This is a genomic window from Citrobacter sp., from assembly GCF_050252275.1.
Classification (GTDB): Bacteria; Pseudomonadota; Gammaproteobacteria; order Enterobacterales; family Enterobacteriaceae; genus Citrobacter_A; species Citrobacter_A amalonaticus.
Map to the genome: position 1 here is coordinate 1 of NZ_JBFWLF010000003.1, position 44,606 is coordinate 44,606.

The window sequence follows — 44,606 nt, forward strand, 5'->3', positions numbered from 1 at the left end:
GTCCACGATAGAGCTGCCCGTCGATCACCAGTCCACCGCCCATGCCGGTGCCAACACTGGCGCCAAAGATTCGCGAGAACTGACGGGCCTGCTGGGTATGCGCCTCTGTCAGCGCGAAGCAGCAGCAGTCATTGTCCAGGGCCACCGAGCGGTTGAGTCGGTGCGCCAGATCGTCCATCACCTGCCGTCCGGTCAGACAGGGGACGTTCGACGACAGCAGCTTTCCGGTATGTCTGTCCATCAATCCAGGTATGCCAATGCCGATTTTGCCCTGCATTCCCGTAGCCCAGTCTGCGGTATCGATGAGCGAGGTAAAGGTCGAGAGAAAGAGTTCGTAATCCTGAACCGGCGTGGCTACGCGCTTGCGCCAGCAAACCTGCATTTCCTTATCAAAGGCGACAATTTCAGTTTTTGTGCCGCCAATATCAACACCGTAAAACATGCCACATCTCCTCGAATTTCACAGTGTAACCACACAGTTTTCCTTGCGAGCGCGCTCTGCGGCAAAGACCATTAAGTGACTTTCCAGCGATTCATCCGGGCCGGAGAGAATCATACTTTGATCGCCCGCCATCACGGCGTGAATAAAGCGATCCATCAGATAGTAATCCCCGCCGCCGTGGCCTCCCATTTGGGTCTGCGTGCCTGCGGCGATCTCGTCGATCGTGTAGAGCGTCTCGCTGTCCGTCAGAAAATCAAACACCCGGATCTGCTCGCCATCGCCCTCGAGATAGCCTTTCGTACCGAAAAGACGCGTCTTTCGATCTTCCATACGGGTAAAGGCGGTCATGGTGAACGTCACGGTTTGCTGATGCGCGAAACGCAAGTTGACCACCTGATGATCCACTACGTCGTTATCACAGCGATAAACGCAGCGGCCATACGGACCTTCGCGCAGCGCCTGACGGACATTTTCCTCGGTGGGATCCGCCGTCAGCACGCGACGGAAATGTGGCGTGCATTTGTGATCCTCGCCGAGATAAATTTTGCAGGCTGACCAGGGGCAGCTCGCCTCAACCTGGCAATCCAGGCAACGGTCGGCGGCACCCTCCGGCTGGTTCTCCTTTACGAAATGACTCAGGTTGCCAAATGAGGTCACATCCTGACAGCGATCGCCCATGATGTAGCGGATCCAGTCCATATCGTGGCAGGATTTCTGTAACAGCATAAACGACGATTCCGCTTCGTTACGCCAGTTGCCGCGAACGAAAGAGTGCGCCTGGTGCCAGTAACCCACCGGCTCAAGATGCTGCATGCTGACGATATCGCCAATCACCCCGCTGACGAGCAGGGACTTGAGTTTTTGCGTATAGCGGGTGTAGCGCAGAACGTGGGCGACACCCAATAAGACGTTGTTGCGCTTCACCGCAGCGATGATGGTGCGGCACTCTTCCGGCGTGGGAGCGATCGGTTTTTCCAGCAGAATATGATAGCCGAGCTCGGCAAACGCGACGGCAGGCTCTTTGTGCATCGTATCCTGAGTACAAATCAGTACGACATCTGCCATTCGTGGGCGGGCCGCCGCCTCTTTCCAGTCGCGAAAGATGTTTTCCTGCTCAATTTGATGCTGAGCGACAAACTGTTGGCGATACGCCTCTCTGGGTTCCGCCACGCCGACCACCTGCATGCGGTCCGGATGCTCAAGCGCGTAGCGAGAATAGATTTCGCCGCGCGCCCCTGCGCCCACCACTAACACGGTCACTTTCTTTGCACACATATAAGCCTCTCATTTTGCCCTTGCCTGCGTTCGCGTTGTTCTGCGCGGCGGGGCATTAAAAAAACAAACTGGAATTGCTTGCACCTGATGATGACGTTCGCGGTTTCAGGCACTGGCTAAATTTTCTTCATTCTGCTTATCGAATAAAAAGGCGGCTTCAAGATTGAATTTCACCCTGATCGATTCGCCGGGCAGCGGACTCCATTCCGGTGACGAATTGACTCGCAGGATCATTTGCTGTGCACCGATATTGAAATGCAGGAGATCTTCATTGCCCATTCTTTCCACGTTGGTGATCCGGGCGTCGAAAGCCGCAGGATCGTTGTGCTGCGCCAACTGAATCGCCTCCGGACGAATGCCAAACCAGACGCTGTCGTGCGGATAATCCGTCAGTTGGGAGATCAGTCGTGCGGTTAAGGGCAAGGTCAGCGCGTCATTCAGACGCAGTCCGTGCGTGTGCGGGTCGAGCGCCAGAAGATGGATATTCATTGCCGGGTTACCAATGAAACCCGCCACGAATTTATTCTTTGGCTGATGGTAGATATTGCCCGGCGTGTCGACCTGCATGATCCGTCCACCGTTGAGCACGCAAATGCGGTCACCCATGGTCATCGCTTCAATCTGATCGTGTGTGACATACACCATTGTCGCGTTCACGCCTTCGTGACGCAGTTGGCGGTGAAGTTCCGTCAGGCGCACGCGCATTGACACGCGCAGTTTGGCGTCGAGATTGGACAACGGCTCATCAAACAAAAACACCTCAGGCTTACGCACAATGGCTCTGCCGACGGCAACGCGCTGGCACTGACCCCCTGAAAGTTGACCCGGTTTTTTGTCGAGTAGCGTTTCGATTTCCAGTTTGCGCGCGGCTTCCCGCACACGAACATCTATCTCCTGCTTGTCCATTTTGCCCTGCAGGCTGAAGGCCATATTTTTGTAGATCGTCATGTGGGGATAGAGGGCGTAGTTTTGAAAAACCATCGCCACGCCACGTTCTTTTGGCAGCAAGTCGTTAACGCACCGTTCGCCAATGGAAATATGACCATGAGTAATCTCTTCCAGACCGGCGATCATGCGCAGTAACGTTGATTTGGCGCAGCCGGATGGCCCGACAAAAACCATAAATTCGCCATCGTGAATTTCAAGGTCAACGCTATGAATCGCCTGAAAGCCATTCGGATAGATTTTGCCTACTGACTGTAATTGAATGCCTGACATAATAATGCCCCTTATCCTTTAATTCCGGCACCGGCGATGCCACGAATGAAATAGCGCTGGAAGAAAATATAAAGTAACAACATGGGGATAATCGCGAGCAACGCTCCCGCCATGAGCATGGGATACTCCACCCCGGCGCGACCTGAGAGCGAGGCCAGACCCACCGGCAGCGTCATTTTGTCCATTGAGGTATTGACGATGAGCGGCCACATTAAGTTATTCCAGCTCCACAACCCGTTAATAATGACGCAGGCGATAAGTCCCGGTTTAATCAGCGGCAGCATGATTTTGAAAAAAATCGTTAAATGGTTATAACCATCCATAATGGCCGCTTCTTCCAGCTCTTTCGGTACGGAAAGAAAAAACTGGCGCAATAAAAAGGCGCTATAAATACTGAATAATCCCGGCAGCACCAGGCCTGGAATGGAGTTCAGCAGACCTATTTTCTCGATCGTTAAAAACTGCGGGATCAAAAAGATCTGTCCGGGAACCATCAGAATCGAAATGCAGAGCATAAAGAGGAGATCGCGCCCTTTAAAACGCAGGCGGGAGAAACCATACGCCGCCATCGCGGCAATCAGCGTCTGTAAGATGACGATAACCAGCGTGGAAACGATCGAGTTAAAATAAAAGCTACCAAACGGCATCTCATGCAAGATTTTATCGTACGCCTGAAACCCCGGATTGGCGGGCAGCAGGATCGGCGGAAAGGCAATACTTTCCGCCTGGGTTTTAAACGAGGTGATGATCATCCAGAGAAAGGGAACCACCGTGACCAGCGTCGCCAGGATCATCAGGCCATAAATCAGCCATTTTTCACGTTTTGTCATGAACATAGTGGTTGCCTTACTGTGCTTTAAGCCGTTTGCCTATCCATATCTGCAGCAGGGTCAGTACCATCGTGATAACGAAAATCACCACGGCAATCGCGGAGGCGTACCCTTTTTCATGGTAGATAAAGGCGTATTTATAAAAGAGATAAGCGATGGTCATGGTCTGATCGTCCACCATGGAAGAACTGCCAAACAGCAGATACACCACATCGAATATTTGCAGCGTTTCGATAAACGAGATCACCAGAACGAAGAACAGCGTCGGGATCATTAGCGGCAGGGTAATTGACCAGAAGCCGCGCAGTTTACTGATACCATCCAGAGACATGGCTTCATAAATCTGCTTCGGGATCCCCTGCAAGCCGGCGAGCAGAATGATCATCTTCAGAGCGATAGCCGACCAGATAATAACCAGTGAGGCGCTCAGACGGACAATATCCGGATCGGATAACCAACCAATGGCGGGAATATCGAAATAAGCCAGGATCTGATTGAGTAAACCGAAATTACGGTTCATCAACCACTGCCAGACCATCGCAATGGCGGCAGGCATCGTAACGGCCGGAAGAAATAACAGCGTACGGAACAGCCACTGACCGCGAATCGCCTGGTTTAAACCAATCGCCAGCAGTAAAGACAGGACCGTGATCACCGGCACACAAATAAAAACATAGGCCAGCGTATTCACTATCGCCGAACGGAATTCATCATCGCTGAATAAATTAATGTAATTATCCAGACTGATTGTCGTCCAGATCTGAAACTCGCCCAGATCGGTAAAACTGTAAAATACGTTCTGGAAGAACGGCGTAAAGTAAAAAATAACTAATCCTGCCAACAGCGGCAGAATCATTATCCACCCCCAGAAACGTTCTTCTTTTTCCAGTCGGGTCAGGGAATTTTTATTGGGTTCCCTGGCCGATAACGGCGGGGATGCCGCTTCATCTGAATAGCTCATACAGACTCCGGGATGCTCACTTTACAAACAATAAATGGGTTAACGCAAGAGAGGTGAGAGGGAGCAAGGCTCCCTCACGATTATTTCTGCATTTCACGCTCAACGCGTTTGGCGACACCCGGCATAACCTGTTGCGGATCATTTCCCATCCAGACTTTTTTCAGCCCGTCGTTGAGAATGCTATTCCATTTCGCGGTATTTGAACCGGCGGTGGGATATTTATGAGAAAACGCCAGTGAATCGATATAGGCGGAAACATCAACATCCTTAAAGCCTTCCGCCCATGCTTTGGCGACTTTCTGATTGGCCGGAATCACCACTTTGCCCGCTGCCAGCGTTTGCTGCGCATGTTCTGAGCTCATGAATTCAATGAATTTCCAGGCGGCCTCTTTATGCTGGCTTTTGGCAGACATGGCGAATGCCAGGCTATGAGAGACGCCAGCCTGTTCTGCCATTTTGGGCATCGGAACGACGCCGACATGATCGTTAATCAGTTCGTTCTGCGAGAACGGCAGCGCCCACCACGAGCCCGCGTAGATCATCGCCACCCGATTGGACTGGAAGACATCGGCGGCTTTCATTTCGCCTGGCGGCTGGAGCAATCCTGCCTTCAGCATTCCCTGAACGTCGCGATACATGGCGATCGCGTTGTCACTGGCAACGTCCGTTTTACCCTCAGGCAGGACAATCTGAGTGCCGGCCTGCAGCAGCAGGTTAAAGTAGCTGTCCTGACCGCTGCCGAGATCCATCGCCAACGGATAAGAATGCTGATCCAGCTTTTTACGTAACTGTTCTGATTTCTGTTTTAAATCGTCCCACGTCCAGTTTTTATCGGGATAGGTTACGCCAGCCTGATCAAACATTTTTTTGTTATACCACACGGCAATCGCGTCGATATCCCGTGGAATAGCGTATTGTTGAGACTGGTACTGATAAGCATCGACAGAGCTTTTCACGAAATCATCAAGATGTGGTGATGATGTGTCTTTTAAATAAGGAGTCAGTGGTTCCAGCATGCCGTTTTTAACGTACTGCTGAAAATTCGGCATATTCATCCAGAATACATCCGGCGCCACATTTCCCCCGACCGCTGAACTGAGTTTTATGAAATATTGGTCATAGGGCGTTAGTTCAATTTCAACTTTTACACCGGGGTTATTTTTTTCAAATTCATTAACCAGTTGCTGTTCGCCGGGAAGTTGATTTCGATCCCATAGCGTGTAGCGTAATTTAACGGGTTTTTCTGTCGTCTGGCCTTCAGCACTGGCGGCAACCGGTGCGGCCAGTAAACAGGAAAAAAAGCATGCCAGGGCGACATTATTTTTATTCAAGGTATACATAACTTCCCTCTTTATTCGGGTCAGAATGTCGGTGAGGTAAATTACAGAAGCCATTGAATCTTGTGTTTAACAAAGGGGAAAGTCAAAGGGGGAAAAATGAGCGAATTATCGCATTAAAACACCCCGGCTTTTCGGTAGGTTTCTCTTTTATCAAAACGAAAAGAGAGCGAAAAGGGAGGCCTCAGGCATTGTTCTTTCTTTCAACGGGTTAGGATTTTTCTACCGACGAAAAGCGAAAAAGGGCGGGTGAAAAATTAACCTTCAAAACTGCGAGCATTATCACCTTATCTTTCACGGACAGGAAAGAAAAACGGGGATTATTCCCCGTTTTCTCGGTTGCTTTCGTTTCGAAAATATCAGGTCACTGGTGCCGGGTTAAAGACGGCCAACTGATTGTGCAATCCCCATTGATCGGAGAAGGTTTTCTTTCGGCCACTGGCGACATCGAGAATAAATTCGAACAGCTTCTGACCGACTTCCTCAATGGTCTCTTCACCCGTGGCGATGGTGCCCGCGTTGATATCCATCAAATCGTACCAACGCTTTGCCAGTTCGGTACGGGTCGCCATCTTAATCACCGGCACGGCCATCAGGCCATAGGGGGTACCGCGACCCGTGGTGAACACCTGGACGGTGATCCCGGACGCGACCTGCTGCGTGCCGCAGACAAAATCGCTGGCGGGCGTTGCGGCATAAATCAGACCGCGTTTGGTCGGGCGCTGGCCTGGGGAGAGCACTTCGACAATCGCGCTTTTACCGGATTTCGCAATGGAGCCCAGCGCTTTTTCCACCACATTCGCCAGCCCCCCTTTTTTGTTACCCGGAGAGGGGTTAGCGCTGCGATCGGTTTTCCCCATATCGAGATAGTTGTCGTACCAGGCCATCTCTTCCAGCAGACGTTTACCCACCTCTTCGTTGAGGGTGCGCGGCGTCAACAGATGGATCGCATCACGCACTTCGGTGACTTCGGAGAACATTACCGTAGCGCCGCAGCGTACCAGCAGGTCAGAGGCGTAGCCCACTGCCGGGTTTGCCGTCACGCCGGAAAACGCATCGCTGCCGCCGCACTGCATGCCGACGACCAGCTCAGAGGCCGGGCAGGTTTCGCGCTGGCGCAGATTCAGTTTAGCCAGATGGCGCTCAGCGACCTGCAGGATATCATCGACCATGGAACGGAAACCCACATGCTTTTCGTCCTGAAGGCTGACGATGCTGGCGCTGTCGACCGGAATACTTTGCACATCGTCAGTACCTTCCAGTAAACGTTCCGGCTGCAGTTTTTCACAGCCCAGGCCAATGACCATCACTTCGCCGCCAAAGTTTGGGTTCAGCGAGATGTTATGGATGGTGCGGATCGGCACCACGGCTGCCGGCGCGTTAATTGCCACGCCGCAACCGTACAGGTGGTTAAGTCCGACCACACCATCGACGTTCGGGTATTTAGGCAGCAGATCGCGCTCAATGATTTTGACGACATAATCCACCACACCCGCCACACAGTGCACGCTGGTGGTGATGCCGAGCAGATTCTTGGTGCCTACGCTACCATCGGCGTTGCGGTAGCCTTCAAAGGTATAGCCTTCCAGCGGCGGCAGCGGTTCCGGAACTTTGGTCGCCAGTGGCAGCGTGTTCAACGGCGGCGCTGTCGGTAGCTCAACCATGGATTCATCAATCCAGCTTCCGCGCGGAATGTCGCGCACGGCGTAGCCGATCACTTCACCGTAACGTATGATTTCACCATGAACCGGAATATCCACCAGCGCGACTTTATGTCCCTGTGGAATATGTTCAATCAGCTCCAGTCCATCCGGGAATCGCGTCCCGGCTTTCAAACCATTGTCATTAACAATGATCGCCACATTATCTGTTTCGTGGACCTTTATATAAAATGCGCTCGGCGATTCTTGTCTGATGTCGATGTTGGCCATTGTCCAGTATTCTCCAACCGGGGTGATAATAATATAGAAAGATTCTGCGAATCTGATTATTAAAATAAGGAAGACCTGTCGTGAAATAAGGATGTCAGGAGTTCAAAAATAAGAATGTGATCCAGATCACTCGTTATGGTGAAAGCCCGGCTATCAGGGGCGGTAAAGCGTAAATATGTGCATCAGCGCCCAGCGTTATGTGCATTTGCTCAAGATATTATTTGTAATTAACGTCGTTAATGAGCATCTGCACAATGCGTAATGCTCTCTGCCTGATTATACTGAATCACGAAATGAGTATCTGTATTTATTAATAAGCGATAGCGTCTGTCATCAATAAATAATAATAAATGTGTCTGCTTAAGTGCCTGAGGTAAATAAAATGATCCTGGATACCGTTGTAGAAAAAAAGAAAGGTACGCATACCCGCTATTTAATTCTGCTGATAATTTTTATTGTTACAGCGGTTAACTACGCGGACCGGGCGACGCTATCCATTGCCGGTACCGAAGTCGCCAAAGAGTTGCAGTTGAGTGCTGTATCAATGGGCTACATCTTCTCTGCCTTTGGCTGGGCCTACCTGCTGATGCAAATCCCCGGCGGCTGGCTGCTCGATAAGTTTGGTTCAAAAAAAGTATACACCTGGAGCCTCTTCTTCTGGTCGCTGTTCACCTTCCTGCAAGGCTTCGTGGATATGTTCCCGCTGGCCTGGGCCGGGGTTTCCATGTTCTTTATGCGCTTTATGTTGGGTTTCTCGGAAGCGCCTTCGTTCCCGGCAAACGCCCGTATTGTTGCGGCCTGGTTCCCGACCAAAGAGCGTGGAACCGCGTCGGCAATCTTTAACTCTGCTCAGTATTTTTCACTGGCACTGTTCTCGCCGCTGCTGGGCTGGTTGACCTTTGCCTGGGGCTGGGAGCATGTCTTTACTGTGATGGGCGTGATTGGGTTTGTCCTGACGGCGCTGTGGGTCAAACTGATTCATAACCCCACCGATCACCCGCAGATGTCCGCAGAAGAGTTGAAGTTCATCTCTGAAAACGGTGCGGTCGTGGATATGGACCACAAAAAACCGGGCAGCGCCGTGGCAAGTGGTCCAAAACTGCATTACATCAAGCAGTTATTGACCAACCGTATGATGCTTGGCGTGTTCTTTGGACAGTATTTCATCAACACGATCACCTGGTTCTTCCTGACCTGGTTCCCGATTTATCTGGTTCAGGAAAAAGGAATGTCGATCCTGAAAGTGGGTCTGGTGGCTTCGATTCCGGCGCTGTGTGGTTTCGCTGGCGGCGTACTGGGCGGCGTGTTCTCGGACTATCTGATTAAGCGCGGTTTTTCTATCACCGTTGCGCGTAAGCTGCCAATTGTGCTGGGAATGCTGCTGGCCTCCACCATCATTCTGTGCAACTACACCGACAACACCGCGCTGGTGGTGACGCTGATGGCGCTGGCCTTCTTTGGTAAAGGATTTGGCGCACTGGGCTGGCCGGTGATTTCGGACACCGCGCCGAAAGAGATTGTGGGCCTGTGTGGCGGGGTATTTAACGTCTTTGGCAACGTGGCATCTATCGTAACGCCACTGGTTATCGGTTACCTGGTAAGTGAACTGCATTCCTTCAACGCCGCGCTGGTCTTCGTTGGCTGTTCCGCGCTGATGGCAATGGTGTGCTACCTGTTTATTGTCGGTGACATTAAACGTATGGAACTGCAGAAATAATTAACGGTTAAGTGACAAGGTAAAAGTGATGAATAACGACATCTTCCCGAATAAATTCAAAGCTGCGCTGGCTGCGCATCAGATTCAGATTGGTTGCTGGTCCGCGCTGGCAAGCCCCATTAGCACGGAAGTCTTAGGACTGGCGGGCTTCGACTGGCTGGTGTTGGATGGCGAGCATGCGCCAAATGATGTCTCTACCTTTATTCCGCAACTGATGGCACTGAAAGGCAGTTCCAGCGCGCCGGTGGTGCGTGTACCGACTAACGAGCCGGTGATTATCAAGCGTCTGCTGGATATCGGTTTTTACAACTTCCTGATCCCGTTTGTTGAAACAGAAGAAGAGGCGGTGAACGCCGTTGCGTCGACGCGCTATCCGCCTGAAGGGATCCGTGGCGTGTCCGTATCGCATCGCGCCAACATGTTTGGCACCGTCCCGGATTACTTCGCGCAGTCCAACAAAAACATCACCATCATTGTGCAGATTGAGAGCCAGCAGGGAGTGGATAACGTCGATGCTATCGCCGCCACCGAAGGTGTCGACGGTATTTTCGTTGGTCCAAGCGATCTGGCTGCGGCGTTAGGCCACCTCGGCAATGCGTCTCATCCTGAGGTGCAGAAAGCCATTCAGCACATCTTTGCCCGGGCGAAAGCGCACGGCAAACCGAGCGGCATTCTGGCACCGGTTGATGCCGACGCCCGTCGCTATCTGGAATGGGGGGCCACGTTTGTTGCTGTCGGCAGCGACCTGGGCGTGTTCCGTTCCGCCACGCAGAAACTGGCTGATTCCTTTAAGAAATAACCACCACCGACACAAGAGAGATAATTGATATGACGATGAAAGTTGGTTTTATTGGCTTGGGTATCATGGGTAAACCAATGAGTAAAAACCTCCTGAAAGCAGGTTACTCGCTGGTGGTTTCTGACCGTAATCCTGAAGCGATCGCTGACGTTATCGCGGCAGGTGCAGAAACCGCTTCTAACGCCAAAGCGATTGCTGAGCAGTGTGATGTGATCATCACCATGCTGCCAAACTCTCCGCATGTGAAAGAGGTTGCGCTAGGCGAAGGCGGCATTATCGAAGGGGCGAAACCGGGGACGGTGCTGATCGATATGAGCTCCATCGCGCCGCTGGCGAGCCGTGAGATCAGCGACGCGCTGAAAGCTAAGGGCATCGATATGCTGGACGCGCCGGTGAGCGGCGGTGAGCCGAAGGCGATCGACGGCACGTTGTCGGTGATGGTTGGCGGCGACAAAGCGATTTTCGATAAATACTACGATCTGCTGAAAGCGATGGCGGGGTCTGTTGTTCATACCGGTGATATCGGGGCGGGGAACGTCACCAAACTGGCGAACCAGGTGATTGTGGCGCTGAACATTGCCGCGATGTCTGAAGCGTTGACCCTGGCAACCAAAGCCGGCGTAAACCCGGATCTGGTTTATCAGGCGATCCGGGGTGGTCTGGCAGGCAGCACCGTCCTGGATGCGAAAGCGCCGATGGTGATGGATCGTAACTTCAAGCCGGGTTTCCGTATCGATCTGCACATTAAAGATCTGGCAAACGCGCTGGATACGTCTCACGGTGTTGGTGCTCAGCTTCCGCTGACCGCGGTTGTTATGGAGATGATGCAGGCACTGCGTGCTGACGGCATGGGAACCGCCGACCACAGTGCTCTGGCATGCTATTACGAAAAACTGGCGAAAGTGGAAGTCACTCGCTAATGACCTTGCGCCCGGATGGCGTATTGCGATCCGGGCCTGGATTGTAGGCCGGATAAGTAAAGCGCCATCCGGCGTTGTGCAGTAACAGGCGATCATCATGAAAATCGTAATTGCCCCAGACTCTTATAAAGAAAGCCTTTCTGCTACTGAGGTAGCGCAGGCGATAGAAAAAGGATTTCGGGAAATTTTCCCCGATGCGCAGTATGTTTCCGTTCCGGTCGCCGATGGGGGTGAGGGGACGGTTGAAGCCATGATTGCCGCCACACACGGTTCTGCACATTCCGCTCTGGTGACCGGACCGCTGGGTGAAAAAGTGAATGCCAACTGGGGCATGTCAGGCGATGGAAAGACCGCGTTTATTGAAATGGCGGCCGCCAGCGGACTGGCGCTGGTCCCCCCCGAAAAACGTAACCCCCTGATTACCACTTCGCGCGGCACCGGGGAGCTTATTTTGCAGGCGCTGGACAGTGGGGCAAGCAATATTATTATCGGCATTGGCGGGAGTGCGACCAATGACGGCGGTGCCGGGATGGTTCAGGCGCTGGGCGCGAAGCTGTGTGATGCCAACGGAACTGAAATTGGCTACGGCGGCGGTAGTCTGAACACTCTCAATACCATTGATGTGTCTGGTCTGGATCCGCGCATTAAACATTGTGCTATTCGCGTTGCTTGTGATGTGACCAATCCGCTGGTGGGCGAACAGGGAGCTTCTCGGATCTTTGGCCCGCAAAAAGGGGCGACGGAACCGCTGATCCTCGAACTGGACCGCAATCTGGCTCACTACGCGGATATTATTAAAAAATCACTGGGTGTGGATGTGAAAAAAGTTCCAGGCGCAGGTGCGGCGGGCGGCATGGGGGCGGCGCTGATGGCATTCCTCGGCGCGGAGTTGAAAAGCGGGATTGAGATCGTCACCCAGGCGCTTAATCTGGAAGAGCATATTTACGACTGTACGCTGGTTGTTACCGGTGAAGGGCGCATCGACAGCCAGAGCATTCATGGCAAAGTACCGGTGGGCGTGGCGAATGTGGCGAAGAAATACCACAAGCCGGTGATTGGCATTGCGGGCAGTCTGACGCGGGATGTCGGCGTGGTGCATCAATATGGTATCGATGCTGTATTCAGCGTATTGACCAGTATTGGCACGCTGGAAGAGGCCTTTCGCGGCGCATTTGACAACATTTACCGGGCGTCGCGAAACATTGCGGCGACGCTGGCGGTGGGAATGCGCAGTGCAGGGTGACAAGGGCGTGCAAACCCTCTATACTGCGCGCCGAAGCTGACCAGACAGTCGCCGCTTCGTCGTCGTCCCTTTCGGGGGAGACAGGCGGAGGGGAGGAAAGTCCGGGCTCCATAGGGCAGGGTGCCAGGTAACGCCTGGGGGGGAAACCCACGACCAGTGCAACAGAGAGCAAACCGCCGATGGCCCACGCAAGTGGGATCAGGTAAGGGTGAAAGGGTGCGGTAAGAGCGCACCGCGCGGCTGGTAACAGTCCGTGGCACGGTAAACTCCACCCGGAGCAAGGCCAAATAGGGGTTCATAAGGTACGGCCCGTACTGAACCCGGGTAGGCTGCTTGAGCCAGTGAGCGATTGCTGGCCTAGATGAATGACTGTCCACGACAGAACCCGGCTTATCGGTCAGCTTCACCACTTTAAGAACCCCGCCACCAGGCGGGGTTTTGCTTTGTAGATAATGTAGATGAATGACTGTCCACGACGCTACACCTGAAAGAAAGCGGCTTATCGGTCAGCTTCACCACTTTAAGAACCCCGCCACCAGGCGGGGTTTTGCTTTGTAGATAATGTAGATGAATGACTGTCCACGACGCTACACCTGAAAGAAAGCGGCTTACCGGTCAGCTTCACCACTTTCATGTAGAAACCCGCTTCGGCGGGTTTTTGCTTTGCAGATGATGTAGATGAATGACTGTCCACGACGCTATACCTGGAAGAAAGCGGCTTACCGGTCATGACGCTTCGCTTATCAGGCCTGTGAACGGTGAAGGGGAACGGGAACCTGTAGGGCAGATAAGATACGTCGCATCGCCATCCGGCAGCGTTCTGGAACCTGCGGCTATTAAGAAATTTCTTGTTATGTGACATGCAACACAAAACGCTACTTTCTACTAATATGTCGATAGAAACGAAAAGCAATCGATCTACTTCACAAAATTACACGCTATAAAAATGGCAAAGTGCAGTGTTAATGTATTGTTGTGAATGATAATTGTTTGTGTGTGTATATTTAATTATTGATAAATTCAATGTTTATTTATAAACAAACCGGGCTAAAAAATGTGATGTATAACGTTATTTAATCCAATTTATGTTTTAAACATACTTAAATTTGAGGGATTGCGCATTTAATTTAATGAACAAATTGACCATTAACTGCACGATAATTGCTTGAAATATCGTCATTCCTCATTTTTAGATATGAGGGGAAAATAACGCGTGTTATCGCCATAAAATATTGTTATCCCCCCCTCTTTTTTTGACAAAAATCAGACTAAAGTGACATGATATTTATATAACCAATTGAATATAAATGGTTTATTTATTTACAAATAACCACTTGAAATATAGGTGAAGGCAATTTGTGAGTGGTCGCACATATCCTGCTTCATGTAATTTGTTACACTTCACGCCGTCAACAAGGTTATTAACGCAGGTCGATATGAATACGTTTGCTCTCCCAAAAACACAGCAGTTGGTGGTCTTTCAGGAAGTAATCAGAAGCGGTTCTATCGGTTCTGCGGCAAAAGAGTTAGGGTTAACTCAGCCAGCTGTTAGTAAAATTATTAACGATATTGAAGCTTATTTTGGCGTTGAGTTGGTGGTTCGCAAAAATACCGGCGTCACCTTAACTCAGGCAGGGCAAGTTTTACTCTCATGGTCCGAATCCATCACCCGTGAGATGAAGAACATGGTGAATGAGATGAACAGCATGACCGACAACACGGTGGTTGATATCTCATTCGGGTTTCCTTCGCTGATTGGCTTTACCTTTATGTCCGATATGATCCAGAAGTTCAAAGAGGTCTACCCAAAATCACAGGTCTCCATGTATGAGGCGCAACTCTCCTCATTCCTGCCGGCGATCCGCGACGGGCGACTGGACTTTGCGATTGGTACGCTCAGCGATGAAATGAAATTGCAGGATCTGCACGTCGAACCGCTTTTTGAGTCGGAGTTCGTGCTGGTGGCGAATAAGTCCCGAACATGCACCGGCACCACCACACTGGAATCGTTGCAGAACGAACAGTGGGTGTTGCCACAAACGAATATGGGCTACTACAGCGAACTCCTCACCACCCTGCAAAGAAATGGCATTAGCATCGAAAACATCGTTAAAACCGACTCCGTTGTGACCATTTACAATCTTGTTCTCAATGCTAATTTTCTGACAGTGATTCCATGCGATATGGCCGCACCCTTTGGTTCGAACCAGTTTATTACTCTCCCTGTGGAAGAATCGTTACCCATTGCTCGCTATGCCGCAATATGGTCAAAAAACTATCGTATTAAAAAAGCCGCATCGGTTTTGGTTGAATTAGCCAAAGAGTATTCATCTTATAAAGGTTGCAGACGAAAGCAATTAATTGAAATTAACTAACCGATTAAATTTTATTTAATCCTCAATTCATACCATCGTTCTTAATATCAGACGTTGGTTACGGCTATCTATTACTTTACTATCAGGTAAGAGGTTACAATGCACATTACTTACGATCTCCCGGTTGCCATTGAAGATATCCTCGAAGCAAAAAAACGACTGGCGGGGAAAATATATAAAACAGGCATGCCTCGCTCAAACTATTTTAGTGAGCGCTGTAAAGGGGAAATATTCCTTAAGTTTGAAAACATGCAGCGTACCGGCTCATTTAAAATTCGTGGCGCATTTAACAAACTCAGTTCATTGACGGATGCGGAAAAACGTAAAGGCGTTGTCGCTTGTTCAGCGGGTAACCATGCTCAAGGGGTTTCTCTCTCCTGCGCAATGCTGGGTATTGATGGCAAAGTGGTGATGCCGAAGGGGGCGCCGAAATCGAAAGTAGCGGCCACCTGTGACTACTCGGCGGAAGTGGTGCTGCACGGCGATAACTTCAACGACACTATCGCCAAAGTCAGTGAGATTGTCGAAATGGAAGGGCGTATTTTTATCCCGCCTTATGACGATCCGAAAGTGATTGCCGGCCAGGGCACTATCGGTCTGGAAATTATGGAAGACCTGTATGACGTCGATAACGTGATTGTTCCTATCGGCGGTGGCGGTTTAATCGCCGGTATTGCTATTGCCATTAAATCTATTAACCCGACCATTAAAGTGATTGGCGTGCAGTCTGAAAACGTACACGGCATGGCGGCGTCTTATCAGGCTGGAGAAATAACCACACACCGAACGACCGGCACCCTGGCGGATGGTTGTGATGTTTCCCGCCCGGGTAAATTAACTTACGAAATTGTGCGTGAATTAGTGGATGACATTGTCCTGGTCAGCGAAGACGAAATTCGTAACAGCATGATTGCTTTAATTCAACGCAACAAAGTGGTGACAGAAGGTGCAGGTGCACTGGCATGTGCTGCTTTATTAAGCGGGAAATTAGATGCCTATATCCAGAACAGAAAAACGGTCAGCATTATTTCTGGCGGCAATATCGATCTTTCTCGTGTATCGCAAATTACGGGTTTAGCAGACGCGTAAATCCGGCTATTAATCTCTTCGTTGAGGATAGGATATGAGTACTTCTGACAGCATTGTATCCAGCCAGACAAAACAGTCGTCCTGGCGTAAATCAGACACCACCTGGACACTGGGTTTATTTGGTACTGCCATCGGCGCCGGGGTGTTGTTCTTCCCCATCCGCGCAGGATTTGGCGGCTTAATCCCCATTCTTTTGATGTTGGTACTGGCGTACCCCATCGCTTTTTATTGCCACCGTGCGCTGGCGCGTCTGTGTCTGTCCGGGTCAAACCCGTCCGGCAACATCACGGAAACGGTTGAAGAGCACTTTGGTAAGACGGGTGGCGTGGTCATCACGTTCCTCTATTTCTTCGCGATTTGTCCGCTGCTGTGGATTTATGGCGTCACCATTACCAACACGTTCATGACGTTCTGGGAAAACCAGTTGCAGTTGCCGGCGCTGAACCGTGGTTTTGTGGCGCTGTTCCTGCTGCTGCTGATGGCGTTCGTTATCTGGTTTGGTAAGGATCTGATGGTTAAAGTGATGAGCTACCTGGTATGGCCGTTCATTGCCAGCCTGGTGCTGATCTCGCTGTCGCTGATCCCTTACTGGAACTCTGCGGTGATCGACCAGGTCGATATCAGTAATATCGCCTTAACCGGTCACGATGGCATTCTGGTCACCGTGTGGCTGGGGATTTCCATCATGGTGTTCTCGTTCAACTTCTCGCCGATCGTTTCGTCTTTCGTGGTCTCTAAACGTGAAGAATACGAGAAAGATTTTGGCCGTGAATACACCGAGCAGAAATGTTCTCAGATCATCTCTCGCGCCAGCATGCTGATGGTCGCTGTGGTTATGTTCTTCGCCTTTAGCTGCCTGTTCACGCTCTCTCCGGCAAACATGGCAGATGCGAAAGCACAGAACATTCCGGTACTGTCTTATCTGGCAAACCACTTCGCTTCCCTGTCCGGAACGAAGTCGACTTTCGCCATCGTGCTGGAATATGGCGCCTCCATTATTGCGCTGGTTGCCATCTTCAAATCCTTCTTCGGTCACTACCTGGGCACGCTGGAAGGGCTGAATGGTCTGGTGCTGAAGTTCGGTTACAAAGGCGATAAAACGAAGGTTTCCTCCGGAAAACTCAACACCATCAGCATGATCTTCATCATGGGGTCCACCTGGATTGTGGCTTACGCCAACCCGAACATTCTGGACCTGATTGAAGCGATGGGTGCGCCGATTATTGCCTCACTGCTGTGCCTGCTGCCGATGTATGCCATTCGTAAGGCACCGTCACTGGCGAAATATCGCGGTCGTCTGGATAACGTGTTTGTCACCGTCATCGGTCTGCTGACCATTCTGAACATCGTGTACAAACTGTTTTAATCCTTAAGCTCAGGATGAGCGGAGTAGTGAAATGAATGAGTTTCCGATAGTTCTGGTTATTAATTGTGGATCGTCTTCAATTAAGTTTTCAGTACTGGATGCAAATAACTGCGACGTATTAATGGCAGGCATTGCGGATGGTATTAACTCGGAAAATGCGTTCTTATCGGTAAATGGAGGTGAGCCAGTGACGCTGGCTCACCACAGCTACGAAGGCGCATTAAAGGCGATTGCGTTTGAACTGGAAAAACGTAATTTAAATGACAGCGTGGCCTTAATTGGCCACCGTATTGCCCACGGCGGAAATATTTTTACCGAGTCAGCAATTATTACTGATGAGGTCATTGACAATATTCGCCGTGTTTCACCACTGGCACCATTACATAATTACGCCAATCTGAGCGGGATTGAATCCGCACAGCATCTGTTCCCCGGCGTCACGCAGGTGGCGGTGTTTGATACCAGCTTCCATCAGACCATGGCACCAGAAGCTTACCTGTATGGCCTGCCGTGGAAGTATTTCGAAGAGCTGGGCGTGCGGCGTTACGGCTTCCACGGAACGTCGCACCGCTATGTTTCTCAACGCGCGCATGAACTGCTTGCGCTGTCCGAACAGGACTCCGGCCTGGTGATTGCTCACCTCGGCAACGGTGCGTCAATTTGTGCCGTTCGTAATGGTCACAGCGTCGATACCTCAATGGGGATGACGCCGCTGGAAGGGCTGATGATGGGCACGCGTAGCGGCGACGTGGACTTCGGCGCGATGGCGTGGGTCGCCAGTGAAACCCAACAGACTTTGAGCGATCTGGAGCGGGTAGTGAACAAAGAGTCCGGTCTGCTCGGGATTTCTGGCCTGTCGTCCGACTTAAGGGTGCTGGAAAAAGCCTGGCATGAAGGACACGAGCGCGCACAGCTGGCAATTAAAACCTTTGTTCACCGCATTGCCCGTCATATTGCCGGACATGCCGCTTCGTTACACCGTCTGGACGGCATTATTTTCACCGGTGGTATTGGTGAGAACTCGGTATTAATTCGTCGTCTGGTGGTTGAGCATCTGACGGTATTGGGAGTGAATATCGACAGCGACCGAAATAACCTGCCGAATTCTCATGGCGAGCGCATTATTTCCCCCTCAGATGCCCGGGTTATTTGCGCCGTAATACCGACGAACGAAGAGAAAATGATTGCGCTCGATGCGATTCAATTAGGCCGCATTAACGCAGCCGTGGAATACGCCTAATTTATTTGTTGTTCTGTAGAGAGATTATTTTTCATGAAGGTAGATATCGATACCAGCGATATGCTGTATGCCGAAGCATGGCTTGGCTTTAAAGGTACGGACTGGAAAGAAGAAATTAATGTCCGTGATTTTATTCAGCACAACTATACGCCTTATGAAGGGGATGAATCCTTCCTTGCTGATGCAACGCCTGCCACTACGGCATTGTGGGAAAAGGTGATGGCGGGCATTCGTATCGAAAACGCGACCCATGCGCCGGTCGATTTCGATACCAATATTGCGACCACGATTACTGCGCACGATGCGGGTTACATTGAGCAGGAACTGGAGAAGATTGTCGGCCTGCAAACGGATAAACCGCTGAAACGTGCGCTGCATCCGTTTGGCGGCGTCAACATGATCAAAAGCTCGTTCGATGCTTATGGTCGTGAGATGGATCCGAACTTCGAGTACCTGTTCACCGAATTGCGTAAAACCCACAACCAGGGCGTTTTTGACGTCTATTCTCCGGACATGCTGCGCTGCCGTAAATCCGGTGTGCTGACCGGTTTGCCGGACGGTTATGGTCGTGGGCGCATTATCGGTGATTATCGTCGCGTGGCGCTGTACGGCATCCGCTATCTGGTGCGTGAGCGTGAGTTGCAGTTCGCCGATCTCCAGTCAAATCTGGAGTGGGGACAGAATCTGGAAGCCACGATTCGCCTGCGTGAAGAGCTGGCGGAGCACCGTCGCGCGTTGCTGCAAATGCAGGAGATGGCGGCGAAATATGGCTGTGATATCTCTCGCCCGGCGCGTAATGCGCAGGAGGCGGTACAGTGGGTCTACTTTGCCTATCTGGCGGCGGTGAAATCGCAAAACGGCGGCGCGATGTCGCTGGGCCGCACCGCATCGTTCCTCGATATCTATATTGAGCGCGATTTCAATGCCGGTATCCTGACAGAGCAACAGGCGCAGGAGTTGATCGACCACTTCATCATGAAGATCCGGATGGTGCGTTTCCTGCGTACGCCTGAGTTTGACACGCTGTTCTCCGGCGATCCGATCTGGGCGACCGAAGTGATCGGCGGGATGGGGCTGGATGGTCGCACGCTGGTGACCAAAAACTCCTTCCGCTATCTGCATACGCTGCACACGATGGGGCCGGCACCGGAGCCAAACCTCACCGTGCTGTGGTCAGAAGCGTTGCCAGTCGCGTTTAAAAAGTATGCCGCACAGGTCTCTATCGTCACCTCGTCACTGCAATATGAAAACGACGATCTGATGCGGACCGACTTTAACAGCGACGACTATGCGATCGCCTGCTGCGTGAGTCCGATGGTTATCGGTAAGCAGATGCAGTTCTTCGGGGCGCGCGCCAATCTTGCCAAAACGCTGCTGTACGCAATCAACGGCGGGGTGGATGAGAAGCTGAAAATCCAGGTGGGGCCGAAAACCGCGCCGTTGCTGGACGACGTGCTGGACTACGACACAGTGATGGACAGTCTGGACCACTTTATGGACTGGCTGGCGGTGCAGTACATCAGCGCGCTGAACATCATCCATTACATGCACGATAAGTACAGTTACGAAGCGTCGCTGATGGCGCTGCACGATCGTGACGTCTATCGCACGATGGCGTGCGGGATTGCTGGACTGTCGGTAGCGGCGGATTCGCTCTCTGCAATTAAGTACGCGACGGTGAAACCGGTTCGCGACCATAACGGGCTGGCGGTCGATTTCGTGATTGAAGGGGAATATCCACAGTACGGCAATAACGATGAGCGCGTGGATAGCATTGCCTGCGATCTGGTTGAACGCTTTATGAAGAAAATTAAAGTGTTGCCGACCTACCGGAACGCGGTACCGACGCAGTCGATTCTGACTATTACCTCCAACGTGGTGTACGGACAGAAAACTGGCAATACCCCGGATGGACGCCGCGCGGGAACGCCATTTGCGCCGGGCGCTAACCCGATGCACGGGCGTGACCGTAAAGGCGCTGTCGCCTCGCTGACTTCCGTGGCGAAACTACCGTTCACTTACGCGAAGGACGGGATTTCGTACACCTTCTCGATTGTGCCTGCGGCACTCGGCAAAGAGGATCCGGTGCGAAAAACCAACCTGGTCGGGCTGCTGGATGGTTACTTCCATCATGAAGCGCATGTGGAAGGCGGTCAGCACCTGAACGTTAACGTAATGAACAAGGAGATGTTACTGGATGCCATTGAACATCCGGAAAACTATCCGAACCTGACGATCCGCGTCTCCGGCTACGCTGTGCGCTTCAACGCGCTCACCCGTGAGCAGCAGCAGGACGTCATTTCGCGTACTTTCACCCAGGCGATGTAACGTTATCGGGGCGGTCTGCGGGTCGCCCCGATTCACTATGCGTATGAAAACCTGGTCTCCACTGAACGAGTCCGAGGGTGTAGAAATGATTAGCGCATTCGATATTTTCAAACCTGGCATTGGTCCTTCCAGCTCTCATACCGTAGGGCCGATGAATGCAGGAAAACGGTTTATCGATCAACTGGTCAGCAGTGGAAGCTTATCGCGCACGACGCGCATGTCGGTTGATCTGTATGGTTCACTGTCGCTGACCGGAAAAGGCCACGCGACCGATACCGCCATTATGATGGGGCTGGCCGGAAACACGCCGCAAAGCGTCAACATTGACGCCATCCCCGCGTTTATTGACGAGGTGACCCGTACTGGCCGCTTGCCGGTTGCTGAAGGTATACATGTCGTCGATTTCCCGGTTACCGATAGCATTGTTTTTCATGGTGAAATGCTGCCAAGGCACGAGAACGGAATGCGGATCACCGCCTGGGAAAACCAGGAAACGCTGCTGTGTAAAACCTACTACTCGATTGGCGGCGGGTTTATCGTGGATGAAGAGCGCTTTGGTCAGGCGCATGACGTGGAAGCGCCGGTCCCTTATGATTTTCATTCCGCCAGCGAACTGCTGAAACTGTGCGAACGCAATGGCCTTTCAGTCTCCGGGCTGATGATGCAAAACGAACTGGCGCTGCGCAGCAAGGCGGAGATTGATGCCGGATTTGCTCAGATCTGGGAAGTGATGCACGCTGGCATAGAACGCGGGATGAATACCGAAGGCGTCTTACCCGGCCCGCTGAATGTACCGCGCCGCGCGGTGGCGTTACGTCGTCTGCTGGTCTCCAGTGACAGTCTCTCCAGCGACCCGATGAACGTCATCGACTGGATCAACATGTTTGCTCTCGCGGTCAGTGAGGAGAACGCGGCGGGCGGACGCGTGGTGACCGCGCCCACCAACGGGGCATGCGGCATTATTCCAGCCGTTCTGGCCTATTACGATAAATTCCGTCGTCCGCTGAATGCCAACTCCATTGCCCGCTATCTGCTGGCGGCAGGAGCCATTGGGGCACTGTACAAAATGAATGCGTCAATTTCCGGGGCGGAAGTTGGCTGTCAGGGGGAGATCGGCGTGGCCAGTTCCATGGCGGCGGCGGGGTTGACCGAACTGCTGGGCGGTAGCCCGGCGCAGGTTTGCATCGCGGCGGAAATTGCCATGGAGCACAACCTCGGCTTAACCTGCGACCCGGTTGCCGGGCAGGTGCAGATCCCGTGTATTGAGCGCAATGCGATCAACGCAGTCAAGGCGGTCAACGCCGCACGTATGGCGCTGCGCCGCACCTCCGAACCGCGTGTCTCGCTGGATAAAGTCATCGAAACGATGTACGAGACGGGTAAGGACATGAACGATAAGTACCGCGAAACATCACGCGGTGGTTTAGCGATCAAAGTGGTGTGCAGTTAGCGAACGCCAGAAAGCTTGCCCGATAAGCCTGCGCCATCGGGCATTTTATCCATTGTCAGCTATCTAAAAGCACACGTCGGTGTGCTTTTTTGTTGTGATCTTCTTCAAATTTAGAAAAAAATAACACTTAAATGTTTTAAGGTAGGAAAATTTTCTTAACCAATAGAAAATATCAGTGTTGTTTTGTGACGTTTTTCTCTGCGCCTGAGCGTATCCTTTTTTCATTCTAATGACTCGCCTGCAAACCCCGTACCGCGTATCGCCTTGATGCGGCACGACAAAAATTAAAAATATACCCTACATAATGAGCGAGAATTTTATGGAAACGGCAACGAACAATAGCGTAGTGCTCGACGCCAGCGCCCCGGCGCGCCGGGCGGGAATGACGGAAAGCGAATGGCGGGAAGCGATTAAATTCGACAGCATCGACACCGGCTGGGTCATTATGAGTATCGGGATGGCGATTGGCGCGGGGATTGTTTTTCTCCCGGTGCAGGTCGGTTTGATGGGGCTGTGGGTCTTTTTGCTCTCATCGGTTATCGGTTATCCCGCCATGTATCTGTTCCAGCGTCTGTTTATTAACACGCTGGCGGAATCCCCGGAGTGCAAAGATTATCCCAGCGTCATCAGTGGGTATCTGGGGAAAAACTGGGGCATCCTGTTAGGCGCACTGTATTTTGTGATGCTGGTTATCTGGATGTTTGTCTATTCCACCGCAATTACCAACGACAGCGCCTCCTATTTGCATACTTTTGGTGTGACAGAGGGACTGTTATCCGATAACCCGTTCTATGGTCTGGTGCTGATTTGCATCCTGGTCGCCATCTCCTCACGCGGCGAAAAGCTGCTGTTCAAAATTTCTACCGGCATGGTGCTGACCAAACTGCTGGTCGTGGCGGCACTGGGCGTATCGATGGTTGGGATGTGGCACTTATACAACATTGGCGCGCTGCCGCCGATGGCGCTGTTGGTGAAGAATGCGATTATCACGCTGCCGTTTACCCTGACCTCAATCCTGTTTATCCAGACCCTGAGCCCGATGGTGATTTCCTACCGTTCCCGTGAGAAATCCGTTGAGGTGGCGCGTCATAAAGCGCTACGCGCCATGAATATTGCCTTCGGCATTTTGTTTGTCACCGTGTTCTTCTATGCCGTCTCCTTTACGCTGGCAATGGGACACGACGAAGCGGTTAAAGCCTATGAGCAGAATATCTCCGCGTTGGCGATTGCTGCACAGTTCATCAGCGGCGCGGGCGCCGGTTGGGTGAAAGTTGTGAGTGTCATCCTGAATATTTTCGCCGTGATGACCGCGTTCTTTGGCGTCTATCTCGGCTTTCGCGAAGCCACGCAGGGGATTGCGATGAACATTCTGCGTCGCAAACTGCCGGCTGAGAAGATCAATGAAACGCTGGTACAGCGCGGCATCATGGTGTTTGCCATTTTACTGGCCTGGAGCGCTATTGTGCTTAACGCACCGGTTCTGAGCTTTACGTCGATTTGTAGCCCTATTTTCGGCATGGTGGGATGTTTGATCCCCGCCTGGCTGGTCTACAAAGTACCTGCATTGCACAAATACAAAGGGGTGTCGCTGTATCTGATTATCGTCACCGGTTTGCTGCTGTGCGTATCTCCGTTCCTGGCTTTTTCCTGATTTATCCTGAAGGTTGTTGTTATGTCTGAGACTATAAAAAATCCGTTGTGGCAGCGTTTCATCCGCGCAGTACAGGAAGAGGTGAAACCTGCGCTGGGCTGTACGGAACCGGTTTCTCTGGCGCTGGCGGCCGCGGTTGCGGCCTCTGAACTGCATGGCGCGGTGGAGCGAATCGATGCCTGGGTCTCGCCCAATCTGATGAAAAACGGACTGGGGGTGACGGTGCCGGGAACCGGTATGGTTGGGCTGCCCATCGCTGCCGCGCTGGGAGCACTGGGCGGGAATGCGAATGCCGGACTGGAGGTGCTGAAGGATGCCTCCGCGCAAGCCATTGCCGATGCGAAGGCGATGCTGAAAGCGGGTAAGGTGTCGGTGATGTTGCAGCAACCCTGCGATGACATCCTGTTTTCTCGCGCGAAGGTCTATAGCCATGACGGCTGGGCTTGCGTCACCATTGTCGGTGGTCATACTCACATTGTGCGGATCGAAACCGATACCGGCGTGAAGTTTACTCAGCAAGCGAACGCGGACGATGAGGCGCAGGAATCGCCGCTGGCGGTGCTTTCTGAGACCACGCTGGAAGAGATTCTGGCATTTGTGAATACCGTACCATTCGACGCTATTCGTTTTATTCTCGACGCCGCCCGACTCAACGGCGCGCTGTCACAAGAGGGGCTGCGCGCAACCTGGGGGCTGCATATCGGTGCGACGCTGCAAAAGCAGTGCGCACGCGGTCTGCTGGCAAACGATCTTTCGACGGCGATCCTCATCCGAACCAGCGCGGCGTCGGATGCGCGTATGGGTGGCGCGACGCTGCCTGCCATGAGTAACTCCGGCTCCGGCAATCAGGGGATCACCGCTACGGTACCGGTGATGGTGGTGGCCGAGCACTTTGGCGCCGATGAGGAGAAACTGGCGCGTGCGCTGATGCTTTCCCATCTGAGTGCGATCTACATACACCATCAGCTCCCGCGTCTGTCGGCGCTGTGTGCCGCGACGACCGCCGCGATGGGGGCAGCGGCAGGGATGGCCTGGCTGGTGGACGAAGGGCGCTACAGCACGATCTCGATGGCGATCAGCAGCATGATTGGCGATGTCAGCGGAATGATTTGCGATGGGGCATCTAACAGTTGCGCGATGAAAGTCTCCACCAGTGCTTCTGCGGCGTGGAAGGCGGTGCTGATGGCGTTGGACGATACGGCGGTTACGGGTAACGAAGGGATTGTGGCACACGACGTGGAACAGTCTATTGCCAACCTGTGCGCGTTGGCGTGTCATTCCATGCAGCAAACGGACAAACAGATTATCGAGATCATGGCCCATAAAGCGCATTAAGTGAAGGGCTGACTGCCTGAAGGCGCGACGCTATCCGGCCTACGAATATGTAGGCCGGACAAGGCACTTGCGCAGTCATCCGGCAATGAGGTTCAGGCGGCAGCTTCTTCCTCGGCCAGCCGGACCTCGGCGTCTGCGACAATTGCTTCCAGCTCGGTCAGCATCGCCTCGTAGTCAAACACACGGGGCGCGGTGTTGGTTTCTGCCGTTGCCACTTTCCCTGTCGGGGCCTGTTTTTTTGCTTTCTTACTCATACACCACTCCGGTTACCGATTACACCGGCAAATCTATCAGCAAAGCGCGTAACGGCGTATCGGCAACGAGCGTTATGTTAGCTTCGTCACGAATAAAAGCCCCGTCGCCACAGGTCAGCGCTTCACGCGCTTCATCGTGGGTGACGGCGTGAAAGGTGCCATGAATGGACTGCAAATAAGCGCGCGGACCGTGAAGCTGAAAACTCAGCGACTCGCCCTGATCCAGCTCAATATGGTGTACCCACGCCTGCTGGCGCAGCTGTAGACTGCCGTTCTCACCATCGGGTGAGGCGATCAGTTGCTGTTTAACTTTCGTCAGTTTTGTCTTCTGCACCAGAGCATTCTCGCGTTCAGGACAGGCGTCGAGCCACAATTGCATACGCGTAAGCGGTTTGTCTTTGCTGATATTATGTTCGCTGTAGCTGATACCCGGCTGCGCCGCGAGCAGCAACGCTTCACCCGCCTGGGCCTGCACGTGGTTGCCTTCACTGTCACGATACTCTGCAACGCCTTCAAGAATCAGATTGAGCACGTCCACCTTTGGCCAGGTGCGCGGCTGGAAGGACGCGCCGGGTGCCAGTACTTCCTGATTGAGCACGCGCAGCGATGCGTAGCCCAGCAGTTTCGGGTCGAAATAGTGTCCAAAGGAGAAGGTATAACGGGCCTGCAGCCAGCCGTAGTCTGCTTGTCCGCATTGTTTGGCTGTTCGGGTAGTAATCATAGTTCTTGACCTCTCTTTACTTCCTTTTATGTTAAGGGGCTGGACGCTGCATTGTTAGCCAGATATTCTGCCCGGTATGTTCAAATTTCCTGAATGAGAACGATATGGCCAAAGAAAGGGCATTAACGCTTGAGGCATTACGCGTAATGGACGCGATAGATCGCCGCGGTAGCTTCGCCGCTGCGGCGGATGAGCTGGGACGCGTGCCGTCTGCACTCAGCTACACCATGCAGAAGCTGGAAGAGGAACTGGATGTCGTGCTATTTGACCGCTCCGGACACCGCACAAAATTCACCAACGTTGGGCGTATGCTGCTGGAAAGAGGGCGCGTCTTGCTGGAGGCGGCAGATAAGCTCACCACAGACGCTGAGGCGCTGGCGCGAGGGTGGGAGACGCATCTGACTATTGTGACCGAGGCGCTGGTGCCGACCCCGGCCTTCTTCCCGCTGATCGACAAACTGGCTGTTAAAGCCAATACGCAGCTTTCAGTGATCACCGAGGTGCTGGCGGGAGCGTGGGAACGCCTGGAACAGGGCCGGGCGGATATTGTGGTGGCACCGGACATGCACTTTCGTTCATCGTCAGAAATTAACTCCCGCAAGCTGTATACCCTGATGAACGTTTATGTTGCCGCGCCGGATCACCCGATTCATCAGGAGCCGGAACCGCTGTCGGAAGTGACGCGGGTGAAGTATCGCGGCGTAGCGGTCGCGGATACCGCGCGTGAACGTCCGGTATTAACCGTGCAACTGCTGGATAAGCAAGCGCGCCTCACCGTCAGCACCATCGAAGATAAGCGTCAGGCGTTACTGGCAGGCTTAGGGGTGGCGACGATGCCGTATCCGCTGGTGGAACAGGATATTGCAGAAGGACGGCTGCGCGTGGTCAGCCCGGAATCGACCAGCGAGATTGACATCATTATGGCCTGGCGGCGAGACAGTATGGGAGAAGCAAAGGCCTGGTGCCTGCGTGAAATACCCAAGCTCTTTATGAAAAAATAACGCGTTGCGGATGACTGATATCGGGGCAAAAAGATTGCCCCGAAACAGGATTAATTAATCTCGTTTTGCTTAGGATCGGCACCAAAACGGTTAGCACCGGCAGTCCCGTTCTGACACAGGAATACAATAATAACGATTGTTCCGATAATCGGAATCAGGCTGAGCAGCAACCACCAGCCGGAGCGCTCGGTATCGTGCAAACGACGGATCGCCACCGCAATGCTCGGCAGGAGAACGCCAAGGCTATAAAGCATTGAGATATAGGGTGTTTCCATGCCGATTACGGCCTGAATAACATTCAGGACTGCACAGATGATCATGTTGATCAACACAAACATCCAGTACTCTTTTCGACGTGCGCGACCGCTGAAGCCGGTATAATTCTTTATTACACTCAAATACCAATTCATATAACATCCTTATTAATTCAAAAGAGGGCAAAATATAGCATGGTATTTTATGAAGGTCATTTGCATTCTAATTAATTAAGAAAATCTCAGAAAAATATATCTATTCTTAATAGTTTTAAGAAATATGTTTTACATCTGAATTAGTATCCGGGCGCTAACCAGAACAACAGGTTGGCGTAAATAAAAGGATCAAGGCAGCGGGTAACGCTGCCTTTCATTTCCTCAGGGGAGAGATTTTGGGTCAGGTCCGAAGCGGTTTTCGCCTGGCGTGCCGTCCTGACAGTTAAAAATGAGGATCACCAGCCAGCCGATGACGGGGATCAGTAACAATAACAGCCACCAGGCCGATCGATCGGTGTCATGCAGACGTCGAAACTGAACTGCCCACCAGGGTAAAAAGACGAGAATTCCGTAAATCGTTGTCAGAATGCACTCTCCTCCGGCACGCTGCCAGCCCAGGAGTTTATCCAGTACGCCGAGAACGAATGTCAGAATGACGTTGACCAGAATAAACATCCAGTACTCTTTCCGCCGGGCGCGTCCGCCAAAGCCGATATAATTTCTTAAAACCTTTAAGTACCAATCCATTTTTACCTCAATCGTGTGTCAATCACTTGTTTTTAAAGCAATCAAAGAAAGAATAGTTGCGAATGATGAGGGGGTAAATATTTGAAGGGTAAATAGAGCAGGCACCCTGAAGGGTGCCTGGGTTCACCTGGCGAAACGGCTGTCACGCCCGTGTGGTTCGTTGAGATCCTGCCACGGGCCAATGGAGATAATGCCTGTCGGGTTAATCGTCTTATGGCTGCGGAAATAGTGGTGGCGAATATGGTCAAAATTGACCGTTTCCGCGATGCCTGGCATCTGATAAATATCGCGCAGGAAACCATGCAGATTGAGATAGTCGCTGATGCGATGCTTGTCGCATTTGAAATGCGTGACATACACCGGATCAAAGCGGATGAGTGTTGTCCACAGGCGAATATCAGCCTCTGTAAGCCGATTACCTGTCAGATAGCGATGCTGACCGAGGATCTGCTCCAGCCGCGCCAGCGCGGTAAAGACGTTTTCTACCGCGTCATCATAGGCTTGCTGACTGGTAGCGAAGCCCGCTTTATAGACGCCATTGTTAACGTTGTCATAAATCCAGCCGTTCAGTTCGTCGATCTTGTTGCGCAGTTCTGGGGGATAGTAGTCCCCGGCTTTTGCCCCTTGCGCATCGAACGCCGTATTGAACATGCGAATGATTTCAGCAGATTCATTACTGACAATCGTATGGTTCTTTTTATCCCACAAGACAGGCACGGTGACGCGGCCGCTGTAATGGGGATCGGCGTGCAGGTAAAGCTGATACAGAAATTCGTGCTGATATAAGGTATCGCCTGTAGCCGCCGGAAAATCATCGTCAAAGGTCCAGCCGTGTTCCAGCATCAGTGGATTTACGACCGAGACGGAGATAAACGGCTCCAGACCCTTGAGCTTACGCAGGATTAACGTACGGTGCGCCCACGGACAGGCGAGAGAAACATACAGGTGATAGCGGTCTTTTTCTGCCGCAAAACCGCCTTCGCCGGAAGGACCCGGCGCGCCATCCGCCGTGAGCCAGTTGCGGAATGCCGATACCGAACGTTGAAATTTTCCTCCGGTGGATTTGGTATCATACCAGGTATCATGCCAGACGCCGTCGATCAGTTGTCCCATGTTTTTTCCCTCAGATAGCAAAAACGAGGAGAAAATCCCCTCGTTCTTTTTCATTCATTATAGAGCGCTTACCACTTTTTGTTCAGTACACGGTCGAGACTGAATGCGCCCGGACCGGTGATGCCGAGCAGCAGGAAGCCGCCAGCGATGGTCAGGTTTTTCATGAACATCAGTGAGTTCACGCCTTCCGCAAAGTTGCTGTGGAAGATAAATGCGGTCAGCAGTGTAAAGCCTGCGGTAAACAGCGCGGTGGTACGGGTCAGGAAACCGAACAGAATCGCCAGACCGCCGCCGAACTCAAGCAAAATGGTCAGTGGCAGCAGGAATCCCGGAACGCCCATCGCTTCCATATACTGTTGGGTACCTGCGTAACCGGTGATTTTTCCCCAACCTGCGGTAATAAACAGGATTGGCATCAGAATACGCGCTACCAGTACACCAACATCTTCTAATTTTTTCATTCTTCTCTCCAGGAACTACACAGACTGCTGAGTTTGTTTTTTGGGTGCAATTTCGCGGCGTTCCGCGTCATTGCTGTCGATGGAGGGAATCATAAGCGTGAAGAATGAGAATTGTTAGCAAGGAAAACTGTCAATATTTTTCAAAAAATTTGATTTTGTAGTGGGGTGGTATTGTGGATGGGTAAGCGAAGCGCTCCTGGTACCGTTGCCGGATGGCGGCTACGCCTTATCCGGCCTACCTATTGAATGTGAGAGTCGGATAAGCGAAGCACCCTCAGGCAACGGTTGATCGTAGCGTCTTTTTAGCCAGTCGCCAGACGCTCCACACGCCAAACCCGCGCTTTGCCCAACGCACGAGCAGGTTAGGGTGGCGAATCGTCCAGACGGCCATCACACTGCTGCCGACCAGCGCCCAGGAGCGCAAACTCAGTAGGGTGTTCCAGCCACGATCGTAAGCGCCCGTTGCTTCCAGCCAGTCACGACGACTGGCTGAAAGATCCAGCCGTTGCTGTTGGATCTCACGAAGCAGTCGGGCCTTACGTTGTTCACGTTCGACTTTACCGCTCACGGCTCTCCTCCTCGAGCAATTGCCGGTCATTTGCCAGTTCATGGCGCGTATGGCGTAACAATGTGGAGCGCCGCGCTTTTCGCAGCGTCCATATCCCGCCAATCAGCGCCAGTGCCAGCAGCACGACCGTGGTGGCAATCATCGCGTTGAGCCGATACTGCGGGTCAACGGCCCAGATGACTAACACCATCAGGCTCATCAAACCAAATGCAGCGAAGAGCATGGTGAGTCCCAGCATCAGCAGAAGCTGAAAAAGGTTCGCCTTTTCTTCTTCAAGCTCGACGACGGCCAGACGTAACCGCGTTTCCACCATCTCAACGAGAAGAGTGACAATCCGCTGCCCGATACCCAGAACGCTTTTCCCGGGCCCTTGCGCGTGATGAGGATCCGCCATCATTAACGACGCGTCAGCAGAACGCCCAGCACGACGCCCACGGCCGCACCAATCCCGACGCCGGTCCACGGATTTTCGCGCACATAGTCGTCAGCACGCGCAGCGGCTTCACGAGTCTGTTTAGCAATGGCATCACCCGTTTCACCGAGGCGATAGCGGCTCTCTTTTAGCGCGCGCTCGGCTTTGCTGCGGATCTTACTCAACTCTTCTTTCGATTTATCACCAGAGGAGTTCAGCACCTCTTCCAGCGTATCGGCCAGGGATTTCAACTCAGCGCGCAGATGTTCCGATGTGTTTTCTTTCGACATAGTTTTCTCCAGGTGAGTAAGTGGTACTGATACTTAGTAGTCGCGAGCTTCGAGCTCTTTCAGTTCCGCTCGCGCTTCAGCCAGTTTACGCTCGCGTTTGGCAATTTTGTCCGCATCGCCTTTTTGCTTCGCTTCGGCGAGGTCGCGCTGACGTTCGGCGATCTCTTCTTTCTGCTCAGCAATTTTTTCCTGATGATCGGCACGCAGCTTGCTGTCAGTACAGTGGGCCCTGACTTCGCTGAGTGCTTTTTTCAGCCCATTGATGCGATTCTGGTTATTGTGCTTCTCGGCGTAGCTGATCTCCCGTTGAATATCCTGCTCTTTTTGCTGGCAAAGCGTGTTAGCGTAGCTGCCAGCACTGAAAGCGAAAAGGGAGATAGCGAAAGCGATGCGGTATTTCATTCTTGAACCTTCCATTGTGACTCGTCCCCATGAATTCAGGAACGATGATCCAGTGATAAAGCGACAGGGTGACCCCATCGCCTCATTAATCATAGACATTAATCGCAGAAATCACCAAAGTGGGTGATATGATTCGGATTCCTGGAGATTACCCTACCCGATGTGGCGTATCGCGTAAACGTGACAACCACTGGACGGCCTGATTGTTATCATCCTGCTGGGCAATGATGTAGCCGCGCGGCAGCGTTTTGTCGAGCACCGCTTTGGCGGCGGCACTCTGGGCGCTGGAATCGAAAGTGATGAGCAGAGTGTCGTTCTTTGGTGTAATGCTTTTAAAACGAATGCCGTTAGCGTCGAGGTGATGCCAGATCGAGAAGCCGTCCGGCATGCTGGCCCCCTGGTGGACGGCACGGATCGCCAGCGTGGATTCTTGCTGACGAACCGTTGACCAGACCAACAGCATGGCGCTCAACGTCAGCAGAAACGCGGTGCTCCAGGCCAGTTGTTTAAGGGTTATACGCGGTTTCAGCATCCCTTACCCTCGATTCCCGTATTTCTTTTTCCACAGGACGACCAGTGAACCGCCCAGGCCAAAAACCAGTAGCACGACGGGTAACAGCATCAGGCATGACATCAGTTGATCTTCATACTTCAGAAACACCGGCGTTTTCCCCAGCAGATAACCCAGGCTGGTTAAAATCAGCACCCACAGCAAGCCACTCATCCAGTTGAAAAATTGAAAGCGGGCATTATTCAGGCCGGATAAGCCAGCGATGGTCGGCAGCAAGGTACGAACAAACGCGATAAAACGACCAATCAGCAGGGCGGAAAGACCATGCTTATGGAATAAATGGTGAGCGCGTTGATGATAGTGGGCCGGCAGGTGCGATAACCAGTTTTGTACGATGCGGGTATTGCCCAGCCATCGGCCCTGAATATAGCTCAGCCAACAACCGAGGCTTGCGGCTGCGGTCAGCAACAGAATGGTTTGCGGAAAGCCCATGGCGCCTTTGGCAATCAGAACACCCACTAACACCAGCAAGCTGTCGCCAGGTAAAAAGGCGGCTGGCAGCAACCCGTTCTCCAGAAACAGAATCATAAATAAAACAAAATACAGCATGCCAATCATGGAAGGATTGGCCAGTGTTTCAAAATCCTGCGCCCACAGGGCATGCAGTAATTGAGTCAAAAGTTCCATTCAGTATTCCAGGTCGAATTGGTTAACGTCACGCCGGGTTAAACAGTTTGCTACGCCGCATCATTGTTAGTGTTTTACATGGTGTGCGGACGGCGCAAAGCCGCGGCCTGAACTATTCCCTGTTAAAAGTTATGAAGTAAGCAAGCACTGACAAACATAAATTCGAATTGCATCTAATTGTAACAAAGGTCAACGTAGTCCGTTATAGAAATTACACGTCCTTGAAATGTGATTTTGCTGATCGCAGGAGAGGGTGGCGAGAGGATTTACACAGGCTGACACTTTATACCTTTCGCTTACTGACAGGCGCAACGGCGCGCCTGTCGAATCAGGAACGTTTATTTTGTCGCGTTAGCCGCCGTATCGAGATGAACGACCGGATTTTCGGCAAACAGATAACGGTCAGCATTAAATTCAAAATCGTCGCTGGTTTCATTGAACAGCATGATTTTTGTGTTCTCGAGATGCTGCCACATCGCCAGTTTTGCCGCATGCGGGTCTTTGCGGATCAGTGCCTTCAGGATTTGATCGTGGTCGTCGCACCAGTTATCGACGGTACGCGCATCAATATGTTCGTGCAGTTTCTTCCAGTATGGGTTGTGACTGCGCTGAGTCCACATTTTTTCCACGATAGCGGCCAGGGCGGAGTTCTGCGTGGCTAACGCGACCTGAATGTGGAATTGCAGGTCCCATTCGGAGTCGCGGAAACATTTTTCGTTGCGCGCCTTTTCCTGGATCGTCATCAGTTTCATGATGTCCTGCTTGGTGACCTGGGTGGCGGCAAACTCCGCAATATTGCTTTCGATAAGCTGACGCGCCTGGAGTAATTCAAAAGGACCATAGTTGGCAAACTCCAGCGACTCGTCGGTGACCTGCTGGTGGCGCGGTTGGTTGGAAATTACATGAATCCCGGACCCCTTACGGACCTCAACATACCCTTCGACTTCCAGCATGATGATAGCTTCACGAACCACGGTACGGCTGACATTTTTTTCATCGGCAATAAAACGCTCTGCAGGCAATTTATCACCCACCAGGTAAACGCCCTGTTCGATGCGCTCTTTTAAATCAGCAGCAAGTTGTTGATACAAACGTCGTGGTTCGGTGATTTCCATATGCACTCCAGGCATGATACGGCAGACTGTATTTGTTATACCACTTTCGCGAGTTTGGCTCTATACGCAGAAACGAAAAAGCCGCCTGCGAGTGCCAGCAGGCGGCTGAGATTGCTTATGCGTTATCCGTCGGCAGGCTAACTTTGCGCTGCCGGTTCATCAAACTGCGGGCCAGAATCGACTTCACTGGCCGGTTTGTTTTGCAGCACGGTCCAGATAACCAGCGCGCCCAACAGGTCGAACACGGCCAGTACTGCAAACAGCGGGCTGAAGCCAATGGTGTCTGCCAGCGCACCGACCACCAGGGCGAACAGCGTACTCGCCAGCCAGGCAGACATCCCAGTCAGACCGTTCGCCGTGGCCACTTCGTTACGACCAAAGACATCAGAAGAGAGTGTAATCAGCGCACCGGACAGGGCCTGGTGAGCAAAACCACCAATACACAGCAGCATGATGGCGATGTACGGGCTGGTGAACAGACCGATCATACCTGGGCCAATCATCAGCACGGCACCCAGCGTAACGACCATTTTTCGTGAGACAATCAGGTTGACGCCAAACCAGCGCTGGAACAGCGGCGGCAGGTAACCCCCCACGATGCAACCGAGGTCAGCAAACAGCATCGGCATCCAGGCGAACATTGCAATTTCTTTCAGGTTAAAGCCATAGACTTTGAACATGAACAGCGGGATCCAGGCGTTAAACGTCCCCCAGGCCGGTTCTGCCAGAAAACGCGGCAGGGCGATACCCCAGAACTGGCGGTTACGCAGGATCTGCACGAGTGACATTTTCTTTTTGGTGCTGTTTTTGTGCTGCGCTTCCTGGCCATTAATAATGTAGTCGCGCTCTTCGTCCGTCAGTTTTTTCTGGTCACGCGGATGCTTATAGAAGATAAGCCAGGACATGGCCCAGATGAAGCTCAGGGCACCAGAGATAATGAACGCCATCTGCCAGCTGTGCATCACGATCGCCCAGACAACCAACGGCGGGGCAATCATCGCACCGATAGAGGAGCCGACGTTAAAGTAGCCGACCGCAATGGAGCGTTCTTTCGCCGGGAACCATTCGGAACTGGCTTTCAGCCCCGCCGGGATCATCGCGGCTTCTGCCGCACCGACCGCGCCGCGCGCCAGCGCCAGGCCCCCCCAGCTTCCTGCCAATGCGGTTGCGCCACAGAAAACGGCCCATAACACGGCAAACATTGCATAGCCTATTTTGGTGCCCAGTATATCCAGCACATAGCCGGCAACAGGTTGCATGACAGTGTAAGCAGCAGAATAGGCTGCGATGATATAGGAGTACTGTTGGGTGGAGATGTGCAACTCTTCCATCAGAGTTGGCGCAGCTGCCGCCACAGTGTTACGCGTCAGGTAACCCAGCACGGTGCCAAGCGTCACCAGCGCAATCATGTACCAACGTAACCCTTTAATTTTACGCATGTAAAACCTCATCGTTTTGTTATTTCCGCAAAGATCGCGGTCATCTTCCTGCCTGTGGCAGAGGATGCTGTTTACGACGGGGTAACCAAAAAAAGCCGGTACGCCCGAACGTTGCCATAAATAAATTTTGCTAATTCGGTTTCCGTACCGGTCAATCCGATGATGAATCATCGGTAACTATGCATTCCGTCGGCTTATGTATCGCGACGGCAGAAAGATAACTTGTCATACAACTTTAAAAGGTGAGTGCCATCACAAAAGTATGAATCTTAGCGTGGTTATTATTTCGATTAGGCGATGCCAGAGCTGGCGCGGCTTGAGGCGATGTTTACCACTTCGAGGGTAAACAATTTGTCGGCATTTATTGATCTACCTCACGAAAATATCTACAGGCTATGGAAATTGGTGTGATAACTTTGTCAGCATCGCTACATAAGCAATCAGACGCACTCGTTGAGAGGAAGACGATAATGACCCCGTTTATGACAGAAGATTTTCTACTTGATACTGAATTTGCCCGCCGTCTGTATCATGATTATGCGAAAGACCAGCCTATCTTCGATTACCATTGCCATCTGCCGCCACAGCAAATCGCCGAAGACTACCGGTTCAAGAATCTGTATGACATCTGGCTGAAAGGCGACCATTACAAATGGCGCGCGATGCGCACTAACGGTGTCGCTGAGCGCCTGTGTACCGGCGACGCTTCCGACCGCGAGAAGTTTGACGCGTGGGCGGCGACGGTTCCGCATACGATCGGCAACCCGTTATACCACTGGACGCACCTTGAACTGCGTCGCCCATTCGGCGTGACAGGTAAGCTGCTTTCTCCGTCGACGGCGGACGAAATCTGGAATCAGTGCAACGAACTGCTGGCGCAGGATGAATTCTCCGCACGCGGCATCATGCAGCAGATGAACGTGAAAATGGTCGGCACGACTGACGATCCGATCGATTCGCTGGAGCATCACGCAACGGTCGCAAAAGACAGCAGCTTCTCCGTGAAAGTTTTGCCAAGCTGGCGTCCGGATAAAGCCTTCAATATTGAGCAGGCGACCTTCAACGATTACATGGCAAAACTGGGTGAAGTGTCGGACACCGACATTCGCCGCTTTACCGATCTGCAAAGCGCGCTGACCAAACGTCTGGATCATTTTGCGGCGCACGGCTGCAAAGTTTCCGACCACGCGCTGGATGTGGTGCTGTTCGCAGAGTCCAGCGACGCTGAACTGGATAGCATTCTGGCACGTCGCCTGGCAGGCGAGACGCTGAACGAACATGAAGTGGCGCAGTTCAAAACGGCTGTGCTGGTGTTCCTGGGGGCGGAATATGCGCGTCGCGGTTGGGTACAGCAATACCATATTGGCGCCCTGCGCAATAACAACCTGCGCCAGTTCAAACTGCTGGGGCCGGATGTGGGCTTTGACTCTATCAACGACCGTCCGATGGCGGAAGAGTTATCAAAACTGCTCAGCAAACAGAATGAAGAAAACCTGTTGCCGAAAACCATTCTCTACTGCCTGAACCCGCGCGATAACGAAGTGCTGGGCACCATGATCGGCAACTTCCAGGGGGAAGGGATGCCGGGCAAAATGCAGTTCGGTTCCGGCTGGTGGTTCAACGATCAGAAAGACGGCATGGAACGTCAGATGACGCAACTGGCGCAATTGGGTCTGTTAAGCCGCTTTGTCGGCATGCTGACCGACAGCCGCAGCTTCCTGTCTTATACCCGTCACGAATACTTCCGTCGCATTCTCTGCCAGATGATTGGCCGCTGGGTGCAGGCCGGTGAAGCCCCGGCAGATAGTCAACTGCTGGGCGAGATGGTGAAAAACATTTGCTTTAACAATGCGCGTGATTACTTCGCCATTGAACTGAACTAAGGTCCGGGGTTGATATGCAATACATCAAAATCCATGTGCAGGATAACGTTGCGGTCGCGCTGGCTGATTTGGCGCAGGGAACGGAAGTCACTGTGGACAACCACACCGTAACGCTTCGCCAGGATATTGCTCGCGGACATAAATTTGCGCTGAGTGACATCAGGAAAGGGGCGTACGTGATTAAGTATGGTCAGCCTATCGGCCATGCTTTGACGGACATTGCGGCGGGTGAACATATTCACGCCCACAATACTCGCACCAATCTGAGCGATTTGGATGAGTATCGCTATCAACCCGATTTTCAGGATCTTCCTGCGCAACCGGCGGATCGCGACGTGCAGATTTATCGTCGCGCTAATGGGGACGTCGGGGTACGAAACGAACTCTGGATCCTGCCAACCGTTGGCTGCGTCAACGGGATTGCGCGCCAGATCCAGAGCCGTTTTCTGAAAGAGACGAATGATGCAGAGGGCACTGATGGTGTCTTCCTGTTCAGCCACACCTACGGCTGCTCGCAGCTTGGCGACGACCACATCAACACCCGCACCATGCTGCAAAACATGGTCCGTCATCCGAACGCTGGCGCGGTGCTGGTGATTGGCCTGGGGTGTGAAAACAACCAGGTCGATGCCTTCCGCGAAACGCTGGGCGACTTCAATCCTGAGCGTGTGCACTTTATGATTTGTCAGCATCAGGACGATGAAGTGGAGGCGGGACTTGAGCATCTTCATCAGCTTTATGACGTGATGCGCCACGACAAACGCGAGCCGGGGAAACTGAGCGAGCTGAAGTTTGGTCTGGAGTGTGGTGGTTCAGACGGGCTTTCCGGGATCACCGCGAACCCGATGCTTGGTCGCTTCTCTGACTACATGATTGCCAACGGCGGCACCACCGTGCTGACCGAAGTGCCGGAGATGTTCGGGGCGGAGCAATTGCTGATGAGTCACTGTCGCGACGAAGAAACGTTCGGCAAACTGGTCACCATGGTCAATGACTTCAAGCAGTATTTTATCGCCCACAATCAGCCGATTTACGAAAACCCTTCGCCGGGTAACAAAGCCGGTGGGATCACCACGCTGGAAGACAAGTCGTTGGGTTGCACGCAGAAAGCGGGTTCCAGTCAGGTGGTTGACGTGCTGCGCTACGGCGAGCGTTTGAAAACCCACGGTCTGAATCTGCTGAGCGCGCCGGGTAATGATGCGGTAGCCACCAGTGCGCTGGCGGGTGCCGGTTGTCACATGGTGTTGTTCAGCACCGGTCGCGGTACTCCTTACGGCGGATTTGTGCCGACGGTGAAAATTGCCACCAACAGCGAACTGGCGGCGAAGAAAAAGCACTGGATCGACTTTGATGCGGGTCAGTTAATCCACGGCAAAGCGATGCCGCAACTGCTGAATGAGTTTATTGATACCATCGTCGATTTCGCCAACGGTAAGCAGACCTGCAACGAACGCAATGATTTCCGCGAACTGGCTATCTTTAAAAGCGGCGTAACGTTGTAAAAAGTGCCGAATGACGGCAAAACGCCTTATCAGGCCTACGCTGGCAGGCCTGATAAGCGCAGCGCCATCAGGCATTGTTAATGGAGTTGATGTCGTTTATGACCGCGTATTGGCTGGCTCAGGGCGTCGGTGTGCTCGCGTTTCTGATTGGCATTACGACGTTTTTCAACCGCGATGAGCACCGCTTCCGACTCCAGCTTGCCGTCTATAGCGCCACGATAGGCGTACACTTCTTTCTGATGGGCGCCTGGCCCGCCGGGATGAGCGCGGAACTCAATACCGTGCGTACTCTGGTGTCGATGCGCACCCGCAAACTGTGGGTGATGGCGCTGTTCATTATCCTCACCCTGGTGCTAGGGCTGGCGAAACTACAGCATGCGATGGAAATTCTGCCCATCATCGGCACGCTCGCCAGTACCTGGGCGCTGTTCCGCTGTAAAGGATTAACGGTGCGCTGCGTGATGTGGTGTGCGACTGCCTGTTGGGTGGTACACAACTTCTGGCTGGGATCGATCGGCGGAACGCTGATTGAAGGCAGTTTTCTGGTGATGAACGGGCTGAACATTATTCGTTTCTGGCGTATGAAACGCCGGGGAATCGATCCATTCAAAATTGAGAAAAGCGTACAGGAAGAGACCCCTTCCGCCAAATGACGGAAGGGTTTATGGCTTAGCTACGCAGCGCGTTATTCGCCAGACGTTCGTCTTCAGCCTGGCAGGCTGCCGCGGTAAACAGGACGTCAGTGGAGGAGTTCAGCGCCGTCTCACAGGAATCCTGCAGCACGCCGATGATAAAGCCGACAGCAACCACCTGCATGGCGATATCGTTCGGGATACCAAACATATTACAGGCCAGCGGGATCAGCAGCAGCGAGCCACCTGCAACACCGGATGCGCCGCAGGCGCACAGCGAGGCGACCACGCTCAACAGCAGCGCGGTGGGCAGATCCACCGGAACGCCCAGCGTATGCACCGCTGCCAGCGTTAACACCGTAATGGTGATCGCCGCGCCCGCCATATTGATGGTGGCGCCCAGCGGAATAGAAACGGAATAGGTATCGCGATCCAGATTCAGTTTTTCACACAGCGCCATATTCACCGGAATATTCGCTGCTGAACTGCGGGTGAAGAAAGCATAAACGCCGCTTTCACGCAGGCAGGCAAAAACCAGCGGATACGGATTGCGACGAATTTTCCAGAATACCAGCAGTGGGTTGATCACCAGCGCGACCAGAGCCATACAGCCGACCAGCACAACCAGCAGTTGCGCGTAGCCCCACAGCGTGGAGAAGCCGGTGGTGGCGAGGGTCGATGCGACAAGACCAAAAATACCAATCGGGGCAAAGCGGATCACCAGTTTCACCATAAAGGTCACGGCGTTCGACATATCATTGACCAGATTTTTGGTGGTGTCGTTGCCATGACGCAGGGCAAAACCAAGGCCGACCGCCCACACCAGGATGCCGATATAGTTGGCATTCAGCAGCGCATCAATAGGGTTAGAGACCATGCTCATCAGCAGGCCACGCAGTACTTCTACAATGCCTGACGGTGGCACGATATCATGCGAACTGGTGACCAGATGCAACGTTGAAGGGAAGGCGAAGCTGAAGACTACCGCGGCGAGCGCCGCAGAAAACGTCCCCAACAGATAGAGAAACAGAATCGGGCGAATGCTGGTTTTTTGCCCGTGCTGATGGTTGGCGATCGACGCCATCACCAGCATCAGAACCAGAATCGGGGCGACGGCTTTTAACGCACCGACGAACAATGTGCCGAGCAAGCCAACGGCAATGGCTGCCGGTTTTGAAATCCATGCCAGTAAGATCCCCAGTACGAGACCGACCAATATTTGTTTAACCAGGCTTCCTTGAGCCAAACGCTGTAGCAGCCCCGATGAACGTTGCGTAGTCATTTCTTGATCCTTACAGTGTGTTGTTGCTCATCCTTCGCGCGTTCTATGGACGCCGCTTTCCGGATGTAACAAAGTGTTTGCCTGGTTGAGTATAAGGAAAGATAACGCTTCGGGAAGCGAAATATGCTGGATTTCATGCTGCGGTCATGTTTTGTAACTTGGTGTTAACAGTATTGTGACATGTTCTACAAAAAGCAGAGGCCAGATTATCTATTGGCCGGGGACGCGCTAGCGTCGCCCGGCACGACAGAATTACGCCTGTTGTTTCTTATCATGCTGGTAGTTGACCCAGGCATTGATCAGTAACGTCACGACCAGGATGCCAAATACCACGCCGAGCGAAATCGCAATCGGGATATGGTAGAAGTCGACGATCAGCATCTTTATACCGATAAACACCAGGATCACCGCCAGACCGTATTTCAGCATAGAGAACCGCTCTGCAACTCCCGACAGCAGGAAGTACATGGCACGCAGGCCCAGAATCGCGAACAGGTTCGAGGTCAGAACGATGAACGGGTCAGTCGTAACAGCAAAAATAGCCGGAATACTGTCGACCGCAAAAATAACGTCGCTCAGTTCCACCAGGATCAATACCAGCAGCAGCGGCGTGGCATACAGCAGACCCTTTTTACGCACGAAGAAATGTTCGTTCTCGATAGTATCCGTCATGCGCAGATGCCCGCGCAGCCAGCGCACCAGTGGTTTATCGCCAATGCCGGCGTCATCTTCTTTCGCCAGCGCCATTTTTACCCCGGTAAACAGCAGGAAAGCGCCAAACACATACAGCATCCATTCGAACTGCGTAATCAGCCAGGTACCAGCAAAAATCATTATCGTACGTAGTACGATGGCACCCAGCACGCCGTAGACCAGTACCCGACGTTGCAGGGCAGGTGGCACCGAGAAGTAGCTGAACAACATCAGCCAGACAAAGACGTTATCGACGGCGAGGGATTTTTCGATCAGATAACCCGTGAGGAACGCCAGCGCCTGCGGATCGGCGACGGCGCGGCCTTCGGTTTGTACCAGGTACCACCAGAATGCAGCGTTAAACAGTAGCGAGAGCGTGACCCAGACCAGGGACCAGGCAGCCGCTTGCTTCATGGTCATCGTATGTACGCCACGACGCCCCTGCAAAAAGAGGTCGATAGCCAGCATGATCACCACAACAACAGCGAATCCGCCCCATAACAACGGTGTGCCGACAGTATTCATCATCATTCCTTACACATAAAAAAACGGCCAACGTCGGAAGACGTCAGCCGCTGCTTTTTTATGCATAGACCTCGCCTTCCGGCAAGGTCTCACTTACAACAAAAAAAGAATGCGTTAGCGCATTCCTTTGTCGTTGCCCGGTGACCGGATGTGGTTTTTCACACATCGTAATGACGATCGACCGACAATGAAGTTACTCCCCTTTGCAGGTAACAAAATATGACAGGCCACGCATTCCGTCAATGGCCTGTAACATCTGTTTTACAATGTTTTACGCAGTCGCTGCGCGGCTGACATCGTCTGCCGGGAAGATGACGCCGGTCTGGCGACGAATCTCGGTTAACAGTTTTGCCGTGATGCGACTGTTGGACAATCCAGGGTGATTCACTTCATTGGCATCCACCAGTGCTGCAAACGCCTGTGCCTCATACAGCATAGTATTGATGTGCTGCGGTTGGGTAAGATCCTGGGTTTTCCCGCCGCGCGGAACAAAACAAACCTTCTGGCATTCGGAGATTTTTTCGATCACCAGCGATCCGGCTTCGCCCTGAATTTCACTGTCGACAACGGAATCACTCACTTTGGAATGCTGGAGGGTGACGCTGAAATCACCGTAGTCCATCACCACCACGCCGTGGGCATCGACGCCGCTCTCCAGCAGACTGGCAGAGGCCTGTACGCTGTGCGGTTCGCCCCATAGCGCCACGGCGGAAGCCAGGCAGTAGAAGCCAATGTCCATGATCGAGCCATTGGAGAAGGCCGGGTTAAAGGTGTTCGGGTTTTCGCCGTCAAGATAGCGCTGATAGCGCGACGAATACTGACAGTAATTGAGGAACGCTTTGCGCATTTTACCGACTTTCGGCAGCGATTGTTGTAAGAGCAGGAAGTTAGGCAGACTGGCGGTTTTAAACGCTTCGTAAAGCACCACTTGATTTTCCCGCGCACAGGCGATGGCGGCTTCGACTTCGGCCAGATTCGACGCCAGCGGCTTCTCGCAGATCACATGCTTTTTATGACTCAGAAACAGTTGGGTCTGGGGAAAGTGCAGCGAGTTTGGGCTGGCAATGTACACTGCGTCAATCGCCTCGCTTTGCGCCATTGCATCCAGCGAGGTAAACAGATGCTCGACGAGGTAATCATTGGCGAAGGTTTGCGCCTGTTCGAGGCTGCGGGAATAGACTGCGGTTAACTTATATTTGCCGGTCTCATGGGCGGCATCCACAAACTGGCGGGTGATCCAGTTTGTGCCAATCACTGCGAAACGTATCATAAATGCCTTCAGGCTCCATAAAGGGATTCTGTCGTCAATTTAGCACGCCTTTATGACAAAGCCAGTGCGCTACTGCGCAGTTTCCTTTAACGACAACTGCGTCAACCAGAGGCGGGTATCAAATTCCAACTGGTGATAGTGCGGTTCCATGTGACAGCAAAGCTGATAAAACGCCTTGTTGTGCTCCTTTTCCTTCAGATGTGCCAGTTCGTGGACGACGATCATTCGCAAAAAGGGTTCCGGCGCGTTGCGAAACACGGTGGCGACGCGGATCTCGGCTTTCGCTTTCAGCTTGCCGCCTTGTACGCGAGAGACCGCTGTGTGCAGGCCGAGCGCATTCTTCAGCACGTGGATCTTATTGTCATACATCACTTTGTTGATCGGCGGGGCGTTACGCAGAAATTGATTTTTCAGATCCTGGGTGTATTGCCAGAGCGCTTTATCCGTCGCGAAATCATGCGTTCCCGGATAGCGCTTTTCCAGCACCGCGCCCAGCCGTTGCTCGGCAATCAGCGTGCGCACCTGAGAAAGCAGTTGCTCCGGGTAGCCCTGGAGGTAAGTTAATTGGCTCATCGTCACCCATGCAAATCATAAAAAGTGTATACTCACGCACCCTTTTACGGGATACGCCGAAATTTTACCATTCAGGAGGGCCGATGAGCCACACAGACAACGGTTTCCGTTCACTGACACTAAAACGTTTCCCGGAAACGGACGACGTTAACCCACTGTTGGCGTGGGAAGCGGCCGATGATTATCTGCTGCAACAGGTGGACGATACGGAGATTCGCGGCCCGGTGCTGATCCTGAATGATACCTTCGGTGCGCTAAGCTGTGCGCTGGCGGAGCAGTCGCCGTACAGCATTGGTGATTCGTATTTAAGCGAACTGGCAACGCGGGAAAACCTGCGCCATAACGACCTCGCGGAGTCCAGCGTCAAGTTTCTCGACAGCACGGCAGAGTACCCGCAGGCGCCGGACGTGGTGCTGATCAAAGTGCCGAAAACGCTGGCACTGCTTGAGCAACAGCTGCGCGCGCTGCGAAAAGTGGTGACCCCGCAAACCCGTATCATTGCTGGCGCGAAGGCGCGGGATATCCATAACTCCACGCTGGAGCTGTTTGAGAAAGTGCTCGGTCCAACGACTACCACGCTGGCGTGGAAAAAGGCGCGTCTCATCAATTGCACCTTCAGCGAGCCGGCTCTGGCTGATGCGCCGGAAACGCTGAGCTGGAAACTGGAAGGCACCGACTGGACCATCCACAACCATGCCAACGTCTTCTCCCGCACCGGCTGGATACTGGCGCCCGTTTCTTTATGCAGCATCTGCCAGAGAATCTGG

At 52.6% G+C, this 44,606-nt stretch carries 41 protein-coding genes, 1 other RNA gene and 1 pseudogene; 18 read left to right on the forward strand and 25 right to left on the reverse strand.

Annotated elements, in window-relative coordinates; all coding sequences use genetic code 11:
- From AB7E14_RS00460 to garD, 7 genes are all read right to left on the reverse strand, one after another.
- The coding region (locus tag AB7E14_RS00460; RefSeq protein WP_428169282.1) for an ROK family protein at positions 1 to 442 on the reverse strand (442 nt) is incomplete at its 3' end.
- Positions 443 to 460: 18 nt separating this feature from the next.
- The gene (locus tag AB7E14_RS00465; protein WP_316962557.1) at positions 461 to 1,717 is read right to left on the reverse strand and encodes a Gfo/Idh/MocA family protein; all 1,257 of its coding nucleotides are present in this window, start codon (positions 1,715 to 1,717) and stop codon (positions 461 to 463) included.
- A gap of 105 nt (positions 1,718 to 1,822) precedes the next feature.
- Positions 1,823 to 2,935 carry an ABC transporter ATP-binding protein gene (locus AB7E14_RS00470; protein WP_316962556.1) on the reverse strand — a complete coding sequence of 371 codons (1,113 nt, stop codon included), beginning with the start codon at positions 2,933 to 2,935 and terminating at the stop codon, positions 1,823 to 1,825.
- 11 nt (positions 2,936 to 2,946) lie between these two features.
- Positions 2,947 to 3,771: a carbohydrate ABC transporter permease gene (locus tag AB7E14_RS00475; RefSeq protein ID WP_080343276.1), complete on the reverse strand. Its 825-nt coding sequence runs from the start codon at positions 3,769 to 3,771 to the stop codon at positions 2,947 to 2,949.
- A 10-nt stretch (positions 3,772 to 3,781) separates the two neighbouring features.
- Entirely contained in the window at positions 3,782 to 4,726 is a 945-nt protein-coding gene (locus AB7E14_RS00480; RefSeq protein WP_044255861.1) for a carbohydrate ABC transporter permease, read from the reverse strand.
- An 80-nt stretch (positions 4,727 to 4,806) separates the two neighbouring features.
- Complete coding sequence (locus AB7E14_RS00485) at positions 4,807 to 6,066, reverse strand: ABC transporter substrate-binding protein (protein ID WP_042998248.1); 1,260 nt, start codon at positions 6,064 to 6,066, stop codon at positions 4,807 to 4,809.
- Between the two features lie 356 nt (positions 6,067 to 6,422).
- On the reverse strand, positions 6,423 to 7,994 hold the full coding sequence (gene garD / locus AB7E14_RS00490) for a galactarate dehydratase (RefSeq protein ID WP_316962555.1): 1,572 nt from the start codon (positions 7,992 to 7,994) through the stop codon (positions 6,423 to 6,425).
- Positions 7,995 to 8,376: 382 nt separating this feature from the next.
- On the opposite strand from garD, the gene garP reads away from it, so the two are divergent.
- The 13 genes from garP (at position 8,377) to AB7E14_RS00555 (ending at position 25,507) form a co-directional block, all read left to right on the forward strand.
- Positions 8,377 to 9,711: a galactarate/glucarate/glycerate transporter GarP gene (garP, locus tag AB7E14_RS00495; protein ID WP_042998246.1), complete on the forward strand. Its 1,335-nt coding sequence runs from the start codon at positions 8,377 to 8,379 to the stop codon at positions 9,709 to 9,711.
- A 28-nt stretch (positions 9,712 to 9,739) separates the two neighbouring features.
- Positions 9,740 to 10,510, forward strand: a complete 771-nt coding sequence (gene garL, locus AB7E14_RS00500) for a 2-dehydro-3-deoxyglucarate aldolase (RefSeq protein WP_042998245.1) — start codon at positions 9,740 to 9,742, stop codon at positions 10,508 to 10,510.
- 29 nt (positions 10,511 to 10,539) lie between these two features.
- Positions 10,540 to 11,430 (forward strand): 2-hydroxy-3-oxopropionate reductase, encoded by an 891-nt coding sequence (garR, locus tag AB7E14_RS00505; protein ID WP_044328321.1) that lies wholly within the window; start codon positions 10,540 to 10,542, stop codon positions 11,428 to 11,430.
- A 97-nt stretch (positions 11,431 to 11,527) separates the two neighbouring features.
- Positions 11,528 to 12,673, forward strand: coding sequence for a glycerate 2-kinase (garK, locus tag AB7E14_RS00510; protein ID WP_316962554.1), 1,146 nt, complete (start codon positions 11,528 to 11,530; stop codon positions 12,671 to 12,673).
- Between the two features lie 32 nt (positions 12,674 to 12,705).
- An RNA gene (rnpB, locus tag AB7E14_RS00515) (RNase P RNA component class A) lies at positions 12,706 to 13,082 on the forward strand.
- 1,027 nt (positions 13,083 to 14,109) lie between these two features.
- Positions 14,110 to 15,048 (forward strand): transcriptional regulator TdcA, encoded by a 939-nt coding sequence (gene tdcA, locus AB7E14_RS00520; protein ID WP_044255844.1) that lies wholly within the window; start codon positions 14,110 to 14,112, stop codon positions 15,046 to 15,048.
- Between the two features lie 99 nt (positions 15,049 to 15,147).
- Positions 15,148 to 16,137 carry a bifunctional threonine ammonia-lyase/L-serine ammonia-lyase TdcB gene (tdcB, locus tag AB7E14_RS00525; RefSeq protein WP_042998242.1) on the forward strand — a complete coding sequence of 330 codons (990 nt, stop codon included), beginning with the start codon at positions 15,148 to 15,150 and terminating at the stop codon, positions 16,135 to 16,137.
- Positions 16,138 to 16,171: 34 nt separating this feature from the next.
- On the forward strand, positions 16,172 to 17,503 hold the full coding sequence (gene tdcC / locus AB7E14_RS00530; protein ID WP_042998241.1) for a threonine/serine transporter TdcC: 1,332 nt from the start codon (positions 16,172 to 16,174) through the stop codon (positions 17,501 to 17,503).
- A 31-nt stretch (positions 17,504 to 17,534) separates the two neighbouring features.
- On the forward strand, positions 17,535 to 18,743 hold the full coding sequence (gene tdcD, locus AB7E14_RS00535; RefSeq protein ID WP_104445735.1) for a propionate kinase: 1,209 nt from the start codon (positions 17,535 to 17,537) through the stop codon (positions 18,741 to 18,743).
- A gap of 33 nt (positions 18,744 to 18,776) precedes the next feature.
- Positions 18,777 to 21,071: a 2-ketobutyrate formate-lyase/pyruvate formate-lyase gene (gene tdcE / locus AB7E14_RS00540; protein ID WP_042998239.1), complete on the forward strand. Its 2,295-nt coding sequence runs from the start codon at positions 18,777 to 18,779 to the stop codon at positions 21,069 to 21,071.
- 85 nt (positions 21,072 to 21,156) lie between these two features.
- A complete protein-coding gene (gene tdcG, locus AB7E14_RS00545) occupies positions 21,157 to 22,521 on the forward strand; it encodes an L-serine ammonia-lyase (RefSeq protein ID WP_316962592.1) in 1,365 nt (454 codons plus the stop codon).
- Positions 22,522 to 22,840: 319 nt separating this feature from the next.
- Positions 22,841 to 24,172, forward strand: coding sequence for an amino acid permease (locus AB7E14_RS00550; protein ID WP_042998237.1), 1,332 nt, complete (start codon positions 22,841 to 22,843; stop codon positions 24,170 to 24,172).
- Positions 24,173 to 24,193: 21 nt separating this feature from the next.
- Positions 24,194 to 25,507: a serine dehydratase subunit alpha family protein gene (locus AB7E14_RS00555; RefSeq protein ID WP_044265546.1), complete on the forward strand. Its 1,314-nt coding sequence runs from the start codon at positions 24,194 to 24,196 to the stop codon at positions 25,505 to 25,507.
- A 92-nt stretch (positions 25,508 to 25,599) separates the two neighbouring features.
- Here AB7E14_RS00555 and AB7E14_RS00560 read toward each other — a convergent pair whose 3' ends face one another.
- Together AB7E14_RS00560 and AB7E14_RS00565 are read right to left on the reverse strand one after the other, a co-directional pair.
- Positions 25,600 to 25,761 carry a hypothetical protein gene (locus AB7E14_RS00560; protein ID WP_316962552.1) on the reverse strand — a complete coding sequence of 54 codons (162 nt, stop codon included), beginning with the start codon at positions 25,759 to 25,761 and terminating at the stop codon, positions 25,600 to 25,602.
- Positions 25,762 to 25,780: 19 nt separating this feature from the next.
- Positions 25,781 to 26,482, reverse strand: a complete 702-nt coding sequence (locus tag AB7E14_RS00565; protein ID WP_042998235.1) for a pirin family protein — start codon at positions 26,480 to 26,482, stop codon at positions 25,781 to 25,783.
- A 104-nt stretch (positions 26,483 to 26,586) separates the two neighbouring features.
- Here AB7E14_RS00565 and yhaJ point away from each other — a divergent pair, with 104 nt between their 5' ends.
- Complete coding sequence (yhaJ, locus tag AB7E14_RS00570; RefSeq protein WP_044255829.1) at positions 26,587 to 27,483, forward strand: DNA-binding transcriptional regulator YhaJ; 897 nt, start codon at positions 26,587 to 26,589, stop codon at positions 27,481 to 27,483.
- A 50-nt stretch (positions 27,484 to 27,533) separates the two neighbouring features.
- Here yhaJ and AB7E14_RS00575 read toward each other — a convergent pair whose 3' ends face one another.
- The 12 genes from AB7E14_RS00575 to exuT form a co-directional block, all read right to left on the reverse strand.
- Positions 27,534 to 27,893, reverse strand: coding sequence for a DUF805 domain-containing protein (locus tag AB7E14_RS00575; protein WP_130097902.1), 360 nt, complete (start codon positions 27,891 to 27,893; stop codon positions 27,534 to 27,536).
- Positions 27,894 to 28,115: 222 nt separating this feature from the next.
- Positions 28,116 to 28,481 (reverse strand): DUF805 domain-containing protein, encoded by a 366-nt coding sequence (locus AB7E14_RS00580; RefSeq protein WP_316962551.1) that lies wholly within the window; start codon positions 28,479 to 28,481, stop codon positions 28,116 to 28,118.
- 123 nt (positions 28,482 to 28,604) lie between these two features.
- Positions 28,605 to 29,594 carry a glutathione S-transferase family protein gene (locus tag AB7E14_RS00585; RefSeq protein ID WP_316962550.1) on the reverse strand — a complete coding sequence of 330 codons (990 nt, stop codon included), beginning with the start codon at positions 29,592 to 29,594 and terminating at the stop codon, positions 28,605 to 28,607.
- A gap of 68 nt (positions 29,595 to 29,662) precedes the next feature.
- On the reverse strand, positions 29,663 to 30,055 hold the full coding sequence (locus tag AB7E14_RS00590) for a DoxX family protein (RefSeq protein WP_042998230.1): 393 nt from the start codon (positions 30,053 to 30,055) through the stop codon (positions 29,663 to 29,665).
- Positions 30,056 to 30,329: 274 nt separating this feature from the next.
- Complete coding sequence (locus AB7E14_RS00595; protein ID WP_042998229.1) at positions 30,330 to 30,623, reverse strand: YqjK-like family protein; 294 nt, start codon at positions 30,621 to 30,623, stop codon at positions 30,330 to 30,332.
- Positions 30,613 to 31,017 carry a phage holin family protein gene (locus AB7E14_RS00600; RefSeq protein WP_043001753.1) on the reverse strand — a complete coding sequence of 135 codons (405 nt, stop codon included), beginning with the start codon at positions 31,015 to 31,017 and terminating at the stop codon, positions 30,613 to 30,615. The genes AB7E14_RS00595 and AB7E14_RS00600 overlap by 11 nt, the downstream gene beginning before the upstream one ends.
- Positions 31,018 to 31,019: 2 nt before the next feature.
- Complete coding sequence (locus AB7E14_RS00605) at positions 31,020 to 31,325, reverse strand: DUF883 family protein (protein ID WP_042998228.1); 306 nt, start codon at positions 31,323 to 31,325, stop codon at positions 31,020 to 31,022.
- Between the two features lie 33 nt (positions 31,326 to 31,358).
- Positions 31,359 to 31,727 (reverse strand): DUF1090 domain-containing protein, encoded by a 369-nt coding sequence (locus AB7E14_RS00610; protein WP_044265550.1) that lies wholly within the window; start codon positions 31,725 to 31,727, stop codon positions 31,359 to 31,361.
- A gap of 148 nt (positions 31,728 to 31,875) precedes the next feature.
- Complete coding sequence (gene mzrA, locus AB7E14_RS00615) at positions 31,876 to 32,259, reverse strand: EnvZ/OmpR regulon moderator MzrA (RefSeq protein WP_042998226.1); 384 nt, start codon at positions 32,257 to 32,259, stop codon at positions 31,876 to 31,878.
- 3 nt (positions 32,260 to 32,262) lie between these two features.
- The gene (gene yqjA / locus AB7E14_RS00620; RefSeq protein ID WP_042998225.1) at positions 32,263 to 32,925 is read right to left on the reverse strand and encodes a DedA family general envelope maintenance protein YqjA; all 663 of its coding nucleotides are present in this window, start codon (positions 32,923 to 32,925) and stop codon (positions 32,263 to 32,265) included.
- 338 nt (positions 32,926 to 33,263) lie between these two features.
- On the reverse strand, positions 33,264 to 34,040 hold the full coding sequence (exuR, locus tag AB7E14_RS00625; protein ID WP_044328006.1) for a transcriptional regulator ExuR: 777 nt from the start codon (positions 34,038 to 34,040) through the stop codon (positions 33,264 to 33,266).
- A 137-nt stretch (positions 34,041 to 34,177) separates the two neighbouring features.
- Positions 34,178 to 35,479, reverse strand: a complete 1,302-nt coding sequence (exuT, locus tag AB7E14_RS00630; protein WP_042998223.1) for a hexuronate transporter ExuT — start codon at positions 35,477 to 35,479, stop codon at positions 34,178 to 34,180.
- A 470-nt stretch (positions 35,480 to 35,949) separates the two neighbouring features.
- On the opposite strand from exuT, the gene uxaC reads away from it, so the two are divergent.
- The 3 genes from uxaC to AB7E14_RS00645 all read left to right on the forward strand — a co-directional run bounded on the left by uxaC (position 35,950) and on the right by AB7E14_RS00645 (position 39,517).
- Positions 35,950 to 37,362, forward strand: a complete 1,413-nt coding sequence (uxaC, locus tag AB7E14_RS00635) for a glucuronate isomerase (RefSeq protein WP_044328005.1) — start codon at positions 35,950 to 35,952, stop codon at positions 37,360 to 37,362.
- 14 nt (positions 37,363 to 37,376) lie between these two features.
- Positions 37,377 to 38,864 (forward strand): UxaA family hydrolase, encoded by a 1,488-nt coding sequence (locus tag AB7E14_RS00640; RefSeq protein ID WP_044265554.1) that lies wholly within the window; start codon positions 37,377 to 37,379, stop codon positions 38,862 to 38,864.
- Between the two features lie 98 nt (positions 38,865 to 38,962).
- Entirely contained in the window at positions 38,963 to 39,517 is a 555-nt protein-coding gene (locus AB7E14_RS00645) for a YgjV family protein (RefSeq protein WP_044328009.1), read from the forward strand.
- 16 nt (positions 39,518 to 39,533) lie between these two features.
- Here the strand turns inward: AB7E14_RS00645 and sstT are convergent, their stop codons facing one another.
- From sstT to AB7E14_RS00665, 4 genes are all read right to left on the reverse strand, one after another.
- A complete protein-coding gene (gene sstT, locus AB7E14_RS00650; protein ID WP_058587545.1) occupies positions 39,534 to 40,778 on the reverse strand; it encodes a serine/threonine transporter SstT in 1,245 nt (414 codons plus the stop codon).
- A 252-nt stretch (positions 40,779 to 41,030) separates the two neighbouring features.
- On the reverse strand, positions 41,031 to 41,996 hold the full coding sequence (locus tag AB7E14_RS00655; protein ID WP_042998219.1) for a TerC family protein: 966 nt from the start codon (positions 41,994 to 41,996) through the stop codon (positions 41,031 to 41,033).
- A gap of 271 nt (positions 41,997 to 42,267) precedes the next feature.
- Positions 42,268 to 43,266, reverse strand: coding sequence for a Gfo/Idh/MocA family protein (locus AB7E14_RS00660; protein WP_216081875.1), 999 nt, complete (start codon positions 43,264 to 43,266; stop codon positions 42,268 to 42,270).
- A gap of 69 nt (positions 43,267 to 43,335) precedes the next feature.
- Complete coding sequence (locus AB7E14_RS00665) at positions 43,336 to 43,839, reverse strand: M48 metallopeptidase family protein (RefSeq protein WP_042998217.1); 504 nt, start codon at positions 43,837 to 43,839, stop codon at positions 43,336 to 43,338.
- Positions 43,840 to 43,922: 83 nt separating this feature from the next.
- Here AB7E14_RS00665 and rlmG point away from each other — a divergent pair.
- Positions 43,923 to 44,606, forward strand: a pseudogene (rlmG, locus tag AB7E14_RS00670) (23S rRNA (guanine(1835)-N(2))-methyltransferase RlmG); the annotation flags it as partial.

Excerpts from the sequence above, each read along its gene's own strand:
- AB7E14_RS00465 (WP_316962557.1), bottom strand. The coding sequence starts at position 1,717 with ATGTGTGCAAAGAAAGTGACCGTGTTAGTGGTGGGCGCAGGGGCGCGC.
- AB7E14_RS00470 (WP_316962556.1), bottom strand. The coding sequence starts at position 2,935 with ATGTCAGGCATTCAATTACAGTCAGTAGGCAAAATCTATCCGAATGGC.
- AB7E14_RS00475 (WP_080343276.1), bottom strand. The coding sequence starts at position 3,771 with ATGTTCATGACAAAACGTGAAAAATGGCTGATTTATGGCCTGATGATC.
- AB7E14_RS00480 (WP_044255861.1), bottom strand. The coding sequence starts at position 4,726 with ATGAGCTATTCAGATGAAGCGGCATCCCCGCCGTTATCGGCCAGGGAA.
- AB7E14_RS00485 (WP_042998248.1), bottom strand. The coding sequence starts at position 6,066 with ATGTATACCTTGAATAAAAATAATGTCGCCCTGGCATGCTTTTTTTCC.
- garD (WP_316962555.1), bottom strand. The coding sequence starts at position 7,994 with ATGGCCAACATCGACATCAGACAAGAATCGCCGAGCGCATTTTATATA.
- garP (WP_042998246.1), top strand. The coding sequence starts at position 8,377 with ATGATCCTGGATACCGTTGTAGAAAAAAAGAAAGGTACGCATACCCGC.
- garL (WP_042998245.1), top strand. The coding sequence starts at position 9,740 with ATGAATAACGACATCTTCCCGAATAAATTCAAAGCTGCGCTGGCTGCG.
- garR (WP_044328321.1), top strand. The coding sequence starts at position 10,540 with ATGACGATGAAAGTTGGTTTTATTGGCTTGGGTATCATGGGTAAACCA.
- garK (WP_316962554.1), top strand. The coding sequence starts at position 11,528 with ATGAAAATCGTAATTGCCCCAGACTCTTATAAAGAAAGCCTTTCTGCT.
- tdcA (WP_044255844.1), top strand. The coding sequence starts at position 14,110 with ATGAATACGTTTGCTCTCCCAAAAACACAGCAGTTGGTGGTCTTTCAG.
- tdcB (WP_042998242.1), top strand. The coding sequence starts at position 15,148 with ATGCACATTACTTACGATCTCCCGGTTGCCATTGAAGATATCCTCGAA.
- tdcC (WP_042998241.1), top strand. The coding sequence starts at position 16,172 with ATGAGTACTTCTGACAGCATTGTATCCAGCCAGACAAAACAGTCGTCC.
- tdcD (WP_104445735.1), top strand. The coding sequence starts at position 17,535 with ATGAATGAGTTTCCGATAGTTCTGGTTATTAATTGTGGATCGTCTTCA.
- tdcE (WP_042998239.1), top strand. The coding sequence starts at position 18,777 with ATGAAGGTAGATATCGATACCAGCGATATGCTGTATGCCGAAGCATGG.
- tdcG (WP_316962592.1), top strand. The coding sequence starts at position 21,157 with ATGATTAGCGCATTCGATATTTTCAAACCTGGCATTGGTCCTTCCAGC.
- AB7E14_RS00550 (WP_042998237.1), top strand. The coding sequence starts at position 22,841 with ATGGAAACGGCAACGAACAATAGCGTAGTGCTCGACGCCAGCGCCCCG.
- AB7E14_RS00555 (WP_044265546.1), top strand. The coding sequence starts at position 24,194 with ATGTCTGAGACTATAAAAAATCCGTTGTGGCAGCGTTTCATCCGCGCA.
- AB7E14_RS00560 (WP_316962552.1), bottom strand. The coding sequence starts at position 25,761 with ATGAGTAAGAAAGCAAAAAAACAGGCCCCGACAGGGAAAGTGGCAACG.
- AB7E14_RS00565 (WP_042998235.1), bottom strand. The coding sequence starts at position 26,482 with ATGATTACTACCCGAACAGCCAAACAATGCGGACAAGCAGACTACGGC.
- yhaJ (WP_044255829.1), top strand. The coding sequence starts at position 26,587 with ATGGCCAAAGAAAGGGCATTAACGCTTGAGGCATTACGCGTAATGGAC.
- AB7E14_RS00575 (WP_130097902.1), bottom strand. The coding sequence starts at position 27,893 with ATGAATTGGTATTTGAGTGTAATAAAGAATTATACCGGCTTCAGCGGT.
- AB7E14_RS00580 (WP_316962551.1), bottom strand. The coding sequence starts at position 28,481 with ATGGATTGGTACTTAAAGGTTTTAAGAAATTATATCGGCTTTGGCGGA.
- AB7E14_RS00585 (WP_316962550.1), bottom strand. The coding sequence starts at position 29,594 with ATGGGACAACTGATCGACGGCGTCTGGCATGATACCTGGTATGATACC.
- AB7E14_RS00590 (WP_042998230.1), bottom strand. The coding sequence starts at position 30,055 with ATGAAAAAATTAGAAGATGTTGGTGTACTGGTAGCGCGTATTCTGATG.
- AB7E14_RS00600 (WP_043001753.1), bottom strand. The coding sequence starts at position 31,017 with ATGGCGGATCCTCATCACGCGCAAGGGCCCGGGAAAAGCGTTCTGGGT.
- AB7E14_RS00605 (WP_042998228.1), bottom strand. The coding sequence starts at position 31,325 with ATGTCGAAAGAAAACACATCGGAACATCTGCGCGCTGAGTTGAAATCC.
- AB7E14_RS00610 (WP_044265550.1), bottom strand. The coding sequence starts at position 31,727 with ATGAAATACCGCATCGCTTTCGCTATCTCCCTTTTCGCTTTCAGTGCT.
- mzrA (WP_042998226.1), bottom strand. The coding sequence starts at position 32,259 with ATGCTGAAACCGCGTATAACCCTTAAACAACTGGCCTGGAGCACCGCG.
- yqjA (WP_042998225.1), bottom strand. The coding sequence starts at position 32,925 with ATGGAACTTTTGACTCAATTACTGCATGCCCTGTGGGCGCAGGATTTT.
- exuR (WP_044328006.1), bottom strand. The coding sequence starts at position 34,040 with ATGGAAATCACCGAACCACGACGTTTGTATCAACAACTTGCTGCTGAT.
- exuT (WP_042998223.1), bottom strand. The coding sequence starts at position 35,479 with ATGCGTAAAATTAAAGGGTTACGTTGGTACATGATTGCGCTGGTGACG.
- uxaC (WP_044328005.1), top strand. The coding sequence starts at position 35,950 with ATGACCCCGTTTATGACAGAAGATTTTCTACTTGATACTGAATTTGCC.
- AB7E14_RS00640 (WP_044265554.1), top strand. The coding sequence starts at position 37,377 with ATGCAATACATCAAAATCCATGTGCAGGATAACGTTGCGGTCGCGCTG.
- AB7E14_RS00645 (WP_044328009.1), top strand. The coding sequence starts at position 38,963 with ATGACCGCGTATTGGCTGGCTCAGGGCGTCGGTGTGCTCGCGTTTCTG.
- sstT (WP_058587545.1), bottom strand. The coding sequence starts at position 40,778 with ATGACTACGCAACGTTCATCGGGGCTGCTACAGCGTTTGGCTCAAGGA.
- AB7E14_RS00655 (WP_042998219.1), bottom strand. The coding sequence starts at position 41,996 with ATGAATACTGTCGGCACACCGTTGTTATGGGGCGGATTCGCTGTTGTT.
- AB7E14_RS00660 (WP_216081875.1), bottom strand. The coding sequence starts at position 43,266 with ATGATACGTTTCGCAGTGATTGGCACAAACTGGATCACCCGCCAGTTT.
- AB7E14_RS00665 (WP_042998217.1), bottom strand. The coding sequence starts at position 43,839 with ATGAGCCAATTAACTTACCTCCAGGGCTACCCGGAGCAACTGCTTTCT.